Source organism: Pseudomonas sp. fls2-241-TYG-175 (genome assembly GCF_030209155.1).
In the GTDB taxonomy this organism is placed as follows: domain Bacteria; phylum Pseudomonadota; class Gammaproteobacteria; order Pseudomonadales; family Pseudomonadaceae; genus Aquipseudomonas; species Aquipseudomonas viridiflava.
In genome coordinates, this window is sequence record NZ_JARVSO010000061.1 from 1 (window position 1) to 52,333 (window position 52,333).

Sequence of the window (52,333 nt, forward strand, 5' to 3'; positions counted from 1 at the left end):
TCAGCCTTCACCCACGTCGCGATCTGCGGTGTTCATGCCATCGCGCTACAAAAGCACATCAATACCGCTGCCTCTCCGGATAGCCAGATGACTTGTGTATAACGATGAGTGCTCTGCGTGGGTATGCCGCCCGCGACGCTCTGCGTCCGCTCTCGAATGTGGCGCAGATGTTTGCCCAAGCTCCGGCGTTATGCACGTCATCTCGCTATATTCCCGAGCGACAACTAAGATCCATGCCACGTGCTGCTCTTCAGTCACGGCAGTTCATGGCAGATTGGTCGTTTTGGATATTCAGCGGGCAGGTGTCTCACCGTTTGGATGTTCATTGCACGCAAGTCATCTCTTGCATCAACAGTGCTGGCTATATCGCAGGATGCGTTATGTCGATGCCTGATGTTTCTGCGCAACGTCATTCGACAGTCAAAAGACTGGTCGCGTGTTTCGTTGTGATTGTGATCGTTTCAATTCTCTCGGTATTCGTCTGGGTGAGTTGGCAAAGTTACGACCAGCACATTCGTGAAGGTGAGGGCAATGTCGCCAACCTGGCGCGAGCCGCCGCCCAGCATGCAGAGGATGCGGTCAGGGAAATCGATGCGGTTTCCGCCGGTGTGCTCGAGCGAATCGAGTGGTATGGGATCGATTCCATGGACAAGGAGCGGCTGCGCACTGTCTTCAAGAAGCGCTCGGACCTGATGCCGCAGATTCATGGCTTCTTCGTGTACGACAAGGATGGAAACTGGCTGCTTACCGACAAGGATTCGATTCCTGCGTCAGCCAACAACGCGGACCGGGATTATTTCATCTACCACAGGGCTCATCCCGGCGACCGGGAGATGCATGTCAGTAAAGTCGTAAAGAGTCGTTCGACCGGTGATTATGTCGTGCCTCTTTCCAGGCGAATCGATAATCCCGACGGCAGTTTTGCCGGCGTATTTCTGGTCACGATGTCCATTGAGTACTTCAACCAGTATTACGCGGGCTTCCATCTGGACGACAACGGCATTTTCCTGATCTCACTTGATGACGGCACAATTCTTACGCGTCGACCTTTCTTCGAGAACCTTATCGGTGCAAGTGTCGCGAAGGGGAATGTGTTCATGGATCACTTGCCCTATGCCAGATCAGGTATTGCGCATATCAAATCCGTGATCGATAACATGGAAAGAATCAACGGATACGTGAGTATCGATCACTATCCTCTGGTGGTTCAGGCCGGCATGTCGAAGGATGGAATTCTGACGCCCTGGCATCATCAGCTGTATACCTCTCTGGCCTTTGTCAGTCTGGTCACCCTCGGGATTCTGGTCTTTGCGTACGCGCTCATGCGACAGATAAGGATCGGTGACGCGCTGCAAACGCAGCTGGAAGGCACTCAAGTCATCCTGCAAAAAATGGCGGCTGAAGACAGTCTGACCGGACTGCTCAACCGAAGAAGCCTGGATGAGCTGCTGCCACTCGAGCTTGAGCGCGCAGAGAAGGCCCGAACCCGAATCAGCCTGCTCATGCTGGATATCGATCACTTCAAATCCTACAACGATCTTTATGGGCATCCTGCGGGTGATGCCTGCATCAAGGAGGTTGCGGGTGCCCTGCAGGCGGCGGTCCGGCGACCGCAGGATCTGGCGGTTCGTTATGGCGGGGAAGAGTTCACCGCTCTGCTGCCCAACACTGACCGCGAGGGTGCCATGCGCATCGCCCAGGAAATTCGCACACAGCTGGAGTCGCTTCACATCGAGCATGCGGGAAACGCCACGGGAGCGGTTACTGTCAGCATCGGCGCCATGACGGTAGACAACGCAGCCGGCATGACGCCGCAGGCCATGCTCAAGTCCGCCGATAATGCACTCTACGAAGCCAAACATCTCGGTCGTAATCAGGTGCGCTTCGCGACCACCTTTGATACGTCCGGCACCGACGCCTTGGCATGAGTCCGGATTGCAACCATTAAGCGTGCGTTGTTTCGCCGGTTTCAGGCAATGGGCTGAAGTCCAGGCGGGCGCAGGTACCCAGCGTCGGCATCGATTCCAGGGTCAGGCGCCAGTGAAAACGATCACAGATACGTCGCACCAGGAATAACCCCAATCCTTTTCCTGTCCCCGCTTTGGTCGACTGTCTGACCATGGTCAGGTAGCGCCGGGACGCTTCGGCCGTGTCGAAGCCCTCGCCTGAATCGGTCACGCTGACAATGCCGTCCTTGAGCCTTACTGCAATGGTGCCGTCGTAGGTGTTCTCGGCGGCATTGCGCAGCAGGTTGCCAATAGCGATGCGCAGCATGGCTTCCGGGGCGGACACGGTCAGGGTTTCATGGATGTGGATGGAGAACCGGACCGGTTTACCGTCCAGCAGGTGTTCATGATCCTTGATCAGCGCGGGCAACAGGCGGTCCAGTTCGATGGGGTCGTCCGCTTTGGCCACCTTCGGCTCGCGGGAAAGAAAGAGCAGGGCGACCATGATCTCCGTGAGGTTTTCCACCGTGGCGCGCATGCGTTGCAAAGGCGGCGTGGCAGTGGCTGGCAGCGTTTGCCGGTCCAGCACATCCAGCGCGCCGCTGATCACGGCAATCGGCGTGCGGAATTCATGGCTGGCCTGATCCAGCAGGCTGCGCTCGCGCGCCATGAATTGCTCGACCCGCTCCAGATGCGCATTGATGCCGCTGGCGATCTCCTGAAGTTCTTGCTGAACGTAGTGCACCGGCAGGCGCTGCGCAGGTCGTTCCGGATCAAGTTGTTTCATGCGATGGGCCAGTTCCTGAACCGGGCGACGCATGCGCACGTACAGCCAGGCAATCGCACAAATGATCAGCACCAGATTCAATAGCAGGTACAGGGCCCCGATCAGCGCAATCCTGTTCTGCTGGTGCTCCAGATCGCTGATGTCGATGGCGGCGATCATGCGTCCGGATTCGAGCGCTGTGACCAGTACGGCATAATCCGAATCACCGGGAAACCAGAGGCCGTTGTCCAGATCGCCTTCGCTGTAAAAACCCGGCCCAAGCGCTGTGAATTCTGCAGGCATGTCAGGTGCATTTCTGTCGCTCGTAAGTGTCCAGACCCTGATTCTGCCCATGTCCTGTGCAGCGGGCTGCGAAGGTGACTTCAGCGCGCTTTGCGTCGCGGTTTCCAGCAACTCTTTCCAGACTGGATGGTCGATGAGGTCCTGACTCATGGAGGCTTGAGTCGCCAGACCGGCCGTCATCAGCAGACCGAAACCGACCAGAATCAGACTGATCAACTGGTGCAGGCTGCCGCGGCTGCCGAAGAAGTCGGTCATGACAGCACGCACAGACGAAAGCCGACACCCGATACCGTGTGCAACAGCCGGTTCCCGGCCGCGCAATCGCTGTCGATGGTCCTTCTGAGCAAATGCATGTGCGAGCGCAGCAGATCGCCGTCCGGCACTCGATCTCCCCACACCAGCGCCTCAAGCTGGGGCCGCGTGACAACGTCGGGCGAGTTGCGCATCAGCACCTCCAGGAGGGTTCGCCTTATGGGCGAGAAGGGCAACTGCTTTCCCGCTCGCGTAATGGTCTGCGTGCCCAGATCGAACCTCAGATCGCCAACCTCCAGCGTCTGTCGCACATTGGAACGTGGCTGACTGCGCGCCGCCAGCACCCGGAGACGGATTTCAAGTTCAGGCAGTGCAAGAGGCTTGACGATGTAATCGTCCGCCCCGGATTCGAAGCCTTCCAGTTTGTCTTCCAACTGATCTTTGGCCGTCAGCAGCATCACCGGAGTCGGGCTACCCATCTCATGACGAAGGTGGTGCAGCAGTGCGATGCCGTCCATGCGCGGCATCATCCAGTCCAGCACGATCACGTCGTAGGTGTTCTCCAGCAGCAGGCGTGTGGCGGCCTTGCCGTCGGGCGCTGCATCGGGCGTGTGACCGCAGGCCTCCAGGTAGTCGAACATGTTGGCCGCCAGGGCCAGATTGTCTTCGACGATTAACACGCTCAGTGAACGCTCGATCATGAGGGGCTGGAACTCTGCTGTATCGTTGATGATTCAGTCTGACAGGCATCAGAACTTGCGTGAAATACCGATAAACATTGATGTCGAGCTGTTGGTTCCATCCTCCACCAGCGGGCTGTCGGCAAGTTCGTCAGGGAGGCTGGTGTAGCGGATATTGCCGGACACTTCCCACTGTTTGCCGATGGGTTGAGAGAAGCCCAGGCCAATGTAGGAAACGTTGGCGCTTCCCGGCCGGTAGCGTGTTATGCCGCGCTGCTCTTCCTTGTTCAGGGTGCCGAAGTAGTAATCGACCAGATTGGCGGACATGTGCGTGGCGCCGATATGAGGCTTGAAGCGCGTTTCGCCCCAACGGATCGGATACGCGTATTCAAGGTTCATCGAGTAGCCATCGCTGGTACCGCTGATGTCTGATTTCGCGACCAGCTCGAGTTGCCCGCCGCTGCCCCGCAGACTGGCTGCAAGACCGGCGTCGAAGCCATTGTCGCGGTCCTCCAGCAGATCGCGGTCGATGCCATTTCTGGCCAACTCACGGCGACCGAAGTCATCGCGATCAATGCCGTCCATGTTCAGAGACACGATGGCATCCAGGGAAAATACGCCGGTATCCACCAGATGATAGCCGCCGGTTATGCCGTGCAGAAAAAAGCTGTCGCTGTCGTACTTGATCAGCGGCAGCGGATTGACCTGCGTGCCGGCTCCGGCATAAGGGCTCTCGTTTATGGCTGCACCAAGACCAAGGCTCAGGCTCGACTGCTCGGCGAACGCAGCCTCGAAAGGCAACATGGGAAAGGTGAGGGCGGCGAAGGCGGATACGGACAGTCTTTTCATCACAATCAGTTCTCGAGGGGTGAGCTTCAGTTGCAGATGAGTGTGGAGGTGACGCTGTCGTTTCCGTGTCGCGGCGGCGCAACGTGACCTGGCCCGATCTTCAGCCATCGGAGCCTGGTTCAGGGGCGGGCCTGTGCAGATAGTTTTCAATCAGGGTAACCACTTCTGGAACGAAGTCGGGTCGTGCGAGGAGTGCAGGCCGGTCGGCGGTGACGGTGTGGATGATTGCGTGGGCTGCAACGCCCATCAGATAGATTGACAGGTCCGGGTCGGGCACATTCTTCATGAGCGGCGTCAGGACTTCTGCAAAGCGCCGTTGCAGCGTATCTCTGTCGGTATCCAATCGTCGCACCGTCAGTGGCAATTCCTCATGAATGGCCTTGTGCACGGCAGGTGCAACGCGATGCTCGGCGACGAGCATCTCGACGATCATGGTCAGGGCACCTCGAAGCGTGGGCGACTCTGGCAGGTCTTGCAATACGTTCACCAGATCGGTGCGCGTGGCGGCAACGTGTCGTCGTTGCAACTCGGCAATAATCGCCTCCTTGTTCGGAAAGAACTGATACAGCGAGCCGATGTTGACACCCGCACGTTCGGCAATCGCATTAGTGGTGAGGCCATCCCAGCCGACTTTGGTCAAAATGTAAGTCGTTGCTTGAATTATCGCGTCAACGGTCGCACGAGAGCGCGCCTGAGCCGGTGTTTTTCTGGGTTTGACGGATGTTCGGCTTTTGCTCATGGGGCGCTCCGGAACATGAGTTTTTAAAAACTAAGTATTAACTTACGATTTGAGTCGTGAAAACACAACGTTCTTCACGTACCGAGAATCGAATCATGAACACACCTGATCCCGTACTTGCGTGGGAAGCCTTTCAGGCCGCGAATCGCTTTCGTCGAGCCATCCGGAAATTCAACGCCACCCCTGTTGCCGAAAGTGACGTGCAGGCTCTGCTGTCGGAAGCGGCTTTTGCACCTTCCAGCGGTAACATGCAGCCTTACCAGTTGCACTGGATTCGCGACCCTGTGTTGAAGGCCAACATGGCGGTGGCCTGTAACGGACAGAAAGCCGCTGCAACGGCAGCCGAATTCATCGTGGTGGTCGCAAGCCCCGCACTGGGCCTGCGTACCGCCAATGCACAGCTTGAGCATGTCGAAGGCTCAACAGGACTGGAGGAAAACTCCAAAGCTTATTACCGCAAGCAAATCGGCATGTTCCAGAAGGTTCTCGGAATCGGCTCTTGCGCGCTGTGGTCGCCCTTTGTCGCCTTTGCAGCGCTCCTGCGTCCGACGCTTTCCCTGATTCCCATAGGCCATCTGGGTGGTCGTCAATGGGCGGCCCGCAACGCAATTTTTGCCGCTCAGACCCTGATGCTGGCTGCCGCCGCAAAAGGCATTGACACCTGCCCCATGGAAGGCTTTTCCGCCTCACAGGTTGCCAGGCTGCTGAACATTCCACGTGGCTCCGTGATTCCGCTGGTCGTCGCACTCGGCTATCGGTCGGACGACGCCAGGATCGAGACGCGGTGGCGCAACCCGATATCGGAACTCGTCATTTCACATTGATCGCGCACCCGTTCCGACCGTTGCCGGATCGGTGTGGCGAGCATTGCGCGTGCCACTGACGGCTTGATGTGCCTTTACGTTCGGTTACCCAAATGAATTCCAGAATTTTATGTGACGCGAGCCTGCGCGGAAGGCGCTCGCTCGCTGGTCCGTGGTACTGGCGACTGTCGATACACGCACTGGGCATGGCGATGCTGGTGTCAGGCGGGTGTGCCTTGCAGCCGGCCTATGTGACACCCCCGCTGGCGACGCCAACCGCCTGGAGCGCACAGCGTGAGCTGTCTGAAAGACAGACTGTCGGAGGGGATGCCTCTTGGTGGCATCTTCTTCACGATGATGCCATCGACGCTCTGACCAAGGCGGCGTTTGCCGACAATCCGACCCTCATCCAGGCGTTCAGCCGGGTTGAAGAAGCCAGAGCTGACCTGGGCGTCAAAGGGGCAGCCACGATGCCTGCCGTTGACCTGGACGCCAACGTTACCCGGGCAAAGAGTCGCAACACCTCGCCGATTCAGTCAGGCGTGACGATGCTGAGTAACTCGGCCTCGGCAGGGCCTGCGTTCAGCTGGGAACTTGACTTGTTCGGTCGGATCAGTCAGTCGGTGGACGCGGCCCGGGATCACCTGGACGCCCGAACAGCAGATGCCGCTTCAACGCGTCTCGCACTGGCTGCCGATGTCGCGAACGATGTGCTGTCGCTGCGTGCCTGCGAGAACTCACGGCGCGTATGGCTTGACGATATCGCCTCGCGGGAGAAAACACTGTCGCTGACCCGACTGCGTCTGAACACCGGGCTTGCCAGCTCGGTTGATGAGGCACGAATCCTCACAGGCCTGGCAAGTTCGCGCACCAGCCTGGCGACCCAGGTCGATCAATGTGCCCGTCAGGTCAATGCGCTGGTGGCGTTGACTGGCCAGAGTTCAGACGTTGTTCGTCGGCATGTCGGTATCACGCAGGCGGGACCCGGCGTAGATCAAGTGTTCATGCCGCGTGCACCTCGTGCGCTGCCCGAGCTGCCTGCCACGGTTCTGGCATCACACCCCGACGTTGTTTCAGCCGAAAGAGAAGCAGCAGCAGCCTGGGCCGATATCGCAGTGGCCCGCGCTGACCGATTGCCGCGTATCGATCTGGCGGCGGCCCTCAGCGGACAATGGATTCGCGCTGCAGGCTCAAGCCTCGATTTCAACACCTGGTCCATTGGCCCGAGCCTGACCGGTCCGCTCTTCGATGGCGGGGCGGGGGCGGCAAATGTCAGGAGTGCCCAGGCTCGCTACACGCGTGCCACTGCCAATTTGCAGGCCACGGTTCGCACCACGACCGAGGACGTGGAGAACGCGCTGGCCGAGCAGGTCTCGGCAGCAGCGCGGGTGACCTCGACCCGGGAGGGTGTCGATGCCGCCCATACCACGTTCACTGTCAGTAACGACCAATGGAAAGCCGGAGCGATCAGCCTGTTCGAGCTGGAAGACAGCCGCCGACAGTTCGCCTCGGCACAGGACGCAGAAATCTCCGCCCGGCGCGATCAGGGACAAGCCTGGATCGCGCTCGTCAAAGCCACGGGCGCTGCTATTACCTTGACCCCGGACACCACCTCTCATGAATAAGTTATCGATCCTGGCCTCACTTTTCGGCCGCCGGTTACTGAGCCTGATCGTGCCGTGCGCGATGCTGATCACCGGCGGTGTGCTGTATATGCGGCCGACCGAAGCGACCCCGTCAACCCACCAGCCTGCTCCGGCGCTGACCGTGACCGTCGCCGCAGCAGTCGACACTCGTTGGCCCACGATCATCGAAGCCAGTGGCTCGGTTGCACCCTGGGAAGAGGCCGTGATCGGCGCTCAGGTTGCCAATCTCAGGCTGACGGACTTGCGCGCCAACGTGGGGGATCGTGTGAAGCGTGGGCAGTTGCTCGCCACCTTCGATGCCGACTTGTTGAGCGCCGATGAAGAGCGACTCAAGGCCAACTGGCTACAGGCCGATGCCAACCGCAAGCGTGCGTTGCTGTTGAAAGGCACGGGCGGCATGAGCGATCAGGACGTGCTTCAGTATGAAACCCAAGCCGATGTCACTCGAGCTCAATTGACCAGCACGCAGTTGCAATTGCGCTATGCCAGAGTCATTGCTCCCGACGACGGCGTGATCAGCGCACGCAGCGCCACAACAGGCGCTGTTTACGGTAATGGACAGGAGTTATTTCGTCTGATTCGCCAAGGCCGTCTGGAGTGGCGCGGCGAGCTGAATGCGGGACAAATGGCTCAGGTGCAGTCGGGTCAGCGCATCGACCTCCAATTGCCTGACGGTACGTCCGCGTCCGCCAGCATCCGCGAGTTGGCCCCCAGCCTGGACAGCCAGACCCGGCTTGGCCTGGCCTATGCCGACATCGATCCCGGCAGCACAGCGCGTGCCGGCATGTACGCCATCGGCAAGGTGAGTCTGGCCGAACGTCCTGCGGTGATCGTCCCGGCGGCCAGCGCGGTGATTCGCGATGGCCGCAGCTACGTGCCGATACTGCTCGGCGATAACCGCATCAGCCTGCAGGCGGTGACGGTGGGGCGGCGGCAGGACAGCCATGTCGAGATTCTGTCCGGCATCGCCGCAGGAGACCGGGTCGCGGTGCAGGGCGCCGGTTTTCTGAACGATGGCGACCTGGTCAACGTTGCCGCAACACCTGCGCAAGCGGGGGAGTGAATGATGAATTTTGCTACCTGGTCGATCCGCAACCCTATTCCTTCCATCCTGCTTTTCATTCTGCTTTCCCTGGCTGGCGTCATGGGCTTTCGCGCCTTGCCCATCGCCAACATGCCGGATGTCGATCTGCCCACCGTGGTCATCACGCTGACCCAGCCGGGCGCGGCTCCTGCACAACTGGAAACCGAAGTGGCGCGCAAGGTGGAGAACTCGCTGGCTACGCTGTCCGGTATCAAGCACATCACCACGTCCATTGTGGACGGACTGGTTACCATCAATGTCGAGTTCATTCTGGAAAAGCAACTTTCCGATGCGCTGATCGAGACCAAGGATGCAGTAGACCGCGTCAGGTCCGACCTGCCCACCGATCTGGAGCAGCCCTCCATCAGCGCGGTCCGGGTCGGCGGTGACGACGCGACCCTGTTGTACGCGGTAGCCTCGACAAAGATGGATGAGGAAGCGCTTTCCTGGTTTGTGGATGACACCATCAACAAGACGATACTTGGCGTGCCGGGCATCGGTAAGTTCGAGCGGGTCGGGGGCGTGCAGCGTCAGGTACTGGTGGAAGTCGATCCATCGAGCCTCGCCGCACAGGGCGCTACCGCTGCGGAAGTCTCGCGCGCCTTGAAAAACGTCGAACAGGAATCATCCGGCGGGCGAGGGCAGATGGGCAGCGCCGAGCAGGCGGTAAGGACCATCGCCACCGTCAGGCAAGCCGCTGAACTGAACCGCTTGCCAGTGGTGCTGGGCAACGGCCGACGCGTCAATCTGGATCAGGTGGCTGTGGTAAAGGATACCTATGCAGATCGTACCCAGATCGCCACGCTCGATGGCAAGCCGGTGGTCGGTTTCCGGTTGTTCCGCGCCAAGGGGTTCGATGAGACCCGCGTCGCCGCTGGCGTGATCAGTGCGCTCGATCAATTGCACGCCGCTGACTCGACGCTTTCCTTTACCAAGGTGTCGGGAACCGTCGACTACACGCACGAGCAGTACGAGGGCTCGATGCACATGCTGTACGAGGGTGCCTTGCTGGCGGTTCTGGTGGTCTGGTGGTTTCTGCGCGACTGGCGAGCCACGCTCATCTCCGCCTCGGCATTGCCCTTGTCGGTGCTGCCGACGTTTCTGGTCATGAACTGGCTCGGTTACTCGCTCAATACCCTGACGCTGCTCGCACTGGCGGTCATCGTCGGCATTCTGGTGGACGATGCCATCGTCGAGATCGAGAACATCGAACGGCACAGTCGCATGGGTAAACCCATCAAGCAGGCCGCAGGTGACGCCGTGACGGAAATTGCCCTGGCTGTCATGGCGACGACCATGACCCTGGTGGTGGTGTTCCTGCCTACTGCCATGATGAGCGGCGTGCCCGGTCTTTTCTTCAAGCAGTTCGGCTGGACTGCGGTGGTGGCGGTGCTGTCCTCGCTCCTGGTAGCGCGAATACTCACGCCGATGATGGCGGCCTATCTGCTCAAGACACATCCCGACAAGCAGGAACCGGCGGATGGGGCGCTGATGACACGCTACCTGAGCGCGGTTCGCTGGTGCCTGAAACATCGTGGCCTGACCCTGGGGGCTACCCTGCTGGTGTTCGTCGCTTCGATAGCGATGGTCCCGCTTCTGGAGACAGGCTTGATTCCGGCGTCCGACAAGGGATATAGCAACATCAATGTGGAACTGCCTCCGGGCAGCAGTCTGGAGGCTACCCGATCGACGGTCGAGGCGGTGAGTCGCGTCATCAAGGACATTCCGGGTATCGAGCATGTGTTCAGTACGGTGGGGGTGGCTCAGTCTGCCGGGCATGGACAGACTCAGGCGGCTGAATTGCGTCGCGCGACCATGACTCTTGTGCTTTCTGACCGTGGTACGCGCGCCGGTCAGACCGATATCGAAAACCGCATACGCGGGGTCTTGCATGGGATCCCGGGTGCACGGTTCTCGTTGGGCAGCGGTGGTCTTGGCGAGAAGATGGCGTTGATTCTCTCCAGTGACGACCCCGCAGCGCTCAAAGCGACCGCCCAGGCGCTGGAACGTGAATTGCGGGATGTACCCGGCCTGGCCAACATTACGTCGACCGCGAGTCTGGAACGTCCGGAAATCGTGGTTCGCCCGGACGCCCGGCAGGCAGCCGAGCGCGGCGTGACCACAGCGACCATCGGTGAGACGGTGCGCATTGCCACCAATGGTGACTTCGATTCGCAGATGGCCAAGCTGAACCTGGATAACCGTCAGATCTCGATACAGGTGCGTATTCCACAAGCCGCGCGGCAGGACCTGGAAACCATTGCCGATCTCCGGGTGCGTGGTCGGGACGGGCTGGTCCCCTTATCGAGTGTTGCGCAACTGAGCGTAGAAAGTGGCCCGACCCAGATCGACCGGTATGACCGACGGCGCTATGCCAATGTCAGCGCCGATCTGGGGCACATGCCGCTCGGCCAGGCACTGACCATTGCCCGGTCCCTGCCAGCGATCCAGTCCATGCCGTCCAGCGTCAGGCTTATTGAAACAGGCGATGCAGAGATCATGGCCGAATTGATGGAAGGCTTCGGCATGGCCATCATTATTGGTCTGGTTTGCGTCTACGTGGTGCTGGTGCTGCTGTTCAGCGACTTCTTCCAGCCGTTGACCATTCTTTTCGCCATTCCACTGTCGGTAGGTGGAGCCTTTGTCGCCTTGCTGCTCACCCGGGGCATGTTGAGCCTCCCGTCCCTGATCGGTCTGGTGATGCTGATGGGGATCGTCACCAAAAATTCGATTCTACTGGTCGAGTATTCGGTGATGGGCATCAGGAAGCAGGGCCTTTCAGTGGCAGATGCCCTGATCAATGCCTGCCACAAGCGCGTTCGCCCAATCATCATGACCACCCTTGCGATGATCGCGGGGATGATGCCGATTGCCTTGGGGCTGGGGGCTGACGCGAGTTTCCGACAGCCCATGGCCATTGCGGTGATTGGCGGGTTGATGACGTCTACCGCCTTGAGTCTGCTGGTGGTGCCTGTCGCATTCACTTACATCGATGAGCTGGAGCGCTTGCTGCACCGCTGGTTCAGCCGCGGAGCCGCTCACCATGGCGAGTCTATTCACTGATGCGTGAAACCGCCTGCGGCCTGCCCAGCCGGGTCAGGCCGTACAGCACCGCACCGACCACCAGCATGACCCCGGCCCGCAGCCAGGTTTCCGGCCCTTGCTGAGTCAACAGCAATAGACAGGACAGTATCCCAAGGACGGGAATCACCCAGTGAACCTGAAAGTGCGCAGGCTCGACCTTGTCCCGCTTGAGCACCAGCACGGCCACATTGACGCTGAGGAATACGAACAGCAACAGGAGCACCACCGTTTCGGCGAGCGTGGTCAGGGTGCTGGTGAACGACAGCGCGATGGCAACCAGAGTGGTGACCAGAATGGCCACGCCGGGTGTGCGTCGACGCGGCAGCACGCTGCCCAGAATCGCAGGCAGCAGACCTTCGCGCGCCATGCCGAACGTCAGTCGGCTGGCCATGATCATTGTCAACAGCGCGCCATTGGCGACCGCGATCAGTGCGATCAAGGCAAACCAGGGTGACGGAATCCCCAGACCCGATGCCTTCACCACATCCAGCAGCGGCGCCTGCGAGTCCTTCAACTGATCGACGGGCAACACCATGGCTGCGCCCACGCCCACCAGCACATACACAGCACCGGCGATCAGCAATGCTCCGAACAGGGCGCGGGGATAGACCTTGCGTACATCCTTGATTTCCTCGGCCAGATTGGCGGAGGTTTCGAAACCGACAAAGGAATAGAACGCCAGCAGCGATGCCGCCAGAATGGCCGTCGCAGGGGAGGCCGTGTCCAGTTCGAACACCCGTTGCGGCACGCCCTGGCCCTGGCCGACGAACCAGGCTGCAGCCGCGATCACCATGACCAGTCCGCTCAGCTCGATGGTGGTCATCAGCAGGTTGGCCCCCAGCGATTCCTTGATGCCTCGCGCATTCAACAGTCCGACGATAACCAGAAACCCGACACAGACCCATTGCGGTGGCACGCTGATCAGCGCTTGCAGGTAGTCACCGGCGAACGCAACGGCCAGCCCCGCTGCGCTGGTGACGCCTGCCGCGATCATCGAGAAGCCCACGAGAAAGGACAGCAGGGGTTTGCCAAAGGCTTTTTCGGCATACACCGCAGCGCCGCCCGCACGCGGGTACTTGGTGACCAGTTCGGCATAGGACGCTGCCGTCAGCAGGGCAAAACACAGCGCGATCAGCAAGGGCGCCCAGATAGCTCCACCCACGCGTCCGGCGATGGTGCCTGCCAGCGCGTAGACGCCAGCGCCGAGCACATCGCCAAGGATGAACAGCATCAGCATCGGAGCGGTGATCGCGCGTCGTAGTGACGCTTTTTCGTGACTGGCCATGGGGGAGTGATTCCTTTCGGGGGCTGCGGTGTATGAGTTTCAGAGCATTGCAGTGACAGTTGGTTCTGACTTTCTGCTACGTGCACCGATCAGAGGGAACGTCTCAGCCTGCGTCTGCTCTGGAGCGCTGCGCAGATGAATGATCGATGGCCTGCTGAAGTTCGATGGCGTCGTGACTGCAAAAGATGCGCAGGTCGCGTCCCGCTGAAAGCGACAGGTTGCGCAACCGCATCTGATTGGCGACGCGCTCCTTGTGATCGGTGTCCATCATGCGTTGGTAAAAGCGCAGTCCCGGCGTGCAGCTGCGGTCGGCTGAACCGATTTCGCCACGGTAGAAATACGCGTCGCCTGCATGCAGTACCCAGCCCTCGGGCGTGCGAATGGCAATGCCTGCGTGCCCAAGGGTATGGCCCCGCAGCGGAACCAGAAGAATGTCGTCATCGCCCGTACCCAGCAGCGTGCGTACAGCACCAAAACCATTCCAGCGGTCGCCGTCAGTGTCATACAGCTTCCAGTCGTTCACCCTTTGCCATTGCCGAGCGCGAAATCTGCGTGAATCGCGCCAGCCGACGGCGTTGCTGGCCGCGGACATTTCGTCACGCATGACATGCACGCTGGCCTGCGGAAAATCGTGCAGACCGCCAGCGTGATCGAAATCCAGATGAGTCAGCACGATATGGCGAACATCCTCGGCACGAAAACCCAGCTGCCGGATCTGGTGCAACGCGGTATAGCGCTGCTCCAGCTGAATATTGTTGAAGTAGCGAAAGAACCGGCTTAAACGCCTTGAAGGCTGCTCCACATCCTCGGTTCCGAAGCCGGTATCCACCAGCACCAGTCCGTCGTTGTCGGTTTCGATCAGCAGACAGTGACAGACCAGTCGCGCGGTCAGTCCTCGGCTGAAGCCGTCGAACAGCGCTCCGCCGAGAGGGCACATGCAACCGCAGTTCAGATGATGGATACGCACGACCGCCTCCTGTCATTTCGAGATACGCTGTTCATGCTCTGCGTCTCACTCTTCGTCCCGCCGCTTGCGGCAGCGTTCCAGCAAGCGCCTGCGCGGGGCTTCCGGACGAAGCTCGCGAATGATCACCTTCAAAACCTGCTTCAGCCTGCTGGCGATATCGCTCGTCAGAGAAGGCTTTGTGTCCCGTTTTCCCTCAGTGACCGTTGTGATCAATTCCTTCATTCAGGGCTCCCATGGCTGAAAGTCGACACCGCTTCGGTCTGGCCGGTGCGTGTCTGAAAAATGATCTTGATTCAAACCGGAAATTCAAAGCGATGATCTTCAGCCCTGACAGGCGGTTTCATGAAGTGAAACGTTGGTCATGCAAGGGAGTATTGGTCAGGCGCGTTGTCACAGTTGCGGTATCCGGATGAATCTGTGAGGGCTGAACGTTGAATATTGCATGCCTGGGCTGGGGATCATTGATGTGGGAGCCGGGCGCGCTTCCGTTGGCGGGTGAGTGGTACAGGGACGGTCCTGCGCTGCCGATCGAATTTTCGCGGGTGGCGGATGGAGGAGAGCTGTCTACCGCCATTTGCCTGAACGCACCATCCGTGAAAGTGTGTTGGGCGCTGCTTGCAGTATCGAGCGTCGAGGAGGCCTGCGCGGCGTTGCGTGAGCGTGAGCAAATCCCTGAAGAGCGGGAAGGCGCTATCGCCAGTCTGCTGGTTTCACGCAAGCCGGTAGGCGTGTTGATGGAATGGGCGTGGGAGCGGCGGATCGATGCCGTTATCTGGACGGCATTGCCGCCCCGGTTCAACGACATTGAAGGCCGGGTCCCGTCGGTCGAGGATGCGGTGGCGTACCTTTCGGGTCTGACCGGTGAAACGCTACAGCATGCGCGCGACTACATCGAGCAGGTTCCCGAGCAGATCGACACGCCCTATCGTCGGATTATCAGGCGTCAGCTGGGATGGCATCCCGGATCCGCGCTCTGAATTTTTGCAAGTTGTGAGCCACAAACCTGAAACCTTTGCCGATGAAGGGAGTTGAAAGTGAAGCATGAACGTCATGAGCGGTTTGATGCTGTCTGGGTAACGCTTGAGCGATTGCGAGACGACATTCGAGGCCTTGAGCGCAGCGAGCTTGAGCGGGTGGCGCATTTGCGCGGACATCAGACGGTCGATGATCTGGAGGCGTTGCAGCAGTCGTTCGTCAAGCTGGACCACGCTGTGCTGGACATCGAACAGACACTGGCCAGCCTGGGCGAGGCCACCGGGGAAATCGGAAAACTCTAAGCGGTGGCGCTGTGCTGCCATGAACCATGTGTCAGTTGCACGGTCCTATTCGGGCCCTGAAAAAAGGGCCGCAGTCCGCTGGGCAGTCCCTGCCTTTTACGGCTATTTCCTTCCCCAGAGTCCATGCCCATCATGCGCAAGCACCTCCGTTTTCCATGGCGTGTCCGGCTCTGCCTGATTTCGTTCGCGTCCTTGTTTGCCGTGCCTGCCATGGCCAGCGAAGGGCAGCAGATTGTCCAGAGCATCAATGCCTACCGTGCGCAGCCGCAGCGCTGTGAGTCGCGAACAACCAAGGTGGCTCGCCCATTGGTGCTGAACGATAGCGTCACGCTGCCCATCGTCTTCAACGGCAGTTCCCGCGATGCGCTCAAGGCTGCGGGCTATCAGGCGGTAACCGTACGCACCATCCGTCTTGCAGGCGCGCAGGACGCCAACGAGGCGTTCGGCATGCTCAAGGCGCGGTACTGCGGCGCGTTGCTGGACGCTCAGTACGCCGATGTCGGCATCACTCGAGAACGAAACGATTGGCGCATCGTGCTGGCTCGTCCTTTGATCGACAGCAAGCTGAGTGACACTCGCTCGGCGGGCAAGCTGCTGCTCGCACAGATCAATGAAGCGCGGTCCAAACCCCGTATGTGCGGCAAACGACCGTTTGCAGCGGCGCAGCCTGTGGTCTGGAATGCGACGCTGGAACTGGCCGCTCAGGGCCACAGCCAGTCGATGGCCAGCGAAAACTATTTTCAGCATCGCGGTTTCGATGGCGACTCGCCTGCTGACCGGGCCCGCGCGGCAGGTTACAGCGGCCGACAGATTGGAGAGAACATCGCGGCAGGTCAGAGCACGCCAGGCAAGGCCATGGCCAGTTGGCTGGCAAGCCCCGGGCATTGCGCGAACCTCATGAATCCGATGTTCACCGAGGTGGGCGTGGCGTATGCGACCGGCTCACAGACCGATTATGGCGTTTACTGGACGATGCTGTTCGGTGGGCCTTGATGCCTGGCATCACGACCGTTGGTCGTGCAGTCGCACAGACTGAACAAACCCTGCGTGCGGCCTGATTGTCTGCAAGGGAAGGCGCGTCGTTTCAATCGCCGCAGCCTTTCAATGCAATGCAATGATCAGGAGTATTCACATGAGCAAGCCAGCGATCTGCCTGGGTTTTTTCTGTCTATTGGCCCTGCACGGCTGCTTCGACAATTCAGGTAACGAGACCAAGAACAACACCGACGGCAGCAAGTCCTCGGTACAGATGCAGCAGGGCAAGTCCGAGCAGAGCAAGTAATCGCCATGAGCCAGTCCGTGACTGCCTCTGACCTGCAGATCGACTTGAGCGCGGACAAGGAGAAGTCCCTGTTCAAGTGGCTGGTCGCCAGCTTTCTGATGGGCAAAAGGATTCAGGCCCAAATTGCCTGCGAAGCCTACCGGGTGATCGTCGAGCACAGGGGTCGTGACACGCCCCGCAAGCTGGCGAGCTGCACGCATCGCGAACTGGTCGGTATGCTGGGGCAGGCGCATTACGTGCGCTATGACGAATCCACTGCCGAACGGCTGCTGGCACTGGCCGTCAAGCTGAACGAGGAATATGGCGGCAAGCTTCTCAATGTTCACGAAGCCAGTGATGGCAGGGCGGATTTCGAGAAGCGCCTGCTGGCATTCGAGGGAGTCGGCCCCAAGACCGTGGAGATCTTCATGCGCGAGGCTGGCAGGGTGCTGTATTGAGCGCGTTCCTTATCGGCTGCGCGGGCTGGAGCCTGGCGCGTCCATACTGGTCCGTATTTCCTGATGAAGGCACCCATCTGCAGCGTTATGCGGCACGCTTCAATGCGGTGGAGATCAACAGCTCGTTCTATCGTCCTCATCGTCCGCAGACCTATGCGCGCTGGGCGGAGTCGGTGCCTGAAGGCTTTCGCTTTTCCGTGAAGCTGCCCAAGACCATCAGCCATGAATTGCGTCTGCATGATTGCGAAAGCCTGTTGAGGGTCTTTCTCGAGCAGTGCACGCAACTGGGTGACAAGCTGGGTTGCCTGTTGATTCAGCTGCCTCCGTCGTTTCGCTATGACGCCGATATCGCGCAACGCTTTTTTGCGTTACTGCGTGAGTGCTATGCCGGGCATGCGGTGCTTGAGCCGCGTCACGAGTCCTGGCTGCAGGCACAGCCGTTGCTGGTCGAGCAGCATATCGGGCAGGTTGCCGCCGATCCGTCACCCGTGTCAGATGGTGACGTTCCAGCGGGCTGGGAAGGTGTGCGCTATTGGCGATTGCATGGCTCGCCGCAGATCTACCACAGCCCTTATGGTGCAGATCGCCTGGCCAAGATTGCCGAGCAGTTACGCCGATCCGGGCAGGAGGGCGCAGCGACCTGGTGCCTGTTCGACAACACCGCCAGCGGTGCGGCGGTGGGAGATGCGTTGGGGCTGCAAGAGCTGCTCACCGACTGATTTGCCAGCGTGCTTCTCTTGCGTACGTCGGGACGCAGAGCGTCCTGAGCGGCATTCCCACGCAGAGCGTGAGGAACGATCACCGTTGGACTGACAAAGCTGATCGTGCCCATCGCTCCGCGTGGGTATGCCGCCCGTGACGCTCTGCGTCACAAATGGCACAGACTGCAGGGCAGTGAGCCAGCCGCATGTTTCACGTCACGTTTGCGCCCCTCACTCCCGCCCTGCAAGCTTGTCTTCGACCTCGCGGTTCTTTTCCTTAAGCGTTTCGGCGTCCTGTTCCTTTTCGCGGTTGGAGGTCGGGGTGATGATCTTGTCGACGCCCTCGGCAGGTGAGTCCTGATTGTCGATGTCCTTGCGCACGACCTCGACAGGTTCGCCGGACTGGTCGACGGTGGGAGTGTAGGGTTGGTTTTCTGACGCCTTGTCCTGAGGTCTTGCGTGGTCATTACTCATGTGGGTTCCTCGCTTATGGCTGTCTTCCTTGGAGAGGACGACGAAACGGCGAGTTCGATCTTTTTCACCGTGATCTGCCTACAGCTGTCAGTCACTGAGCCGTAGAAGGTCGCTGCAGCAGGTCGATCAGGGTAATAGTCGGTTCATTCAGTATTGGCCGGTCGCGGTGCACCAGGCCCACGTCTCGATGAAAGGTCTGTTCGCCAAGGTCCAGCGCCCGGATGCCTTCAGGCCAGGGATGGTGGCTGGCCGTCTGCGGTATCAGCGCCACGCCCAGGCCACGGGCGACCAGTTTGATGATGGCCTCCAGCTCATCCAGCTCGCAGACTTCCCGGACGCTGAACGGCATCTGGCGCAGGAAACGATCCACCTGCCGGCCACCAAACGAAGAGCGGTCATAGCGAATCAGGGGTTGTGAGGAGAGCAATTGCATCCAGTCATCGCCCGGTATCTCGGCAGGCACGATCAGGCGATAGGGTTCCTGCGCAAGACTGGTCCAGCGCAGATCGCTTTGCAGCGAGAAGGGCGGTCGGATAATCGCCGCCAGATCGATTTCGCCAGCGTCAACCTGATTGACCAGATTCATGGAAACACCCGGAATCACTCGCGTCCGGCACTGCGGCCATAAGCGATGAAAGGCCGCCAGCGCGTCCGGCAGTAATGAGCACTGCATGGAGGCGATGGCACCGATGGTGAGGTGCAGTACGGCGGGCTGACCGGCAGGAGACGAGCCCAGATTGTGGTAGAGCCGAATCAGCTCCTGCGCCTGCAGCAGGGTCTGATGCCCCATGCGATTCAACTGCGCCGAACGACCCTTACGCTCAAACAGCGCAAAGCCCAGTTCGGCTTCCAGACGCTGCATCTGCGCGCTGACGGCTGCCTGGGTCAGCCCGATTCGGTTGCCTGCCGCAGCAAAGGTTCCGGCCTGTGCAACGGCTACCAGGGTCTTGAGCTCGCGAATCATTGATAAATCTCTTTTGTGTATTGGAGAAATATATATTGATTTTAGTGTTGAGTCCTCGCGCATATGATTGACCCGGCGTTATCAAGAAGGACGCATCGACGTCCCGCCCAACAGACCTGAGCCCGGAGCCTGCAATGAGCCTTTCACCTTTTCATCTGGCGATACCTGTTTATGACCTCGCTGCCGCGCGCAGTTTCTACGGCGAAGTGTTCGGCCTGGCTGAAGGTCGTTCCAGCGAGCAGTGGGTCGACTTCGATTTCTACGGGCACCAATTGGTGATCCACGAACACCCGAAGACGTCTTCGCAGGAACACGTTCACAGCAATGCGGTGGACGGTCACGATGTGCCGGTTCCGCATTTCGGCATCATCCTGCACTGGGAGCAGTGGGAAGCGCTGGCCGAGCGCCTGAGGTCGCTGGGGACGCAGTTCGTGATCGAACCTTATATCCGCTTCAAAGGTCAGGTCGGCGAGCAGGCCACCATGTTCCTGTTCGATCCGTGCGGCAATGCGCTGGAGTTCAAGGCGTTCAAGGACATGAGTCAGCTGTTCGCCAAGTGAAGGGCAGAAAGCCGCTTTCAGGGAAGCGGCTTTCTGGTTGTAACCATGGCTGAAAGGCTGATCAGACCTTCGAGCCGCCCCAACGTGGCGCGTTCCTCAGGTCGTCTCGTTGCTGGGTATCCGGCGACTTGTGCGGTTCGCCGTACTCCACGTGCAACGTTTCATCCAGTCGGTTGCTGGACGAGCCTTTTTTCTGCGGCGTTTCGTCGAAGTGCTCCCACTCGGCGCGCTGGAAACGGAACAGGCTGTCGTCTTCAGGCGCTTCGCGTTCGCGATAATGGTGAATCGAGTAATGCGCGTATTCCACCTTGTCGCCCCAGTCGGCCTGCAGCAGGCCATCGGCGGCCAGATCCCGATACCAGTCGTTTTCCTTCTCGGACGCTTTCTGTTTCTTGTTGTGGTCGACGAAGTAACCGATGATCCCGCCAACCACGGCGATGACCACCCCGACCAGAAAGAACGGCCCGGCCAGCGCAGTGGCCGCAGCTCCGCCTGCGCCGACCAGCGCTGCGGTGCCCAGCACCCCGGCAGACGCGCCGAATGCACCGCCCGCGATCTGCAAACCTCCCGCGGCCTGAGCCAGCTTGTCACCGGACTTGACCCCGTCCTTGATGGTGAAGGCACCGAGTACGATGTCGGCAAAACCGCCCGCCAGGTCAGTTGCCGGCCCCAGTACTTTCACCACAGAGCCCGCAATCTTGGCCGAGACGCCGGGCTTGAGTTTGACCTCACTGTCCAGACGCTGGGAAATACCCTCCATTGCCTTGTGCTCGGCCTGCGCATTGCCGGTCAGGTCGCCGATGAGGTCCATGCGCTGGTTGTCAGGGATGTCCAGCGCAGTACGGATCTCGGCGAGCCGCTCGGCACTCAGGCCACTTGGGCTGACTTCGACCTTGGGCGGCTTCATGTCCGACTTGCCCCAGATTTCCGGAACGGTCTTGTCCAGACCCAGCAGGTCGACCAGGCCGCCTTTGCCCATCAGGTCGCCCACCTTGTCGGCCAGTTTGACGAAATGGCTCGCGCCGCCGGCAAAACTGATGAAGTCCTTGGCAATGCTCAGACGCTGGAGAGGCGTTTCGCCCAGTTTTCCACCTTGACCCACCATTTGATAAATGGCCGAAAACAGTGAAACACCCGCAGCCACCGAGCCCATCACGCCCTTGCTGTTGAGGGTGTTGAAGATTTCACCCAGTTTGCCGCGATCCGCTACCGGGATGTAGGGCTTGGACAGGGCGGTCTTGATGTCGGCTTCGCTCACCGAGCCTTTTTCCTGATAGGCCTTGCCGACTTCCTTGAGCGCCTTGGCGATGTCCTCGGTCTTGGCGTTGCCGACGACGCCTTCCTGGATGAATTTCTCGAACGTGGGCTGCAGGTGGCGGGGCAGGTCGACCAGAATGCCCTTCAGCTCGCCCTTGAGCAGGCCGAACAGGTCCTTGGTGGCCAACGCGTTGTTTTCGTCACTGATCTTCGACGGGTCGGCAACCAGGTCATTGAGATCACTGGTGAGGCCATCGGCCTGGATCGACTGCGCCGCCTTGCTCGCTGCCTCAGGGTCGACCAGTGCCAGCGATGACAGGGTGTCGCTCAGGTCTTTCTGGGCTTCCTGTCCAAGGCCCTGCGCCTTGAGGTCCTTGAGGTACAGCACGTAATCGGGATTGGCCGTCAGGTCGATCAGCTTTTGCTTGATGGCGTCCTTGTCGGGCACCTTGCCCAGCGCGTCGGTCATCTTGGTCTGATAGTCCTGCTGCACGGTTGGATCAGAGAACAGCGTCGTCAGCTGTTCCTGCAGCTTGCCGCCATCGATGATGTCGTGCATGTCCGCCGAACTCAGTTGAGTCTGCTTGCTGTCGAACTCCCGCCATGTGCCACCAAAGGCGCCCTGGGCTTCTTCATAGCCGGTCAGGCCACGGCCGTTGTCGTAGGCGGCCTGTGCTTCGATGGCCCTCACCAGCTTGGCGCGTGGATCGTCCTTGGGTATTTCCCCCTTCTTGACGCCTTCGCGGTACTGATCCAGCAGCTCTTTGGTAGCCAGTTCGCCCACGTTCAGCTCGGGAGAGTTTTCATCGTCCTTGTCAGCCTTGACCCCGGTTTTCTGGCCCATGAGGTCCAGTTCGGCAGCGGGAGGCAGGTTGTGGCGGGTGCGCGTCTCACCGATATTGCCCGTACCCAGCTCGTTCCATTTCGCCACGACATCGTCATACAGCTGCGGACTTTGATCCTTGGACACGATGAACTTGTCATCACCGTTGGCGAACCGGATCAGGCCATCGCCCAGCTCATCCGGCGAGCCAATCACAATGTCCTTGTTTTTCAGGAAGTCGTTCGGGCCAGCCAGTTTGTAACCTTCAGCTTCACTGCTGTGAATCTTCGCCCAGGCATCGTTAAGTGTGCTGACCTTTTCGAACAACTCGGGCGTCAAGGATTCGGAGACGACGATTCGCTCACCCGCCTGATTCTTGTAGCTTATCTGGCTGCCTTCCTGGCCGGTGACCCAGTTGAACTCGGTGATGTCGCCCAGTTTCGGGATCGGGGTATTACCGTCGGCCAGAATTTGCCCCTCATTGACGGCCGTTTCCAGTGCCTTCCTTTTCTCCGGATCGGACACGACGGTTCGCAAGGCTGACAGGTACTCGAACAGTTTCGGGTTATCGTCCCGCGCTACCACGACCTTTTCGCCATTGTGTTCGTAACGGATGGTGCCTGGACCCGCTTCGTCCAGCGGGCCGACCGTGGTGCCGAACACGGGCGGCCACACTTCGTTGTCACCCGCCCTGCGATAGCCTTCGCCTTCGCTCTTGCTCAAGCCGGTCAGGCTCGTGAATGCGTCCTTCGCGGCCTTGTACAGCTCAGGGTTGTCACGCTCCGCCACGACGATCTTGTTGCCTTCGCGGTCCACGTAGCGCATGACTCCTGGACCGACTTCATCCACCGGCCCGACCACGGCGAAGTCACCCAGTTTTTCGGGTGGTTTCTCATCCGCTCCTGCCACGCGATAGCCTTCACGCTGGCTGCTGCCCACGCCAGACAGGGCCTTGAAGTCAGACGCTACCTGTTTGAACAGCTCAGGGCTCTGCTGCTGCGACACGATGACCTTGCTGCCATCGGCGGCTTCATAACGAATGAGGCCCGGCCCGCTTTCGTCCGGCGGTCCGATACGTGAATAGCCGCTCAGCGTTTCGGGTGCTGCGGCGTCAGCGTTGGCCAGCACGTAGCCAGCCTCGACGCTGGCCTTGAAACCGGCCACGCGCGGCTGGTCTTCGACCACCTGTTGGTAAAGTGCCGGGCTCGTGGATTTGCTGACCAGCACGTGATCTCCATCCTGCGTGATGTAGCGCACCGTGTCGGCCGCAACCGTGTCGGCCGCAACCGTGCCTGGCTTTTCAATAGAGGTGTAGTCAGTCAGCGCCGGCGCTTTATCGTTGGCGCCAGCCGGTCGGTACTGAGCGCCATTGCGGTTACTGGTCTGCAGCAACTGTGTGAAACGGGCCTTGGCATTGAAGCCTGGCGTTGCCGAGGGAAGAGGGCCGGGTGTCTGACCTATCGAGGGTGTCGACATACCATATGACTCCTGTTGTAACGGTTGGACTTCGTCTCGAAACGGACCGCGCGTTGCCTCGCCAAGAGGCACAGGCCAGTCTCGGCCTTTCGGGCGACATACACTTGCGAGCGTGAGCGGGTCATTGAATTGTGCCGTGGTTTAATCGCGGCCAATTGCGATAGTGCAGGGTGTTACTTGCATGACACTAACATTGCTGCGTGACATATAAGGGTTGCGAAGTGCTTTTTCACAACATTTCACAACCGGCTTGAAAGCGCCCTGGGGCACGGCACGTCTGTCTCTGTGCCGCACGCGTTGAGCTGCCGGTGTCTGATATAAAGTTCACTGTTCCGAAAAATATAATTGCTGTTGATAAATATCATTTTGATATTACTTGTCCGATATCTTTCGTTTATACCTGTTTTCGCAAATTCACAACGTTTCACAGCACAGTCCAATAGTCGCTGCGTAGTATTTGTGGGGTCGGACAACAAACTTGTTTAGTGGCGTAATCGCCAACTATGAAGCGCGCAGTTCAATGCGCAAAAGTGTCCGGTCATCGCTTTTTTGGCTTGCCTGTCGGCAGGTACAACTTCCCTCGAAGCAAGGAGAAACAACATGAGTTCTACTCCACCCGTAAGCTCCGGCAACTCTGACGCAGCGATCGAAAAAATGTCCGCCACCTTTGATATGGCTATCGAGAAATCGGCCAAGATCACCGAAATCTCCACTGCCAAAAAAGCAGAGCTGGACGCGACCAAGCAACGTCCGCAGAACTGACGTTGCCATGCGGGCAGCCTCGCCGCTGCCCGCATCTTCTCTTCACGAAAAGTCTTGCGATCGACAGTTTTACCCGGCTCTGACGTGCCGTTTCCGGTAAATCACACGGTGGTGACTCGATCATGACAGCCCTGATTTCATTCAAGTCGACGCCCGATACTGCGGCGCCCGGCCAGAGCACGTGTGTGCTCGAAATTCTTCAAGGTTTGCACAAGGGTGTTTCGCTGGCCCTGGATAAGCCGAGCTACAGCATCGGCAGCGCCGCGCCTGCCGACCTCATCCTGAGCGATACCGATATCGCCGCACAGCATGTGCGTCTGGTTCTTGGTCGTGACCCTGCGGATCGCGGTCAGGTGGCCATCGAAGCCAGCGGCGGTGATGTCGCGTTCATTCACGCCAGCGGCCTGCGTGCCGTACTGGCTGCAGGCACCGGTCAGCGAGTCCGACTGCCAGTGGAACTGGAGCTGGGTCAGGCCCGGCTTTGTCTGCGTGCAGATCGACTGCAAGCAGTCGTCTCCGATGTTCCGAACGCTCGTTCCCCTCGGGTCTGGGCGCTCTTCGCTGCGTTGACGCTGTTGCTGATATGCGCGACCGCGTTTGCGCTGCATGCTCCGCGCGAAGATGCCATGCGAGCAGCAGGCACCCGCCAAAAACAGTTGCCCGCAGCCGCTCCGGCGCCGACGCTCGCTCAGGCGCAAGGCTGGCTTGAACAGGCGTTGAAAGACGCTGGGCTTCAACAGTTGCACCTTGTCAGTCACAACGGCACAGGGCCTGGCGGACAGCTCGGTGTGGAAGGCACCTATTCCCCGGAACAGAAAGGTAGCTGGCTGCAGATCCAGCGCGCATTCGACAGCCAGTTCGGCCAACACATCGTACTGACCCCCAAAGTGCAGCTCGCAGCTTCGGTGGCCAAGCCCCGCGTACGTTTTCAGGCGGTCTGGTTCGGTCCGGACCCTTACGTGATCGATGAACACGGCAAGCGTGTCTATCCCGGCGCAGCGCTGCAGGACAACTGGACCCTGGAAGGCATCGCTGATGATCAGGTGCGTCTGGTGCGCGGCCAGGAAAGGTTTGTGTTTACGTTATGAAAGTCGACCTGCGCCCCGTACTTCCATCCCCTGGCGAGCCGCTGCCGGCCGTTGAACGCGTCGCTCCGGTGTCGCCACGCCAGGCGCCGCGTTTCGAAGCATTGCTCGACCAGCGCGAAAGAAAGGTTCGCCGTTCGCTGCGTGGCGAGCTGGAGCAGACCGATCAGGCCGCTGCTGCCAGCACCGAGCTGTTCGGCACCGTGCGCTCGCTCCAGACCCTGCGTTATCTGCTGGACGAAGTCTTGCCTACGCTGGACGCCGAGCCCGATATCCGGGCGCTGGCCGAAGACGTGATTCGTGAGGAGATCGACATTCGTCTGCTATTGGAACAGCAACGCGCGCAGGTGCAGCCATGAGTGCGAGTCAGGATCGTGACTGCGTCGAGCTGCTCAAGGGGCTTGGCGATCTCTATCGTCGCTGCGGTCAACCGCAAAGGGCGCTGGTGATGCTGTTGATTGCTATCCAGCTGGCCCCGGCCGACACCGGTCTGCTGCACAGCCTGGTGCTGGCCTTCACTGACAGTGGCGATACCAGCCGGGCGTTGGCAGCGCTGGATCGTCTGGTGAGCTATCAGGGCGAGAGCGCTGCCTTGCTGCTGTTGCGCAGCCGCGCCTTGTGGAAAGCCGGCAGCAAGGACGAAGCCCGCCAATGCTTCAGACGCTACCTGAGCGCGCGGAGGGATGAGCAATGACGTTCATGAATCGTCTCAACCTGCTGGCACAGATCGCTTCGAAGCGCACCGACGTGATCATCGTCGCGTTCATGCTGATGGCCATCGCCATGATGATCATTCCGCTGCCGACCTATCTGGTCGATGCGCTGATCGGCGTGAACATCGCCCTGAGCCTGCTGATCCTGATCGTTGCCTTCTACATCAATCATTCCGTGGAGTTTTCGGCGCTGCCGCCGCTGATTCTGCTCAGCACGTTGTTTCGGCTGTCCCTGTCGATCACCACGACGCGTCTGATTCTGCTGGATGGCAACGCCGGTCATATCGTCAAGGCCTTCGGTGATTTCGTGATCGCAGGTCAAGTGGTGGTCGGGCTGGTGGTGTTTCTGATCATCACTGTGGCGCAGTTCGTGGTCATCACCAAAGGTGCCGAGCGGGTGGCCGAAGTGGCCGCACGTTTCACCCTGGACGCCATGCCCGGCAAGCAGATGAGCATCGACAACGATTTGCGCAACGGCGATATCGATCAGGCCGAGGCTCGCCGTCGCCGCTCGCGTCTGGAGCGCGAAAGTCAGATGTTCGGGGCCATGGACGGTGCCATGAAGTTCGTCAAGGGCGACGCCATCGCGGGGCTGGTGATCCTGTTCGTCAACCTGCTGGGCGGGATGATGATCGGTATGGTCGAGCGCGGAATGCCGTTTGCCGAAGCTGCTCACACCTATTCGTTGCTGACCGTCGGCGACGGCCTGATTGCGCAGATTCCGGCGCTGCTGATTTCGGTGGCTGCCGGCACGGTGGTCACGCGGGTCAACAGTGATGGCGAGGAGCGCGACCTGGGAACGGAAATCGTCCGGCAGCTGGGCGCCAGTCACCGTGCGCTGGGGCTGACGGCCCTTATCCTGCTGGGTGTCGGACTGTTGCCGGGGTTCCCGTTGCTGGTGTTCGTCACACTGGCGGCGGTGCTGGGCGGCAGTGCGGTGGTGCTCTGGCGTCGCGCCAGAACCGGCGCTTCCGTGCCCGCGATCGACCTTCCGGAAGATGAACCGGCCATGGAGCCAGACGCGCCTGAAGTGCTGGAAACGTTCGAACGTCCGCTGGACAGTCGAGTGCTGCTGAGTGTCGGAGACGGTCTGGCTCAGGTAGCGCCATTGCAGCCGCTGCGGCAGCGGATCGAAGCGCTGTGCCACGAGATTCGCGCCGACCTTGGCATCGATGTAACGGTGCCGGAGGTGTACCTGGATCGCTCGATGTCCGCAGACCGTTTTCAGGTCGAGCTGGAAGGCGTGCCCGTCTGCGAAGGTGAATTCGACGGGCAATGGCTGCTGCTGCAGGAAGATCCCGTGCACGCCCAGTTGCTCGCTGTCGAGCCTCGCGAGGCGCCGTCACCGATCAGTGAACGTTCCGGTCGCTGGGTGGAGCGCGAGCACGCCAGTCAATTGCAGGAGGCCGGTATCGGCTTTCTGTTTGCCGACGAGGTGTTGCGTGAGGTGCTTGATCGCACGTTGCGCCGTTACGCTGCCGATTTTCTGGGGATCCAGGAAACCCGCGTGATGCTGGAGCAACTGGAAGGCAAATACGGTGAGCTGATCAAGGAGGTGCTGCGCGTCCTGCCGTTGCAGCGCGTGGCCGAAGCACTGCGTCTGCTGGTCGCCGAAGGCGTTTCCATCCGCAATCGCCGAGGTTTGCTGGAAGCGATGGTGGAATGGGGGAGCCGCGAATCCGACGCCGGACGGCTCACCGAGCACCTGCGTGCCGGACTGGCGCGGCAGATCAGTCATCAGTACGCCGACCGTAACCGGGTGATCAGCGCGTTCGTACTGGCCCCGGCGCTGGAAGAGCAGTTGCGTGCCGCCATCAGCCGCCTGGACAAGGGGCGTGATTCGGTCCCGGACGACATCGCCCGCACCCTGCTCGTGCAATTGCGCCGCTTGTGTGACCTGTTGCCGGAAAACGATTCCACCGTGCTGCTGGTGCACCCAGAACTGCGTCGGGGCATCCGCCGCATGATCGTTCGCGGCGAGCTGCAGCTGGCCGTGCTGTCCTTCAGAGAGCTGGCGGGCGAATACAACCTTCAGGCGGTCGGCACCCTCAGCCTGACCGATATCAATACGCGCCCGGCCTCAGGTGCCGGGTCCGTCTCTTCACTGGCGACTGCCTCATGACTTGTTCAGTAGCTGCACTGCGTACGTTTTTCTTCGGCCTTGGCGTATTGCTCCTGAGCAGCCACGCCAGCGCCGAGAACATCGGCAAAGGTGCCAAAGGCACGATCGATCTGGGAATCGGCGAAGGCCGGGTTCTGCATTTTTCGGCACCCGTGGATTCGGTGATGGTTGCCGAACCGGGGATTGCCGATCTGCAGGTGGTGTCGCCCGGCGTGATCTACGTGTTCGGCAAGGCGGCCGGGGAGACCAGCCTGATTGCGCTGGACGCTGAAGGGCAGGAGACCGCCACGCTGAGCCTGTCGATCAACAGCGGCACCTCGGCCGTCTCACGGCCGCTCAAGGCGCTTCATCCGCAGAGCCAGACGCGTATCAAGGCCACCGGCAACCGTCTGGTGGCCGATGGTGCGGTGCGGGACGTGGGCGAGGCCACCGACCTCAATGCGCTGCTGAGCACCGAAGGGCAGAACTTTCAGTCAACGGTCAACAGCGCCACCTACGCGGGCTCTGCTCAGGTCAACATCCGGGTGCGTTTCGCTGAAGTGTCGCGCTCCGAACTGCTGCGCTACGGCGTGAACTGGAACGCGCTGTTCAACAACGGCACCTTCTCCTTCGGTCTGCTGACCGGTGGCGGCCTGGCGAGCGGCGCGGCAGGCGGCGCCTCGAATGTGATCAGCGCGGGACTGGCCTCGGGCAACGTCAATATCGACGCCATGCTGGAGGCGCTGCAAAGCAACGGTGTGCTCGAAGTGCTGGCCGAACCGAACATTACGGCGATGACCGGACAGACCGCCAGTTTTCTCGCCGGTGGCGAGGTGGCGGTACCGGTACCGGTCAATCGCGAGGTCGTCGGGATCGAATACAAGCCGTACGGCGTGTCACTGTTGTTCAGCCCGACGCTGCTGCCGAACGGGCGAATCGCCTTGCAGGTGCGCCCGGAGGTCAGCAGCCTGATGAGCACCACCACGCTGGACGTCAACGGTTATCAAGTGCCGTCGTTTCGCGTACGTCGTGCGGACACTCGGGTGGAAGTCGGCAGCGGTCAGACCTTCGCCATTGCCGGGCTGTTCCAGCGTGAAAGCAGTCAGGACATGGACAAGGTGCCGATGCTCGGCGACATGCCGATCCTCGGCAATCTGTTTCGCTCCAAACGGTTCCAGCGCAACGAAACCGAGCTGGTGATTCTGATCACGCCGTACCTCGTCGAGCCGGTCAAGGACCGCGTGGTGGCCACGCCGCTGGACAAGCAGCGCGCGGCCGCCACGGCATCCACCAGCCCGCGCACCGGTGGCGCATTCGGCTTCTACATGAACTGAAAGGAGCAGGCCATGAACTTCAATCCAGCGTTGCCCGTTCCCTTTGCGTGTCTGTTTCTCTGCCTGCTGGGCGGCTGCAAGACGCACCTTGACCCGGTCAGTTATTCGCCGGATTACACCGCAATCACCCGCGCGGACGGCCGTATCGAACTGGTGCCTCAGGCGTGTGCCCAGCCTGCGGCGCAGGATGACATCGATGTCGGCGAAGACTTTCAGGCGTTGCTGCCGCCTGGCTGCGCCAGCAATCTGATTCTGTTGCAGATGGTCGAGCAGCGTGCGGACGTGCTGCGCGGGCGTGACACCGGGCCGACCATGGCGGCGCCGGTCGGGCGTGCCGCGCAGGTGTACATCGACGGTTATGACCGTGAAGAACTGCGTCGCCGTCAGGCCGAGCAGCAGGCCAGCACCGACACCCGGGAGGCTCGATGAACTCAGCGGCCGTCGACAAGCCCCAGTGCCTGGGCCTGCGCTGCAGGATCCTTGATCGCCTTGATGCGGCGCGCCTCGGTGATCAACTTACTGCGCTCGGCCTTCGGAATGTCCTCGAAGCTCATGCCCTTGAGGTCCTTCTCTCGCCCGGCCAGGACCATGACCAGCAATTCGTTGCGCTGATGCCTGGGCTGCGCCAATGGCGACTGGCTTACCGTTTCGATGGTCTGCAACGCCTTCTGACTGTCGTCGCCCAGCGCGTAGGCCAGCGCCAGGTTGCAGCGGGTGTCCAGATCGTTCGGGGCAAGACGCAGGCTGGTGTTGAACGCAGTCTGGGCAGGTTTGGCCTGACCCAGCAGGATGTGCGCGATGCCCAGCCGGTTCCAGGCCGTCGGCTGTTGCGACGCGTCCGCCGCCTGGGTCAAAGCGGTGACGGCGCGCTCCAGCTTGCCTTGACGCAACTGCGCCGTGCCCAGACCCAGCAAGGCGTCAGGGTCGTTGGCCTTGAGTTCCAGCGCACGTTGAAAAGCCCGCTCGGCACCCCGTGTGTCGTTGCTGGCGAGCAGGGCATCACCGAGCTTGAGCCACGACTCGACACCGGCCTCGGGCTGCTGCGTGGCGCGCTGGTAGAACGATGCCGCCGTGGTCGGGTCGCCGCGCTTTTCCAGGTCCGCCGCCAGTTGCATGAACCGCTCGTAGCTGGCATCGCTGCGGGGTTGAGTGGCACAGGCCGTCAGGGTCAGACAGCCGAGCAGCAACAGCGTGGACACGGAACGAGGGGGCATGGACAAGGCTCTTGTGAAAGTGGATCGGGCGAGGCGAATCATCCGCCGAGGGCTGTTGCAGGCGAGCGCCATCTTATCGACTCGGCGCGCAATTGCGACCGTTTTCTGAGCCTGATTCAGCCCGCTTTGTTCCCTGCGAACATGACGCAGGATGGAGGTCGCCATGGTGCTCTTCAGGCTTGAACGCTTCTTGGTGCGCAGCCTCATGTTGCTGGCGCTGGCCGGGTTTTCCGGCGTGCTGAATGCCGCGCCCGATCACGAGCCGGACTGGTTTTCCAAACCTTACGCCTACGTGTTGGTGGATCAGGATATCCGCGGTGCCCTGACCGAATTCGGCCAGAACCTGGACCTGATCGTGGTGTTCTCCGACAAGGTGCGCGGCTCGGCGCGGGGCACCGTGCGCGGCGCCAGTGCGGGAGAGTTTCTGTCCCGGCTGTGCGACGCCAATCAGCTGAGCTGGTATTTCGACGGCAATGTGCTGCACATCGCCCAGTCGGATGAAGTCGGCACCCGGGTGTTCGACCTGCCGGGGCCGAAGCTGGATGAACTGCAGCACTACCTGGCGCAACTGGAGGTCTCGGGCCAGCCGATGTCCAGTCGTGCCAGCCCCGATCACGACAGCCTGTTCGTGTCCGGTCCGCCTGCATACCTGGCGCAGATCCAGCAACACCTTGATCGTCAACCTGTCGCCGAGGCTGCACCTGTGGTGCGTGAGCGCGGTGTGCGGGTATTCCGTGGCGGTGTCGTCACCCAGGTCACCAATGACCGTCAATAACCCAAAGGAGCATCACTCATGTCCGTGAATCCGGTAGACAGCACGACCGATATCAACCCTTCCAGTCAGGAGTCGCGTTTCAACGCAGCCGTCGACAATGCCACACAGGCGTCCAGCGACGCTGAGTTCAACGATGCGCTGATCACCCAGGCCGTCACCATCGGCGGGCAATTCATCATCATGCCGCGCGCTCAGGAAATGCTGAACGAAGCGCAGTCCGATGATGACTCTGAATAAGGATCGACCATGACCGTCAATCTGGCTGCATCACCGGCGGCGGCTGCCTTGCCGTCGCCGGGAGGAGGCGGGGGCATGCAGGCCTCGCAGAACCTTTTCGAACACATGGCCGAAAGTGCCAAGGGGATGCCGCAGGGCGCGAGCCCGCACCAGATCGGCAGCAACCTCATGGAGCGTCTGGACGGCTTCATCGACCGCTCACGGCAGTTCTCCGAACGCGCCGACGCGATGACCCATGGCAGTGCGCCTTCGTCCACCGGTCACACGCAGGCACCTGAGGCAAGCGCTGCTCAGGATATGAGCAAGACAGGCGGTCCTCAGGTTGATCGCATCGTGCAGTCGCTGGGCCGGATGTTCGACTACTCCATCGAAACCCAGATGGTGGTGCGCGGGGCCACGCAGATATCCGGTTCCGCCAACACCCTTCTCAAAGGTCAATGAACCATGCCCAGATGCCGTCGTGTCCTGCGCCTGCTGATCGTGTCCGCGCTTGCCAGCCTGTTGCAGGCCTGTGATGTCGATCTCTACACCAACCTGGGCGAGCGCGAGGCCAATGCCATGCTCGCCGTGCTGCTGCGCGACGGCATTCCGGCTTCGCGCAAGGTTCAGGACAACGGCCAGTTGAAGGTCATGGTGGACGAGAAGCGCTTCGCACAGGCCATGGCGGTGCTGGATGACGCCGGTCTGCCGGGGCAGAGTTTTTCCAACATGGGTGAGGTGTTCAAGGGCAATGGCCTGGTGTCCTCACCGGTGCAGGAGCGTGCACAGATGGTCTATGCGCTGAGCGAGGAACTGTCGCACACCGTTTCGCAGATCGACGGGATCCTGTCTGCGCGAGTGCATGTGGTGCTGCCCGACAACGATCTGCTCAAGCGGGTGATCTCGCCGTCGTCGGCTTCGGTGCTGGTGCGTTTCGATCCGAAAACCGACATCAATGTGTTGATTCCGCAGATCAAGACCCTGGTCGCCAATGGCATTTCCGGACTGGGTTACGACGGGGTTTCCGTGACTGCGATCAAGGCGGTGCTGCCAGCCAACGCCTCTGCCGGTCCGCAACTCGGTAGCTTTCTCGGGTTATGGATGCTTGAAGACGACGTGCCTCGGGCCAGATGGCTGTTCGGCACGTTGTTGCTGATTGCTCTGGGGCTGGCCGCGACTCTGGGCCGCCAGCTCTGGAAGCGGCAAAAGGCTGAAGGGGCTTACGTCCTGAGTGATGCGCCATGAGTGCCGGGTTGACGGGGCGGTGGCAAACGCTGACTGAACAGCCGTTGGCCTTTGTCCGCGAGCGTTGTGTCAGTGACTGCCTGGTGCACGACCTTGCGCCTGCCGACCTTGCGAGCCTGCGCGAATCGCCACGCTTTGCTTCGCGTCTTGAAAATCTGTTGAGCCACCACTTCGGTTTGCAGCCGTTGGCGCAATTGGCATTGCCTGCCGAGCAGGACTTGCCGGTCCTGCTGCTGAGTGACAACGATTTTGCACGTCTGCCGCGCCTGTGTGGCGCGGTCTGGCACGCGGCAACACTGAGCCGGGAAATTCGCGGTCAGGTGGTCAGCGAATACCGCCAATTGCTGGGCGAAGAAACCTTTGCCTTCGCGCTGGCGCATCGGCATCTGGCGGGTGCGGCTGACCTGCTTCGGACCCCGGCCGAGCTGGCTCAGGCCATCGACCGCGACGGCGCGTTCTGCGTGGCCACCTGGCTGGGTGCCCAGCCTGCGGACCTGCGGGCCTGGCTGCAGCTGCGTCTGGAATGTCCTGAACCGGATCAACCCGAGGATCAACGACAGGTCCGGGTGGTTCAGGTCGTGGCCGCTCACCTGCTCAAGCGTGCACAAGGAAACAACCATGAGTGAGTTGCCGACCCGCCCTGGCGCACGCATCGTGCGGGCTGCCGACGCGGCGCGATGGATCGACGGTTACGCGTTTGTGGAGGCCGCGCATGACGAGGCCCGCCGGGTGCGTGAGGACAGCGCGCAATGGCTGGAGCAGGCTCGTGCAGAAGGTTTCGAACACGCTCGCCGACAGGGTGCCGAGGAGGCCGCCGCGCTGTTGGCGCAGACCAGCGCCCAGGTGGATCGCTACCTTGCAGGTCTTGAGACTTCGCTCGCCGAACTGGCGCTGAATATCGCGCGCCAGGTGTTGGGTGAACTGGACGGGCGCGAGCGGCTCGTGCGCTGCACGGCTCAGGCCTTGTCGGCGTTTCGCCAGGATCAGGTGCTGACGCTGTATGTGCCCCGCAATGAAGTCGAACGTCTGCGTCAGCACATTGCGCAAGGCCCGTTGTCGTTGCAGGCGCTGAATGTGGAAGGCGATGACCAGCTTGAAGCCGGTCAGGCACGGCTGGGCAGTCCGGCGGGCTCGGTGGAACTCGGGCTGGATGCGCAACTGGACAACCTGCGACGCGCGCTGTTGCCGCTGGCCGAGGGTGAGCGCCATGAGTGAAGCCCTAGCCGCATTGATCGGTGGCTTGAACCAGCGTCTGCAGCGTGCCCAGCCGCGGCCGATGCACGGCACCTTGCGCAGCATTCGCGGTGTGTTGCTGTGTGCCAGCGTCGCCGGGGTGCGCATCGGCGAGCTGTGCGTGCTGCGTGATCCGGGCAACGGTCGGGAACTGTCGGCTGAAGTGATCGGCTTTGATGAGGACGATGCGATCCTCTCGCCCATCGGCTCAATGGAGGGCTTGTCGACCCGTACCCGGATCATCGCCACCGGACAGGCGATGGGTGTGCAGGTGGGTGATGCCTTGCTCGGTCGGGTGGTCAGCCCGATGGGTGAGTTTCTCGACGGCCCGGCGCTGACCGCCACCCTCGGTCTGCAGCGCTACCCGCTGCACGCCGAGCCACCGGCCCCGTTCAGCCGCCAGCGTATCGTCGAACCCCTGTCGCTGGGTGTACGCGCCATCGACAGTCTGCTGACCGTCGCCTGCGGGCAACGCATGGGCATCTTTGGCGAGCCAGGTGTGGGCAAATCATCGTTGCTGGCCAGTATTGTCCGTAACAGCGACGCCGATGTGATCGTCATCGGCCTGATCGGCGAGCGTGGGCGCGAAGTGCGCGAACTGCTCGAGGGGCAACTGGACGAGGCGGCGCGTGCCCGAACCGTTGCCGTTGTCGCCACCTCGGACCGGCCTGCCGCCGAGCGGGTCAGGGCGGCCTACGTGGCGACCGCTCAGGCTGAATACCATCGCGATCAGGGACGCAATGTGCTGTTGCTGATGGACAGCCTGACCCGCTTCGCCCGTGCCCAGCGCGAGATCGGCCTGGCGGTCGGCGAGCCCCCGACCCGGCGCGGCTATCCGCCCTCGTTTTTCTCGGCGCTGCCACGGCTGCTGGAACGCGCCGGTCCAGGCCCGACCGGCAGCATCACCGCCTTGTACACCGTGCTTACCGAAGGTGACGCGGCGATGGACCCGGTCGCCGAAGAAACCCGCTCGATTCTCGACGGCCACATCGTACTCAGCGCCGAACTGGCACAGCGTGATCACTTTCCAGCCATTGATGTGCTGCACAGCCGCAGCCGTCTGATGGAGCAGGTGGCTTCGGCGGCGCACAGGCAGTTGGCTTCGCGAATGCGTGAACTGATCGCGCGTCGTCAGGCGATAGAACTGCTGATTCAGGTTGGTGAATACGCCGCGGGCAGTGACCCGCTGGCGGATGAAGCCATTGCCCGTCATGCAGCAATAGAAGCATTCCTGCGCCAGCCTGCCGCTGAACACGACACCCTCGCACAGACCCTGGCGCATATGCGCAAGGTACTGGCATGAGCGTACTCAACCACGGAAGTCCCAATGGGCTGCGTCACGGAGAAACCCAATGAAGACGGCTGATCTGCATAACCTGCAAGCCCTGCGCCTGCTGCGTGAGCAGCGTGCCTCTGCTCATCTGGCCACTCAACGCAAGCGTTGCCTTGAAACCGAACATCACCTTGATCAGGCCAGAGAAACCTTGCGCCTGCACCGCGAGAGACGCGCGCAGGAAGCAGAGCAGGCCTACGGTCTGTTCAGCGAGGGCATTTCAGTGAGTGCCTGGCAGGCGGCCCAAGAGCACCTCAAGCAACTGGATGAAGAACGTGAGGCGCTGCAGGCCGAGGTCAACGCCGCTGTGCTGAACGTTGAAACCGAGGAGCAGGCTCGTGAGCGGCTGCGCATCGAGCACAGGCGACGTCAACAACAGAGCCAGGCATGGCAAAGCCTGCTTGAGCAGCGCCTGAGCCTCGAAACGCGTCTGGGTGAGCAGCGCGACGAAGCCGAGCAGTCGGGCTCGTCGAGCGATAACGCCCTGAGCGTCGACGCAGGCAGTGCAACAGGCGCTGGAGGCGAGCGGTGACGGCTTACGAAACCTCCTTCAATGGCGCCGCGCTGTCGGATCTGCCGTCGTTCGACCCCGATGTGCTCAGCCTGCACAACCGCCTGCATCGCCGAGTGGCCGACTGGCATGGCGTGCTGCGCGGTCAGCCGATGCGAGTGCAGTGGGCCTGCGGTAGGGATGTCGATCAACCGTGCGTGTCGGTTGCCCTGATGATCGGCCAGACATTGGTCGAGTTGAGGGTGCCGGAGCCCTTGTTTGAGCGGTCCGGGATGACCTGGCAACCCGGCTCGGCCATTGACCGCCAGAACGAGGCGTTGTTGCTGGAGCAGGCCTGGCTGGGCTGGATCGAACCCCTTGAAGCCATTCTGGGTGAACCCCTGCAGGTGGCTCCCTGGGCCGCGGACCCGACGGCACGTTGCCTCGGTGTCACGCTGGAGGTGCACATCGCAGACTTCCCGGCAGCGCGCGTGGAACTGCGGATGAACAGCGTCGCAGCTGATCACGTCGCCGCTCTGTTGGAGCGCCACGCAATGCCTGATCAGGGTGCGCTGCAAGCGCTCAGGCTGGTGATGAGTGCCGAGGCGGGACATGCGCCGCTGCGCGTGGACGAGCTGCGCAGTCTCGCGCCGGGCGACGTGGTGATGCTCGACACGCTACCTGACGATCAGGTTCGTCTGCGCATCGGTCAGCACCTTCAGGCTCACGCACGACGCTCGGGTCGTTCGCTCGAGTGGTGCGGACCATGGAGCGGTTCCGACCCCGACCCGAGCACGGCAACCCATTTCAACAGGAATGACGCAATGAATGAACCTACCGTAATGCCGGACCTGGATGTCTCACTGGACGCGCTGCCGCTGACGCTGGTCTGCCAATTGGGCAGTGTCGAACTGACGCTTGAGCAACTGCGCGCAATGGCCCCCGGGACGCTGCTGCCGCTAGCCTCGTCGGGTCAGGACGAGGTGGACCTGATGGTGAACGGACGACGCATAGGCCGGGGCGAACTGGTGCGCATTGGTGATGGCCTGGGCGTGCGCCTGCTGGGTTTCAATGCGCCATGAACGGCTATCAGCCGAACCTCATCGAGATCATTCTGGTCGTTGCGACCATTGGCCTGATTCCGCTGGCCGTGGTGACACTGACCGGTTTCATGAAGATATCCGTGGTGCTGTTTCTGATTCGCAACGCCTTGGGCGTGCAGCAGACGCCACCGAATCTGGTGCTGTACGGCATCGCCCTGATTCTCTCGGTCTACGTGACCACGCCCTTGATCGGCGACATGTACCGACAGGTTCAGGGGCGAGATCTGAGCCTGCAGAATGTGCAGCAACTCGAAGAACTCGGCAGCGCACTGCGGCCACCCTTGCAGGCGCATTTATCGAAATACGCCAACGAGAACGAGCGTGGTTTTTTCGTTCAGGCGACCGAAACCATCTGGTCACCCGAAGCGCGCGCCGATTTGCGTGACGACGATCTGGTGGTACTGATCCCCGCGTTCGTCAGTTCCGAGCTGACCCGTGCCTTCGAGATCGGCTTTCTGTTGTACATACCGTTTCTGGTGGTCGACCTGCTGGTCTCCAACGTGCTGATGGCGATGGGCATGTCGATGGTCTCGCCGACGCTCATTTCGATACCCCTGAAGATCTTCCTGTTCGTGGCATTGAGCGGCTGGTCGCGGCTGATGCATGGGTTGATCCTGAGCTACGGAGGCTGACGTCATGGGGCAGGATGTGTTTCTTTCGCTGATGAACCAGGCCTTGATGACGGTGCTGCTGCTTTCGGCGCCTGCGCTGGCGGTTGCCATCGTCGTCGGCCTGAGTGTGGGGCTGCTGCAGGCGCTGACCCAGATCCAGGACCAGACCCTGCCTCAAGTGGTCAAACTCGTCGGGGTGTTGCTGGTGATTGTGTTTGTCGGGCCGTTGCTGGCCGGGCAGGTGGCCGAACTGGGCAATCAGGTGCTCGACAATTTTCCGTTGTGGACTCGCTGACGCACCATGGATGCCGAACTGACCAATGCATTCATCGAGATTGCCTATCCGGTGATCAGCTCTGCATCGCTGGCGGCCTCACGGGCGATGGGCGTGGTGATCATCACACCGGCGTTCAATCGCCTCGGGCTGACCGGGATGATTCGTGGCTGCGTCGCAGTGGCGATATCCGTGCCAATGATTCTGCCGGTATTCACTGCGTTCACGTCGATGCCCGAACACAGCGGGTTCTTTCTGGCCGGGTTGATGGTCAAGGAATTGCTGATCGGGCTGCTCATCGGTCTGTTGTTCGGCATTCCATTCTGGGCTGCGGAAGTGGCCGGTGAACTGATCGATCTGCAGCGTGGCTCGACCATGGAGCAACTGGTGGATCCTCTGGGGCAGGGCGAGGCCAGTGTCATGGCCACGCTGTTCACGGTGATGCTGATTGCACTGTTCTTCATGTCAGGCGGCTTCATCCTGATGGTCGATGGCTATTACCACAGCTACCAGTTATGGCCGGTGACCGAGTTCACTCCGTTGTTCAGCAGCGCCGCACTCATGTCGATTCTGGCGATTCTGGATCAGGTGATGCGCATCGGCGTATTGATGGTGGCGCCGCTACTGGTGGCAATGCTGATCACCGATCTGATGCTGGCGTATCTGTCGCGAATGGCGCCGAGCCTGCATATTTTCGACTTGTCGCTTCCGGTCAAGAACCTGTTTTTTGCGGTGTTGATGGTGGTGTACATCAGCTTCCTGATCCCGGTGATGATTGACCAGTTGGCGCAGTTTCGAGGGACGGTCGAGGTGCTCAAGGCGCTCGCGAGCGAGGCACCGTAATGGCCGATACCAGCGAGGAGAAAAGCCAGCCGGCCACAGACAAAAAGCTGCGTGACGCACGCAAGAAGGGCCAGGTCGCCAAGAGTCAGGATCTGGTGTCCGGCGTGGTTATTCTGCTGTGTACGCTGTGCATTGCCGTGCTGTTGCCCAGGGCCCGCGCTCAGGTCGAGGCGTTGATCGACCTGACAGCGCACATCTACATAGAACCGTTTGCCGACGTCTGGCCAAGGCTGCTCGACCATGCCGAGCAAATCGTGCTGGGCATCACTTTGCCGGTGGTCGCCGTGACCGTCGCGGCGGTCATCCTGACCAATATCGTGACCATGCGCGGCGTGGTGTTTTCGGTCGAACCGGTCAAGCCTGACATCAAGCGCATCCATCCCGGCGAAGGCTTCAAACGGATTTTCGCCATGCGCAACCTGATCGAGTTTCTCAAGGGGCTGGTCAAGGTGTTGCTGCTGGCGCTGGCGTTCTACATCGTCGGACGCCAGGCGCTACAGGCATTGATGGAGTCTTCACGCTGTGGTGCCGGCTGCATCGAATCGACGTTTTACCTGGTGCTCAAACCGCTGGTGTTCACCGTGCTGGCGGCGTTTCTGCTGGTGGGTGCGGTGGACGTCCTGATGCAGCGCTGGCTGTTCGGGCGTGACATGAAGATGAGTCGCAGTGAACAGAAACGCGAACGCAAGGATGTCGACGGCGATCCATTGATCAAGCGCGAGCGTCAGCGCCAGCGGCGCGAGATGCAGGCGCTGGCAACGAAGCTGGGGTTGGGACGGGCGTCGCTGATGATCGGCATCGGCGGTAACTGGGTGGTCGGCGTGCGTTATGTGCGCGGCGAAACGCCCGTGCCGGTGGTGGTCTGCCGAGGTTCGCCTGAAGAGTCCGTCCAGTTGCTGGCGCAGGCTGCACCGCTGGGCATTGCAGTGTGGGCGGATGCCGGGCTTGCCGAACAGATCGCCAAACGCAGCGTGGCCGGTGATCCGGTACCGGAAAACACCTTTCAGGCGGTTGCCGACGCGTTGGTGGCACACCGGTTGATCTGACCCGGTGTGCCTCTTGTCAATGCATGGCAGGGCGATATCGAGTGGCTGGCGTGCCGTTGACGACCTTCAGTCGATTGAGGTCGGCGTTGATGCGCCATGCCCAGAAATGCGTGCCGTCCTGTCGCGATATTTCGAGCGCCTGGGCCAACACCGTGCGGACGTCTTCCAGCGCATGCGCCTGGGGTTGGTCGAGCATCAGTTGCGCCTTGATGCGCATCATCTCGGGGAGGTACCAGCGGTCATTGCGTTTCACGGCATTGACCACCAGTTCGTCGAGCGTCTCCAGCGCCAGCGGTTGCAGCCCTAGCGCTGCTAGGCCCAGCACGTATTCGGTATTGAGCATCGAGTGCAGCGGTGTCTCCACATGGCGACGCAGTTGCTGAAGCGCTTCGCCCAGCCGCGGTGTACCCGTTGTCGCATCGCCTTCACGAATGGTCAGAATGCTTTCATAGCAGCAGGTCAACTGACGCCAGACATGCAGCGGCTGCCGTTCGCTGCTCTGTTTGAGCAATTCGAGAAACTGCCGGGTCTTGTGCAGGGTGCCAGCGATCAGGGTGGCCGGAATGGCGCTGAACGCCAGCGTGTACCAGATCGTGGCGGGGTGCCCCAGCGCAACGGCCTGTCTGATGTTGGTGTCCAGTGCCACCATGGCCTGCCCGATATTGCCCACCATCAACTGCACTTGCGCCCTCAGCGACTGGGCGGCGATACGCTGGTCGAAATGCATGTCCACGGCATAGGAAGATGCTGAAAGAGGTGCGCCCAGGGCTTCATGAGCGGCCTGACTGGCGGTTTTCATGTCGCCCATATAGAACGCGCTGGTGGCCCGCATGCGTTTGCCCAGTAGCTGGCAATCGGCGATCCGGTGATCCTTGCCAAGCGCCAGAAACTGCAGGGCGATCTGTCGGCCCTGGACGTGGCGATTACTGCAGGTATGGTCGTTCCATTGTCCCCACAACGCGCGCAGGCGGTATTCCGTGTCGTTCAGTGCGTCGGCGTCCTCGCCCACCTGTTGCCAGATCTCGCGCATTTTCTGTCCGGCGCCATACGTGAGCATCAGGATGCTGCCCGACACCGTCAGCAGCCGCATGCGCTGGTGCCGGTCCATCTGCGCCATCTCCACATGGCGAGGCAGGCCATGGTTGACCCAGTCCTGGTATTCATGGACCAGCGATAGCCTCATCCACAACGGAGCGCTGCGTAACGTGAGCTCGACGCCAATCTGCCGGTCGCCCTCGGGGGAAAAGGCCCAGGCGAGGGCGGCGCGCACGGTATCGATCTCCACCGCGTAACGCCGAGTCCAGGCGTCATGGGACAACCGGTCCAGGTCCAGCCTGGCCTCGTCGAGCAGGCTCAGGGCCCAGTTGGCATGAGCGCGCGACAGGCGATCCAGGTCATCGAGCTGCACCAGTTTTTCATGGGCGTACAGACGGGTCGTTTCCAGCAGCCGAAAGCGTTTGCCGTGGCTGTGATCGAACCGTCCAAGCAATGATTTGTCCAGCAGGCTTTCCAGCATCGGCAGGGTCATGCGCACATCGGGCAGACCGATATTGACCGTCGCCATGACCCCGTCCAGTGCGAACGAGCCATTGAAAATGGACAGCTGTCGCAACAGCGCCTGCTCGTGTCCGGTGAGCATGCCGTAGGTCCAGTCCAGTGCTGCACTCAAAGAGCGCTGACGGGGCAGGGCGGTGCGGCGTCCGGTCATCTGCAGGCGGAAGCTGCCATCGAGCAGGCCGACCAGTTCATGAATGCCAAACGTCCGGACGCGGGCGGCGGCCAACTCGATTGCCAGCGGGTTGCCGTCCAGCTTGCGACAGATCGCTGCCACACTTTGCGTATCGCGATCATGGAAGACAAAGCCGGGATCCTGCTCCCGGACTCGGGTAATGAACAATTCCACACCGGAAAACGTGAGCGCCTCGGCTGCGGTCAATGGCGGATGTTCGCCAGGCACCTGCAGGGACGCCAGTTCGTGGACACATTCTCCATTTGCCCTTAACGGCTCACGGCTGGTGACCACCACGCAGCATCGCGTGGTGTTGGCCAGCAAGGCTTCGACCGCTGTGGCGGTCTCTTCCAGCACATGTTCGCAGTTGTCGAGTACCAGCAACTGCGGGCGCTCTGCCAGCTCCCCCGGAATATCCAGCAGAAGGTTCTCATCGTCTGCGTTGAGGCCAAGCGCACTGGCGATCATGCCCTTTACCGACTGGGCGCCACTGACGGGCGTCAGGTCGAGAAATGCGCTGCTCAGCGATGATCGGGTAGCGAGGCTGTCAGCCAGAGCCAGCGCGACGGTGGTCTTGCCGACGCCACCGGGGCCGGTGAGGGTCAGTAATCGCTGGGTCAGAAGCTGTTCGGTCAGGCGGCGAATCAGGTCATCACGGCCCAGTACGGGCTGTTTGGCGTCCTGGAACGGTGCCACAGGTTCAGGAGGCGGAGCGACGGCCTGTGGCGCGGTCTGAACCGTCACAGGCGCGCTGAACCGATAGCCGCGACCCGGTACGGTCACGATACAGCTGAAGTCTTCATCGTCTTCCAGTGCTCTGCGCAGGGCGACGATCTGCGCGCGAAGGTTGCACTCTTCAACCACTGCCTTCGGCCAGGCCACGGCCAGCAGTTCAGCTTTCTCCAGCAGCTCGCCGGGACGTGAGGCAAGTGCGACCAGCAACGACATGGCGCGACTGCCCAAGGGCACAGGCTGCGAGTGTTTGAACAGCACCTGTTGGCGTGGAAGCAGCACAAAGGCCCCGAAGCGAATAGCTTCCTCGGGACCGGGTCCTTTATCTGTTACGAAATCGATCTGTGTAGCCGTACCGCTTGCTTCAAAATCCATGGTTAGACCTGTATCAGAAGTAACAGCAGTGCTTGCGCATCGTGGCGGAGCATGACGGTGTCGATCTGTGCACCGGCGCTGGGAGCGGGTTGTTTATTGCCTACCCTGACGTAGTCATGACCGGCCGAGCTTATAGCATTTGAATCAATTACTTATTACACCAAGGGGTATGATTCGGCCAAACAGGGGATGGATACGGACATGCGTGACGGGTTTCCTGTGTAGAGTTTCGTAAGGGCTTGACAGGTCGCCGTTCGAGGACGTCCTACCCTGTGCTTTGCCAATAGCGCAGCAAGAAATGCGCCGACATCAAGGCGATCACCCGGCGGGGTTCCTTTGCAATGCCGTTCAGCGGATAGGGCGGAGCGGAGTATTCACGTTGAGCAACAGGACGTTGCCGTGAGCGGTCTGTGTGGACGGTAAAACAAAACACCCTGCAAAAGCAGCGCTCTTGCAGGGTGTCTAGGGTGACATCGGGTCAGCCCTGCCAGAATCAGATCCGACAGGGCCTTGCTTCAGGCTTGAGGGCCTTACAGCGCCATGTCACTGGCAGGGTTGCTTTCACGCTTCTCTGCAGGCTGGGCAGCAGGCGCAGCAGCGGCCGTTGCCTTGTTTACAGGTGGCGGTGGAGTCAGTTGCAGGGTTTCGGCGGTGTAGGCCCATTCCTGTGCAACGCGATCCGGGTTTTCGTTCAGCTTGGTGCCGTAGCTTGGAACGATCTGGTGCAGTTTTTCCTGCCAGGCCGGAGTCGCTACCTTGTCCTTGAACACTTTCTCAAGCACGCCGAGCATGATCGGAGCAGCCGTCGAAGCACCTGGCGAAGCACCCAGCAGACCGGCAATGGAGCCGTCCTTGGACGCAACGATTTCGGTACCCAGTTTCAGGACGCCGCCTTTCTCTTCGTCACGCTTGATGATCTGAACGCGCTGACCGGCCTGCATCAGGCGCCAGTCTTCTTTCTTGGCGTTCGGGAAGTACTGCTGCAGGGCAGCAAAACGGTCGTCATCGGACATCATGACCTGGCCAGCCAGGTATTCGATCAGTGGGTACTGAGCGATGCCGACGCGGGTCATTGGCCACACGTTATGCGTGGTGGTGCTGGTCAGCAGGTCCAGGTAGGAACCGTTTTTCAGGAACTTCGTAGAGAAGGTCGCGAATGGGCCAAACAGGATCACGCGCTTACCGTCCAGAACACGGGTGTCCAGGTGCGGAACCGACATGGGTGGCGCGCCAGTGGACGCGATACCGTAAGCCTTGCCCATGTGTTGCATGGCCAGGGTAGGGTTCTCGGTTACCAGCCACGAACCGCCGACCGGGAAGCCGCCGTATTCCTTGGCTTCAGGAATACCCGACTCTTGCAGCAGGTGCAGTGCGGCACCGCCGGCACCGATGAACAGGAACTTGGTATCGGTCTCGGTTTCGGTACCGTCTTTCAGGTTCTTGTACTTGACGCGCCAGCTGCCGTCGTCATTGCGGGTGATGTCCTGGACTTCACTCGACAGCTTCAGATCGAAGTTGGATTTGGTCTGCAGGTTGGCGACGAACTGACGGGTGATCTCGCCGAAGTTCACGTCGGTGCCAATCGGGCTCCAGGTCACGGCCAGCTTCTGCGCCGGGTCACGACCTTCCATCATCAATGGAACCCACTTCTTGATCTGCTCGTGGTCCTCGGAGTACTGCATGCCGCTGAACAGCGGGCTCGATTGCAGTGCTGCGTAACGCTTGCGCAGGAACTTGATATTGTCGTCGCCCCACACGAAGCTCATGTGCGGCGTGGAGTTGATGAACGAACGCGGGTTCTTCAGAACGCCGGTCTTGACCTGCCAGGACCAGAATTGACGAGAGATCTGGAACGCTTCGTTGATCTCGATGGCCTTGGAGATGTCGACGTTGCCGTTCTTGTCTTCCGGGGTGTAGTTCAGCTCGGCCAGGGCGGAGTGACCGGTACCGGCGTTGTTCCAGCCGTTGGAGCTTTCTTCGGCCACGCCGTCGAGGCGCTCGACCATTTCCATGGACCAGCTCGGCTCAAGCTCGTTGAGCCAGACTGCCAGGGTGGCGCTCATGATGCCGCCGCCGACCATCAGTACATCTACTTTCTTGGCTTCGGCGGAGTGCGCGGGCATCATCCCGAGCGACATCGCCAGACCCAGAAGGGCCGTGTTCACTTTCTTCAACATGCTGTAATCCATTTGATAAATGCCATCCGCCGACAGCTCCTGGGGGATCCGGATTCTGCGTACACCGCAAGCATGCGACAAACGCCCGCACCTTCAGGGGCTAGAGGTGGACATACAAGGCCAATATAATACTGCTCAAGACCTCACTTTATGTCCTACTGCGCTGGCTTCTTATCGTCGTTGGATTCAGCGTCATGAAGCGACATGTGCCAATTGATGCAACGCAACATCGGGAAACAAATCCCGTCGTATTGCGCAATGCGCATCTGATCAGCCTGTTCACGGAGTCTTGGACGCCGCATGGGGGTCATGGAGACACGCTCTTAGGCGTATTTTTTGCGCTCGTCCGGGACGGCACGCCATGGTGCCATATCGGCAAGACGCGGCATTTTCGCATATTGTGAGGTGTCTACGCGAGGTGTTATCTACACACCGACATCCTTACGCCCGACCAAACGAAACAAGGCGTGTCCAGATTTTATCGTCACGCCCGCCGTTACCTTGAGGCCTTGACCGTGTTTTGGCCGAAATGCGGCATGGTCATTTGCCCTCGTTCCGCTCAAACCCCCCGCCTGCAAGCCCGGCCAGCATCGTGCGTACCCAATGCCGAGCATTGATGAGCATTCCTCATGACTTCAAGTAACGCGCGGCAGCTAATACTCCATTGAGTCGGGTGCTAACGTCATTACTCAGCCAATGCATGTCCCGGCGCTGCTCGTCCTGAATGTCGTGCGCCAAAGACGATGATCCGTAAACATCCCGCAACAGCTGCCTGATCCGGACCTCGAGCAAAACGTTGAACTTTCAGCGTGTCAGTCAGTTAAAGACATATGCCAACCATAATGCCATGACGCTCCTGGCACGTTTCTGCCGGGACTGCATGCGTTGAAGGGACCTGAACCAGCCCTCGCCACACCACCACGCCCAGCACAATAAATAACGCCCGCCACTTCACAGCAGTGACGGCTATGACAAGGTGATTCTGATGAGTGATACCAAGACGCACAAAGGAACTGTCGCCGACGCCGTGCAGCCTTCACGACGCAATTTTCTGAAGTTCGGAGCGTCCGGAATCGCCGCCGCGACCCTGTCGACCTGGATACCTGCCGACGGGATGCTGCAGGCCGCGCCTGCGCCCGCGCCGGTCGTGGTGGAAGATACTGACGCCCCCGGCGTCGGCGAGCACCGCATTCAATTGAAGGTCAATGGCCAGACTCACGCACTGAACGTACCGGCCAATGCCGTCCTCCTTGATGTTCTGCGTGACCGCCTGCAACTGACCGGTACCAAGAAGGGTTGTGACCACGGCCAGTGCGGGGCATGCACGCTGCTGGTCAACGGGGTGGCCATCAACTCCTGCCTGTCGATTGCCATTCAGCACGATGGCGACAGCATCACCACCATCGAAGGGCTCGCCGAGAACGGCACGCTGCATCCGGTGCAGGAAGCTTTCTGGGAACACGATGCCTATCAGTGCGGTTATTGCACCTCGGGCCAGATCATGAGCGCCGTGGCGATTCTCAACGACCCGAATATCCCCTCCGATGACGCCAGCGTCCGCGAAGCCATGAGCGGCAACATCTGCCGCTGCGGGGCCTACAAGAACATTCTGTCGGCGGTGCAGTCGGCGCGCTCGAAGATGCCGAAGGCAGGGGGAACGGTCTGATGAGAACCTTCGATTATGCCAAGGCCACCACACCTGCACAGGCCGTCAGTACGGCTTCAGGCGAGGGTGAGCGTTTCTATCTGGCAGGCGGCACGACGCTGCTGGACCTGGTCAAGCTCGACATCATGCAACCCGGGCAACTGGTGGATATCAATCACCTGGCACTCAAACAGATCGAATCGCTGCCGGACGGCCGTCTGCGCATTGGCGCGTTGGTCAGCAATACGGCGCTGGCCAGTCATCCTCTGGTCCGGGAGCGCTACCCGGTCCTGTCGCAAGCCCTGCTGGCAGGTGCTTCCACGCAACTGCGCAACAAGGCCACCACGGCGGGCAACCTCATGCAGCGCGTGCGTTGCCCGTACTTTCGCGACGGGATCTCGGCCTGCAACAAGCGTGAGCCGGGCTCAGGCTGCGCCGCCATCGGCGGGATGAACCGCAGCGTGCACGCCGTACTGGGCACCAGCGATCACTGCATCGCAACCCATCCTTCGGACATGTGCGTGGGCATGGCGGCAGTGGGCGCGCAGGTCACCGTGCAGGGGCCGAATGGCAGCCGGGACATTCCTTTCGCCGACTTCCATTTGCTGCCGGGCACCACACCTGAACGCGAGCATGCGCTGGCGCCTCATGAACTGGTCACCCACGTGACCCTCGACGCGCCGCTGTCGGGCAGTCGTTCCGGTTATCTGAAGCTGCGTGACCGCACCTCGTATCAGTTCGCCTTGGCCTCCAGCGCGATCATCGTGGTGACGGACGGCAAACGTGTCACCGATGCGCGCATCGCGCTGGGCGGCGTCGGCACCAAACCGTGGCGCGCGGTCGAGGCCGAGCGTGCACTGATCGGTCAGCGTGCCGACATGGACACTTTCGCCAGGGTGGCTGCCCTGGCCATGAAAGGCTCCAAAGCCTACGAACATAACGCCTTCAAGATCCCGCTGGGTGAGCAGGTCATCGTCCGCAATCTTCGTGACCTAACGGCGTAGGAATTTTCCATGAGCGAACAGATTATCGGTATCCCGCAGCGTCGTATCGACGGCGGCAAGAAAGTCAGTGGCGAGGCGCGTTATGCAGCCGACCACCCCATGAAAGACATGCTGTACGCGTACGGCGTCTACAGCACCATCGGCAGTGGCCGGATACTCGCGGTCAACGATCAGGACGCGCGCAAGATGCCCGGCGTGGTCGAGGTCTTCCATCACGGCCATTTCCCCGAGTTGCACCGTACGCCTGAAACGGCGTTCAGTTTTGCGACGCTGTTGTCGGCGAGCAAGGCCGATGAGCATCGCCTGCCGTTCGAGGATGATCGGGTCTATTACCCAGGCCAGTTCGTGGCGCTGGTCGTGGCCGAGAGTTTCGAGCAGGCCAGGGCTGCGGCTCATCGGGTCAAGGTCGACTATCAGGAGAACAAACCGGTCAAGGATTTGCAGGAAGCGCTGCGCAACAATGGCGCCCGCGACGGCGGTGCCGGGCATACACGTGGCAATCCGGACGGGGCGTTCCTCGCCGCGAGCAGAAAGGTCGATCAGACCTATACCACCCCGGTCGAAGTGCATAACCCGATGGAGATGCACGCAAGCACCGCGTGGTGGCAGGACGGCAAGCTCTACGTGTATGAAAGCACCCAGGGTGTCGTGAACCATCGCAATCTGCTGGCAAACGTATTCGACCTGCCGCCGGACCGTGTCGAAGTGCGTGCGCCGTTCATTGGTTCCGGGTTCGGTGGCAAGCTCTGGCCATGGCCGCACTCGGTCGCCGCCTGTGCAGCGTCAAAGGTGACCAAACGCCCGGTCCAGTTGGTATTGCCCCGCGCGCAAATGTTCACCACGGTCGGTCATCGTCCGGAAACGCGGCAGCGACTGCGTCTGGCCAGCGATGCGAACGGCAAGCTGGTCTCGATCCGTCACGAGTCCTTCAACAGCACTTCGACGCTCGACGACTACACCGAAACCTGTGGCGGTGTGACCAAGAGCCTGTACGGCTGCGACAACGTGCTGGTCAGCCACCGCATTGCTGCAGTCAATCGCGGTACGCCGACCTCGATGCGTGCGCCTGGCGCTGCACCGGGCCTGTTTGCGCTGGAGTCGGCTATCGACGAGCTGGCGCTGGCCAACGGCATGGACCCGCTGGCGTTTCGCAAGCTGAATCTGTCGGAGATGGACCAGAGTCAGGGCCTGCCGTGGTCCAGCAATCACTTGCCAGAAGCCATTGATCAGGCGGCCGAGCGTTTCGGCTGGCAGGCGCGCAAGGCCGAGGTTGGCTCGATGCGCGACGGCGATGAGATCGTCGGTTACGGCATGGGTGCCTGCAACTGGGAGGCCTTTCAGGTGCCGACCGATGCACGCGTGATCCTGCGCTCCGACGGCACAGCCCTGGCGCAGTGCGGTTTGCAGGACATCGGCACCGGTACGTACACCATCATCGCCCAGACTGTCAGCCAACTCACCGGCATCCCGATGGATCGCGTTGAAGTGGAGCTGGGCAGCTCATCGTTTCCGGCAGGTCCGGTGTCCGGCGGTTCCTGGGTTACTGCCAGTGTGATGCCGGCGATTGCCGGTGCCACGCGCGAGGCGCTACAGAAACTCCGTCAGTATTCGGTGGGCAAGAATGCGGCCTTTGCAGGTCAGCCGGTTGATTCGATCATGGTCGAAAACGGTCAACTGGTGTCCGGTGAGCAGCGCGTCAGTTTTGTCGACGTCCTGAAAGGTCAGCGTCTGTCTCGTGCCGAAGGCAATTTTCAGAGCGGCATGCAATCTTCCGACAAGTTCTCGTTCCGCTCGTTTGGCGTGCACTTTGTCGAGGTGCGTTGGGATCCGGGCATTTCAAGCCTGCGGGTCTCGCGAGTGGTCAGCGCCATCGACGTCGGCAAAGTGGTCAACCCGCTGGCGGCGCGCAATCAGGTGGAGGGCGCGATAGTGATGGGCATCGGCATGGCCATGTTCGAAGCCGCCGAGTACGACCCGCGCACTGGTTTGCCGGTCAACAACAACTACGCCGAGTACGTGGTTCCCGTGCATGCGGACCAGCCCGAAATCGACGTGATTCTGCTGGATTACCCGGATCACAACATCGGTGAGTTTGGCGCGCGTGGCATCGGCGAAATCGGCGTGACCGGTCTCGCCGCTGCGGTGGCCAATGCCGTGTACCACGCCACGGGCAAACGGGTGCGTAATTTGCCTATCACCAAAGAAAAGCTGATGGCAGGGCTGTAGAGATGAAGCAACTTGACTTGCAGGTCATTCAGCAGGCGCGTGACTGGCTGGCGACAGGCAAATCCGTGTGGCTCTGCACCGTCCTCTCTACCTTCGGTTCCGCCCCGCGCGGACCGGGGGCGATGCTGGTCGCGTTGAGCAGTGGTGAACATCGAGGGTCACTGTCCGGCGGCTGCGTGGAAGAGGACTTTCTGGAGCGTTTGACGGCCGGTCAATTCGAGCCGGTCAACCAGATTGTGCGTTACGGGGAGGGCGGTCTGGCACCGACTCTGGCGCTGCCCTGTGGCGGTGTGCTGGATGTGCTGATCGAATGCATGACGCCCAGCCCTGAAACCGACCGGCATCTGGCCGCAGTAGAACAGGCCCTTGCCGGACGCACGGTGATCGGCCGCGAGGTCGTGCTGGGCGGTGTCCAGCGCAGTACCGGTCCGGCTGCGTTGGGCGAGTCGCGGGTGCAGGTCGAGAGGGAACGCATCAGCATCCGCATGGGCGCGGTCTACCGCGTGCTGTTGGCCGGGCTGTCGCCGGTGGCCGAATTCTGCGCCAGTTTTGCCGTTGCCATGGGCTATGAAGTCATCGTTTGTGACCCTCGTATCGAGGTCACGGCCGGTTTCTCGATGCCGGGTGTCGAAGTGCGCGACGTGCTGCCTGCGGTGTTCATTGCCGAAGGCGGCTGTCATGCGTCAACGGCTGTGCTGGCTCTGACTCATGATCCGAAGCTGGATGATCTGACCATGCTTGAAGCCGTGCGCACCGAGGCGTTTTATATCGGTGCCATGGGTTCGATGCGCACCAGCAGCAAGCGCAAGGAGCGACTGGCACGGATTGGCGGACTGGATGACGAGGCGCTGGCGCGGATTCATGCGCCCATCGGCCTCAATCTGGGCAGCAAGACCCCGGCCGAGATCGCTATCGCGGTGATGGCCGATATCCTGCGGGTAGCCAACGGCGTCAGTCGCCAGCAGCTTTGACGAACGTCTGGCAGGCAAGTGCCAGCGCCGCTTGCGTATCGGCGTCGCGCAGGATGCCGGGATCGTCACACACCAGCACATCGCACAGCTCGGGATGGCTTTTGATGATCGATTTTGCGCCTTGATCGCCTTCAAGGTTCAGCAATAACGGCCAGAACTCGCGCCCGATGATCACCGGATGCCCGCGTTGTCCGTCATGGCCGGGCAGGGCGATACGTCCTGGATTGGCCATGCGGGCGAGGGCTTGCAGGGTGGCGGGTTGTATCCACGGCATGTCGGCCAACAGCACAGCGACCGCGTCGGCGCGGGATGGCATGAGTGCCTCGATACCGCTGGCCAGACTGTGTCCCATGCCCAGATCGGCCTGCGGACTGCGCACTACCTTCACTGGCTGCGGAACGCCCAGCAGGTCCGCATCATCCTCTTCTCTCACAACCACCCAGACCTCGCTGAATGCGCCCACGGCGTTGTCGATGCTTGCGCGCAGCATGGTGCGACCGCAGGGCAGAGTGGCGCGACGCTTGTCGCCATCGAAACGGCGGCTGCGACCTGCGGCAAGGAGCAGGGCGAACACTTGGGGAATTGGGCTGTCTATGCTGGTCAATCCGAAGCCTTTTGAAAAAAGGTGAAGGGAACAGGGCCGGTTCGTCATCCACTCAGACACACGATGACCTACGCGTGAGACACGCACAATGCCTGATTCCGCTGCCTTTTTGCAGTGACAAGATTTACATTTTCGAGGGTTTCACGTGGACAATCATATCCGCCCAGTCGAGATGGAAAAGGCCTACCGCCTGCTCAATCACGGTCCTACCGTGCTGGTGTCATCCGCTCACGATGGCGTTCATAACGTCATGGCCGCGGCCTGGGCCTGTGCGCTGGACTTCTCGCCGCCCAAGGTGACGCTGGTGATCGACAAGATGACCAAAACCCGCAGCCTGGTGGAAAACAGCGGTTACTTTGCCCTGCAGGTGCCCAATCGCGACCAGTTGAACCTGACCTTTGAAGTGGGCACCCAGAGCCTGATCTTCACCCCGGACAAACTGGAGAAGGCGGGCGCCGAACTGTTCCGAATTGAAGGGCACGACACGCCTTTGGTCGCCGGGTGTTCCGCCTGGCTGATCTGCAAGGTCATCCCTGAGCCCCATAACGAGCAGACCTACGACCTGTTCATCGCCGAAGTCGTCGGTGCCTGGGCGGATACCCGCGTGTTCCGTGACGGGCACTGGGAATTCGAAACAGCCGACCCGAAATGGCGCAGCCTGCACTACGTGGCAGGCGGGCATTTCTACACCATTGGCGACGCTGCGGTGGTGGAGACAGAAACGGAGTAACAGTTGCCGCTGCAAATGGGACGCGGAGCGTCCCGGGCTGCATGCCCACGCAGAGCACTCATCGTTATACACAAGTCATCTGGCTATCCAGTGAGACAGCGGCACTG

51 protein-coding genes are annotated in these 52,333 nt (G+C 60.8%); 37 read left to right on the forward strand and 14 right to left on the reverse strand.

What is annotated here, in order from left to right; all coding sequences use genetic code 11:
- Window positions 1–104 precede the first annotated feature (104 nt).
- The gene (locus QRN20_RS25945) at window positions 105–1,928 is read left to right on the forward strand and encodes a sensor domain-containing diguanylate cyclase (protein WP_240994785.1); all 1,824 of its coding nucleotides are present in this window, start codon (window positions 105–107) and stop codon (window positions 1,926–1,928) included.
- Between the two features lie 16 nt (window positions 1,929–1,944).
- Here QRN20_RS25945 and QRN20_RS25950 read toward each other — a convergent pair whose 3' ends face one another.
- The 4 genes from QRN20_RS25950 to QRN20_RS25965 all read right to left on the reverse strand — a co-directional run bounded on the left by QRN20_RS25950 (window position 1,945) and on the right by QRN20_RS25965 (window position 5,535).
- Entirely contained in the window at window positions 1,945–3,270 is a 1,326-nt protein-coding gene (locus QRN20_RS25950) for a sensor histidine kinase (protein WP_025994015.1), read from the reverse strand.
- On the reverse strand, window positions 3,267–3,968 hold the full coding sequence (locus QRN20_RS25955; protein WP_025994016.1) for a response regulator transcription factor: 702 nt from the start codon (window positions 3,966–3,968) through the stop codon (window positions 3,267–3,269). Before QRN20_RS25955 ends, QRN20_RS25950 begins: the two co-directional genes overlap by 4 nt.
- A gap of 48 nt (window positions 3,969–4,016) precedes the next feature.
- Window positions 4,017–4,796 carry a MipA/OmpV family protein gene (locus tag QRN20_RS25960; protein ID WP_032632683.1) on the reverse strand — a complete coding sequence of 260 codons (780 nt, stop codon included), beginning with the start codon at window positions 4,794–4,796 and terminating at the stop codon, window positions 4,017–4,019.
- A gap of 100 nt (window positions 4,797–4,896) precedes the next feature.
- Window positions 4,897–5,535, reverse strand: a complete 639-nt coding sequence (locus QRN20_RS25965; protein WP_025994018.1) for a TetR/AcrR family transcriptional regulator — start codon at window positions 5,533–5,535, stop codon at window positions 4,897–4,899.
- Between the two features lie 95 nt (window positions 5,536–5,630).
- Between QRN20_RS25965 and QRN20_RS25970 the strand changes: the two genes are divergently transcribed.
- The 4 genes from QRN20_RS25970 to QRN20_RS25985 all read left to right on the forward strand — a co-directional run bounded on the left by QRN20_RS25970 (window position 5,631) and on the right by QRN20_RS25985 (window position 12,131).
- The gene (locus tag QRN20_RS25970; RefSeq protein WP_285361531.1) at window positions 5,631–6,359 is read left to right on the forward strand and encodes a nitroreductase family protein; all 729 of its coding nucleotides are present in this window, start codon (window positions 5,631–5,633) and stop codon (window positions 6,357–6,359) included.
- A gap of 92 nt (window positions 6,360–6,451) precedes the next feature.
- Window positions 6,452–7,963, forward strand: coding sequence for an efflux transporter outer membrane subunit (locus QRN20_RS25975; RefSeq protein ID WP_240994257.1), 1,512 nt, complete (start codon window positions 6,452–6,454; stop codon window positions 7,961–7,963).
- Window positions 7,956–9,047 (forward strand): efflux RND transporter periplasmic adaptor subunit, encoded by a 1,092-nt coding sequence (locus QRN20_RS25980; protein ID WP_025994021.1) that lies wholly within the window; start codon window positions 7,956–7,958, stop codon window positions 9,045–9,047. Before QRN20_RS25975 ends, QRN20_RS25980 begins: the two co-directional genes overlap by 8 nt.
- Window positions 9,048–9,050: 3 nt before the next feature.
- Window positions 9,051–12,131 carry an efflux RND transporter permease subunit gene (locus QRN20_RS25985; protein ID WP_088236403.1) on the forward strand — a complete coding sequence of 1,027 codons (3,081 nt, stop codon included), beginning with the start codon at window positions 9,051–9,053 and terminating at the stop codon, window positions 12,129–12,131.
- Here the strand turns inward: QRN20_RS25985 and QRN20_RS25990 are convergent.
- The 3 genes from QRN20_RS25990 to QRN20_RS26000 form a co-directional block, all read right to left on the reverse strand.
- Window positions 12,121–13,437 carry an APC family permease gene (locus tag QRN20_RS25990; RefSeq protein ID WP_122517813.1) on the reverse strand — a complete coding sequence of 439 codons (1,317 nt, stop codon included), beginning with the start codon at window positions 13,435–13,437 and terminating at the stop codon, window positions 12,121–12,123. The two genes, QRN20_RS25985 and QRN20_RS25990, sit on opposite strands and share 11 nt — an antisense overlap.
- Before the next feature lie 103 nt (window positions 13,438–13,540).
- On the reverse strand, window positions 13,541–14,404 hold the full coding sequence (locus QRN20_RS25995; RefSeq protein ID WP_122517814.1) for an MBL fold metallo-hydrolase: 864 nt from the start codon (window positions 14,402–14,404) through the stop codon (window positions 13,541–13,543).
- A gap of 45 nt (window positions 14,405–14,449) precedes the next feature.
- Window positions 14,450–14,626 (reverse strand): hypothetical protein, encoded by a 177-nt coding sequence (locus QRN20_RS26000; RefSeq protein ID WP_155500426.1) that lies wholly within the window; start codon window positions 14,624–14,626, stop codon window positions 14,450–14,452.
- Between the two features lie 209 nt (window positions 14,627–14,835).
- Between QRN20_RS26000 and QRN20_RS26005 the strand changes: the two genes are divergently transcribed.
- From QRN20_RS26005 to QRN20_RS26030, 6 genes are all read left to right on the forward strand, one after another.
- Complete coding sequence (locus QRN20_RS26005; protein ID WP_240995040.1) at window positions 14,836–15,381, forward strand: hypothetical protein; 546 nt, start codon at window positions 14,836–14,838, stop codon at window positions 15,379–15,381.
- Between the two features lie 57 nt (window positions 15,382–15,438).
- Window positions 15,439–15,681: a hypothetical protein gene (locus QRN20_RS26010; RefSeq protein WP_004886345.1), complete on the forward strand. Its 243-nt coding sequence runs from the start codon at window positions 15,439–15,441 to the stop codon at window positions 15,679–15,681.
- Between the two features lie 123 nt (window positions 15,682–15,804).
- The gene (locus QRN20_RS26015) at window positions 15,805–16,674 is read left to right on the forward strand and encodes a CAP domain-containing protein (protein WP_122417665.1); all 870 of its coding nucleotides are present in this window, start codon (window positions 15,805–15,807) and stop codon (window positions 16,672–16,674) included.
- A gap of 139 nt (window positions 16,675–16,813) precedes the next feature.
- The gene (locus QRN20_RS26020; RefSeq protein ID WP_004886349.1) at window positions 16,814–16,963 is read left to right on the forward strand and encodes a hypothetical protein; all 150 of its coding nucleotides are present in this window, start codon (window positions 16,814–16,816) and stop codon (window positions 16,961–16,963) included.
- 5 nt (window positions 16,964–16,968) lie between these two features.
- A complete protein-coding gene (locus QRN20_RS26025) occupies window positions 16,969–17,400 on the forward strand; it encodes an HhH-GDP family DNA glycosylase (RefSeq protein ID WP_029244502.1) in 432 nt (143 codons plus the stop codon).
- Window positions 17,397–18,119, forward strand: coding sequence for a DUF72 domain-containing protein (locus QRN20_RS26030; protein ID WP_122517815.1), 723 nt, complete (start codon window positions 17,397–17,399; stop codon window positions 18,117–18,119). Before QRN20_RS26025 ends, QRN20_RS26030 begins: the two co-directional genes overlap by 4 nt.
- Window positions 18,120–18,332: 213 nt before the next feature.
- Here the strand turns inward: QRN20_RS26030 and QRN20_RS26035 are convergent, their stop codons facing one another.
- Both QRN20_RS26035 and QRN20_RS26040 read right to left on the reverse strand, forming a co-directional pair.
- Entirely contained in the window at window positions 18,333–18,575 is a 243-nt protein-coding gene (locus QRN20_RS26035; RefSeq protein ID WP_122434395.1) for a hypothetical protein, read from the reverse strand.
- 91 nt (window positions 18,576–18,666) lie between these two features.
- A complete protein-coding gene (locus QRN20_RS26040) occupies window positions 18,667–19,539 on the reverse strand; it encodes a LysR family transcriptional regulator (protein WP_122417666.1) in 873 nt (290 codons plus the stop codon).
- A 134-nt stretch (window positions 19,540–19,673) separates the two neighbouring features.
- Here QRN20_RS26040 and QRN20_RS26045 point away from each other — a divergent pair, with 134 nt between their 5' ends.
- Complete coding sequence (locus QRN20_RS26045; protein ID WP_025994032.1) at window positions 19,674–20,099, forward strand: VOC family protein; 426 nt, start codon at window positions 19,674–19,676, stop codon at window positions 20,097–20,099.
- A gap of 61 nt (window positions 20,100–20,160) precedes the next feature.
- Here QRN20_RS26045 and QRN20_RS26050 read toward each other — a convergent pair whose 3' ends face one another.
- A complete protein-coding gene (locus tag QRN20_RS26050; protein ID WP_285361537.1) occupies window positions 20,161–23,655 on the reverse strand; it encodes a hypothetical protein in 3,495 nt (1,164 codons plus the stop codon).
- Between the two features lie 600 nt (window positions 23,656–24,255).
- On the opposite strand from QRN20_RS26050, the gene QRN20_RS26055 reads away from it, so the two are divergent.
- From QRN20_RS26055 to QRN20_RS26085, 7 genes are all read left to right on the forward strand, one after another.
- Window positions 24,256–24,417 carry a hypothetical protein gene (locus QRN20_RS26055; protein WP_003377029.1) on the forward strand — a complete coding sequence of 54 codons (162 nt, stop codon included), beginning with the start codon at window positions 24,256–24,258 and terminating at the stop codon, window positions 24,415–24,417.
- A 122-nt stretch (window positions 24,418–24,539) separates the two neighbouring features.
- Window positions 24,540–25,505, forward strand: coding sequence for a SctD/MshK family protein (locus QRN20_RS26060; protein ID WP_122500908.1), 966 nt, complete (start codon window positions 24,540–24,542; stop codon window positions 25,503–25,505).
- Window positions 25,502–25,861, forward strand: coding sequence for a hypothetical protein (locus QRN20_RS26065; protein ID WP_122500909.1), 360 nt, complete (start codon window positions 25,502–25,504; stop codon window positions 25,859–25,861). Before QRN20_RS26060 ends, QRN20_RS26065 begins: the two co-directional genes overlap by 4 nt.
- Window positions 25,858–26,196 carry a type III secretion apparatus assembly chaperone SctY gene (gene sctY, locus QRN20_RS26070; RefSeq protein ID WP_025994035.1) on the forward strand — a complete coding sequence of 113 codons (339 nt, stop codon included), beginning with the start codon at window positions 25,858–25,860 and terminating at the stop codon, window positions 26,194–26,196. The genes QRN20_RS26065 and sctY overlap by 4 nt, the downstream gene beginning before the upstream one ends.
- Window positions 26,193–28,337: a type III secretion system export apparatus subunit SctV gene (sctV, locus tag QRN20_RS26075; protein ID WP_122500910.1), complete on the forward strand. Its 2,145-nt coding sequence runs from the start codon at window positions 26,193–26,195 to the stop codon at window positions 28,335–28,337. Before sctY ends, sctV begins: the two co-directional genes overlap by 4 nt.
- Complete coding sequence (locus QRN20_RS26080) at window positions 28,334–29,650, forward strand: type II and III secretion system protein family protein (RefSeq protein WP_122500911.1); 1,317 nt, start codon at window positions 28,334–28,336, stop codon at window positions 29,648–29,650. Before sctV ends, QRN20_RS26080 begins: the two co-directional genes overlap by 4 nt.
- A 12-nt stretch (window positions 29,651–29,662) precedes the next feature.
- On the forward strand, window positions 29,663–30,079 hold the full coding sequence (locus QRN20_RS26085) for a hypothetical protein (protein ID WP_004886375.1): 417 nt from the start codon (window positions 29,663–29,665) through the stop codon (window positions 30,077–30,079).
- Window positions 30,080–30,081: 2 nt separating this feature from the next.
- Here QRN20_RS26085 and QRN20_RS26090 read toward each other — a convergent pair whose 3' ends face one another.
- Entirely contained in the window at window positions 30,082–30,864 is a 783-nt protein-coding gene (locus tag QRN20_RS26090) for a tetratricopeptide repeat protein (RefSeq protein ID WP_029244510.1), read from the reverse strand.
- Window positions 30,865–31,027: 163 nt separating this feature from the next.
- Here QRN20_RS26090 and QRN20_RS26095 point away from each other — a divergent pair, with 163 nt between their 5' ends.
- From QRN20_RS26095 to QRN20_RS26155, 13 genes are read left to right on the forward strand one after another with little or no spacing between them, the layout of a single operon-like run.
- Window positions 31,028–31,639: a type III secretion protein gene (locus QRN20_RS26095; protein WP_122500919.1), complete on the forward strand. Its 612-nt coding sequence runs from the start codon at window positions 31,028–31,030 to the stop codon at window positions 31,637–31,639.
- A gap of 18 nt (window positions 31,640–31,657) precedes the next feature.
- Window positions 31,658–31,876 (forward strand): hypothetical protein, encoded by a 219-nt coding sequence (locus tag QRN20_RS26100; RefSeq protein WP_004886379.1) that lies wholly within the window; start codon window positions 31,658–31,660, stop codon window positions 31,874–31,876.
- A gap of 9 nt (window positions 31,877–31,885) precedes the next feature.
- Window positions 31,886–32,317 (forward strand): hypothetical protein, encoded by a 432-nt coding sequence (locus QRN20_RS26105; protein ID WP_122417674.1) that lies wholly within the window; start codon window positions 31,886–31,888, stop codon window positions 32,315–32,317.
- A gap of 3 nt (window positions 32,318–32,320) precedes the next feature.
- Window positions 32,321–33,100 (forward strand): type III secretion system inner membrane ring lipoprotein SctJ, encoded by a 780-nt coding sequence (gene sctJ, locus QRN20_RS26110; protein WP_122500912.1) that lies wholly within the window; start codon window positions 32,321–32,323, stop codon window positions 33,098–33,100.
- Entirely contained in the window at window positions 33,097–33,726 is a 630-nt protein-coding gene (locus QRN20_RS26115) for a type III secretion protein (protein WP_122428534.1), read from the forward strand. The genes sctJ and QRN20_RS26115 overlap by 4 nt, the downstream gene beginning before the upstream one ends.
- A complete protein-coding gene (locus QRN20_RS26120; protein ID WP_088235135.1) occupies window positions 33,719–34,315 on the forward strand; it encodes a FliH/SctL family protein in 597 nt (198 codons plus the stop codon). The genes QRN20_RS26115 and QRN20_RS26120 overlap by 8 nt, the downstream gene beginning before the upstream one ends.
- Window positions 34,308–35,636 carry a FliI/YscN family ATPase gene (locus QRN20_RS26125; protein WP_122500913.1) on the forward strand — a complete coding sequence of 443 codons (1,329 nt, stop codon included), beginning with the start codon at window positions 34,308–34,310 and terminating at the stop codon, window positions 35,634–35,636. The genes QRN20_RS26120 and QRN20_RS26125 overlap by 8 nt, the downstream gene beginning before the upstream one ends.
- Before the next feature lie 49 nt (window positions 35,637–35,685).
- Window positions 35,686–36,198 carry a hypothetical protein gene (locus QRN20_RS26130; protein ID WP_096768332.1) on the forward strand — a complete coding sequence of 171 codons (513 nt, stop codon included), beginning with the start codon at window positions 35,686–35,688 and terminating at the stop codon, window positions 36,196–36,198.
- Window positions 36,195–37,238: a type III secretion system cytoplasmic ring protein SctQ gene (gene sctQ / locus QRN20_RS26135; protein ID WP_096768331.1), complete on the forward strand. Its 1,044-nt coding sequence runs from the start codon at window positions 36,195–36,197 to the stop codon at window positions 37,236–37,238. The genes QRN20_RS26130 and sctQ overlap by 4 nt, the downstream gene beginning before the upstream one ends.
- Complete coding sequence (gene sctR / locus QRN20_RS26140) at window positions 37,235–37,891, forward strand: type III secretion system export apparatus subunit SctR (protein WP_004886393.1); 657 nt, start codon at window positions 37,235–37,237, stop codon at window positions 37,889–37,891. Before sctQ ends, sctR begins: the two co-directional genes overlap by 4 nt.
- A 4-nt stretch (window positions 37,892–37,895) precedes the next feature.
- A complete protein-coding gene (locus QRN20_RS26145) occupies window positions 37,896–38,165 on the forward strand; it encodes an EscS/YscS/HrcS family type III secretion system export apparatus protein (protein ID WP_004886396.1) in 270 nt (89 codons plus the stop codon).
- Window positions 38,166–38,171: 6 nt separating this feature from the next.
- Entirely contained in the window at window positions 38,172–38,987 is an 816-nt protein-coding gene (gene sctT, locus QRN20_RS26150; protein WP_004886398.1) for a type III secretion system export apparatus subunit SctT, read from the forward strand.
- Entirely contained in the window at window positions 38,987–40,033 is a 1,047-nt protein-coding gene (locus QRN20_RS26155; RefSeq protein ID WP_122434406.1) for an EscU/YscU/HrcU family type III secretion system export apparatus switch protein, read from the forward strand. Before sctT ends, QRN20_RS26155 begins: the two co-directional genes overlap by 1 nt.
- A 16-nt stretch (window positions 40,034–40,049) precedes the next feature.
- On the opposite strand, the gene QRN20_RS26160 is transcribed toward QRN20_RS26155, so the two are convergent.
- Window positions 40,050–42,869 carry an ATP-binding protein gene (locus QRN20_RS26160; RefSeq protein WP_096768330.1) on the reverse strand — a complete coding sequence of 940 codons (2,820 nt, stop codon included), beginning with the start codon at window positions 42,867–42,869 and terminating at the stop codon, window positions 40,050–40,052.
- A 530-nt stretch (window positions 42,870–43,399) separates the two neighbouring features.
- Window positions 43,400–45,046 carry a malate dehydrogenase (quinone) gene (mqo, locus tag QRN20_RS26165; RefSeq protein ID WP_029244521.1) on the reverse strand — a complete coding sequence of 549 codons (1,647 nt, stop codon included), beginning with the start codon at window positions 45,044–45,046 and terminating at the stop codon, window positions 43,400–43,402.
- A gap of 985 nt (window positions 45,047–46,031) precedes the next feature.
- On the opposite strand from mqo, the gene QRN20_RS26170 reads away from it, so the two are divergent.
- Genes QRN20_RS26170 through QRN20_RS26185 form a run of 4 tightly spaced genes read left to right on the forward strand, consistent with a single transcriptional unit; the run spans window position 46,032 to window position 50,892 of the window.
- On the forward strand, window positions 46,032–46,712 hold the full coding sequence (locus QRN20_RS26170; RefSeq protein WP_029244522.1) for a (2Fe-2S)-binding protein: 681 nt from the start codon (window positions 46,032–46,034) through the stop codon (window positions 46,710–46,712).
- A complete protein-coding gene (locus QRN20_RS26175; RefSeq protein ID WP_029244523.1) occupies window positions 46,712–47,695 on the forward strand; it encodes an FAD binding domain-containing protein in 984 nt (327 codons plus the stop codon). The genes QRN20_RS26170 and QRN20_RS26175 overlap by 1 nt, the downstream gene beginning before the upstream one ends.
- Before the next feature lie 9 nt (window positions 47,696–47,704).
- Window positions 47,705–49,921, forward strand: a complete 2,217-nt coding sequence (locus QRN20_RS26180) for a xanthine dehydrogenase family protein molybdopterin-binding subunit (protein ID WP_029244524.1) — start codon at window positions 47,705–47,707, stop codon at window positions 49,919–49,921.
- 2 nt (window positions 49,922–49,923) lie between these two features.
- On the forward strand, window positions 49,924–50,892 hold the full coding sequence (locus tag QRN20_RS26185) for an XdhC family protein (protein ID WP_096768327.1): 969 nt from the start codon (window positions 49,924–49,926) through the stop codon (window positions 50,890–50,892).
- On the opposite strand, the gene QRN20_RS26190 is transcribed toward QRN20_RS26185, so the two are convergent.
- On the reverse strand, window positions 50,873–51,496 hold the full coding sequence (locus QRN20_RS26190) for a nucleotidyltransferase family protein (protein ID WP_058431298.1): 624 nt from the start codon (window positions 51,494–51,496) through the stop codon (window positions 50,873–50,875). The two genes, QRN20_RS26185 and QRN20_RS26190, sit on opposite strands and share 20 nt — an antisense overlap.
- A 145-nt stretch (window positions 51,497–51,641) precedes the next feature.
- Here QRN20_RS26190 and QRN20_RS26195 point away from each other — a divergent pair, with 145 nt between their 5' ends.
- A complete protein-coding gene (locus QRN20_RS26195; RefSeq protein WP_029244527.1) occupies window positions 51,642–52,226 on the forward strand; it encodes a flavin reductase family protein in 585 nt (194 codons plus the stop codon).
- Window positions 52,227–52,333: the final 107 nt, after the last annotated feature.

What these genes read in the sequence shown, in the direction of transcription:
- QRN20_RS25945 (WP_240994785.1), top strand. Translation starts at nt 105, where the DNA reads ATGAGTGCTCTGCGTGGGTATGCCGCCCGCGACGCTCTGCGTCCGCTC.
- QRN20_RS25950 (WP_025994015.1), bottom strand. Translation starts at nt 3,270, where the DNA reads ATGACCGACTTCTTCGGCAGCCGCGGCAGCCTGCACCAGTTGATCAGT.
- QRN20_RS25955 (WP_025994016.1), bottom strand. Translation starts at nt 3,968, where the DNA reads ATGATCGAGCGTTCACTGAGCGTGTTAATCGTCGAAGACAATCTGGCC.
- QRN20_RS25960 (WP_032632683.1), bottom strand. Translation starts at nt 4,796, where the DNA reads ATGAAAAGACTGTCCGTATCCGCCTTCGCCGCCCTCACCTTTCCCATG.
- QRN20_RS25965 (WP_025994018.1), bottom strand. Translation starts at nt 5,535, where the DNA reads ATGAGCAAAAGCCGAACATCCGTCAAACCCAGAAAAACACCGGCTCAG.
- QRN20_RS25970 (WP_285361531.1), top strand. Translation starts at nt 5,631, where the DNA reads ATGAACACACCTGATCCCGTACTTGCGTGGGAAGCCTTTCAGGCCGCG.
- QRN20_RS25975 (WP_240994257.1), top strand. Translation starts at nt 6,452, where the DNA reads ATGAATTCCAGAATTTTATGTGACGCGAGCCTGCGCGGAAGGCGCTCG.
- QRN20_RS25980 (WP_025994021.1), top strand. Translation starts at nt 7,956, where the DNA reads ATGAATAAGTTATCGATCCTGGCCTCACTTTTCGGCCGCCGGTTACTG.
- QRN20_RS25985 (WP_088236403.1), top strand. Translation starts at nt 9,051, where the DNA reads ATGAATTTTGCTACCTGGTCGATCCGCAACCCTATTCCTTCCATCCTG.
- QRN20_RS25990 (WP_122517813.1), bottom strand. Translation starts at nt 13,437, where the DNA reads ATGGCCAGTCACGAAAAAGCGTCACTACGACGCGCGATCACCGCTCCG.
- QRN20_RS26000 (WP_155500426.1), bottom strand. Translation starts at nt 14,626, where the DNA reads ATGAAGGAATTGATCACAACGGTCACTGAGGGAAAACGGGACACAAAG.
- QRN20_RS26015 (WP_122417665.1), top strand. Translation starts at nt 15,805, where the DNA reads ATGCCCATCATGCGCAAGCACCTCCGTTTTCCATGGCGTGTCCGGCTC.
- QRN20_RS26020 (WP_004886349.1), top strand. Translation starts at nt 16,814, where the DNA reads ATGAGCAAGCCAGCGATCTGCCTGGGTTTTTTCTGTCTATTGGCCCTG.
- QRN20_RS26025 (WP_029244502.1), top strand. Translation starts at nt 16,969, where the DNA reads ATGAGCCAGTCCGTGACTGCCTCTGACCTGCAGATCGACTTGAGCGCG.
- QRN20_RS26035 (WP_122434395.1), bottom strand. Translation starts at nt 18,575, where the DNA reads ATGAGTAATGACCACGCAAGACCTCAGGACAAGGCGTCAGAAAACCAA.
- QRN20_RS26040 (WP_122417666.1), bottom strand. Translation starts at nt 19,539, where the DNA reads ATGATTCGCGAGCTCAAGACCCTGGTAGCCGTTGCACAGGCCGGAACC.
- QRN20_RS26045 (WP_025994032.1), top strand. Translation starts at nt 19,674, where the DNA reads ATGAGCCTTTCACCTTTTCATCTGGCGATACCTGTTTATGACCTCGCT.
- QRN20_RS26050 (WP_285361537.1), bottom strand. Translation starts at nt 23,655, where the DNA reads ATGTCGACACCCTCGATAGGTCAGACACCCGGCCCTCTTCCCTCGGCA.
- QRN20_RS26055 (WP_003377029.1), top strand. Translation starts at nt 24,256, where the DNA reads ATGAGTTCTACTCCACCCGTAAGCTCCGGCAACTCTGACGCAGCGATC.
- QRN20_RS26060 (WP_122500908.1), top strand. Translation starts at nt 24,540, where the DNA reads ATGACAGCCCTGATTTCATTCAAGTCGACGCCCGATACTGCGGCGCCC.
- QRN20_RS26065 (WP_122500909.1), top strand. Translation starts at nt 25,502, where the DNA reads ATGAAAGTCGACCTGCGCCCCGTACTTCCATCCCCTGGCGAGCCGCTG.
- sctY (WP_025994035.1), top strand. Translation starts at nt 25,858, where the DNA reads ATGAGTGCGAGTCAGGATCGTGACTGCGTCGAGCTGCTCAAGGGGCTT.
- sctV (WP_122500910.1), top strand. Translation starts at nt 26,193, where the DNA reads ATGACGTTCATGAATCGTCTCAACCTGCTGGCACAGATCGCTTCGAAG.
- QRN20_RS26080 (WP_122500911.1), top strand. Translation starts at nt 28,334, where the DNA reads ATGACTTGTTCAGTAGCTGCACTGCGTACGTTTTTCTTCGGCCTTGGC.
- QRN20_RS26085 (WP_004886375.1), top strand. Translation starts at nt 29,663, where the DNA reads ATGAACTTCAATCCAGCGTTGCCCGTTCCCTTTGCGTGTCTGTTTCTC.
- QRN20_RS26090 (WP_029244510.1), bottom strand. Translation starts at nt 30,864, where the DNA reads ATGCCCCCTCGTTCCGTGTCCACGCTGTTGCTGCTCGGCTGTCTGACC.
- QRN20_RS26095 (WP_122500919.1), top strand. Translation starts at nt 31,028, where the DNA reads ATGGTGCTCTTCAGGCTTGAACGCTTCTTGGTGCGCAGCCTCATGTTG.
- QRN20_RS26100 (WP_004886379.1), top strand. Translation starts at nt 31,658, where the DNA reads ATGTCCGTGAATCCGGTAGACAGCACGACCGATATCAACCCTTCCAGT.
- QRN20_RS26105 (WP_122417674.1), top strand. Translation starts at nt 31,886, where the DNA reads ATGACCGTCAATCTGGCTGCATCACCGGCGGCGGCTGCCTTGCCGTCG.
- sctJ (WP_122500912.1), top strand. Translation starts at nt 32,321, where the DNA reads ATGCCCAGATGCCGTCGTGTCCTGCGCCTGCTGATCGTGTCCGCGCTT.
- QRN20_RS26115 (WP_122428534.1), top strand. Translation starts at nt 33,097, where the DNA reads ATGAGTGCCGGGTTGACGGGGCGGTGGCAAACGCTGACTGAACAGCCG.
- QRN20_RS26120 (WP_088235135.1), top strand. Translation starts at nt 33,719, where the DNA reads ATGAGTGAGTTGCCGACCCGCCCTGGCGCACGCATCGTGCGGGCTGCC.
- QRN20_RS26125 (WP_122500913.1), top strand. Translation starts at nt 34,308, where the DNA reads ATGAGTGAAGCCCTAGCCGCATTGATCGGTGGCTTGAACCAGCGTCTG.
- QRN20_RS26130 (WP_096768332.1), top strand. Translation starts at nt 35,686, where the DNA reads ATGAAGACGGCTGATCTGCATAACCTGCAAGCCCTGCGCCTGCTGCGT.
- sctR (WP_004886393.1), top strand. Translation starts at nt 37,235, where the DNA reads ATGAACGGCTATCAGCCGAACCTCATCGAGATCATTCTGGTCGTTGCG.
- QRN20_RS26145 (WP_004886396.1), top strand. Translation starts at nt 37,896, where the DNA reads ATGGGGCAGGATGTGTTTCTTTCGCTGATGAACCAGGCCTTGATGACG.
- sctT (WP_004886398.1), top strand. Translation starts at nt 38,172, where the DNA reads ATGGATGCCGAACTGACCAATGCATTCATCGAGATTGCCTATCCGGTG.
- QRN20_RS26155 (WP_122434406.1), top strand. Translation starts at nt 38,987, where the DNA reads ATGGCCGATACCAGCGAGGAGAAAAGCCAGCCGGCCACAGACAAAAAG.
- QRN20_RS26160 (WP_096768330.1), bottom strand. Translation starts at nt 42,869, where the DNA reads ATGGATTTTGAAGCAAGCGGTACGGCTACACAGATCGATTTCGTAACA.
- mqo (WP_029244521.1), bottom strand. Translation starts at nt 45,046, where the DNA reads ATGTTGAAGAAAGTGAACACGGCCCTTCTGGGTCTGGCGATGTCGCTC.
- QRN20_RS26170 (WP_029244522.1), top strand. Translation starts at nt 46,032, where the DNA reads ATGAGTGATACCAAGACGCACAAAGGAACTGTCGCCGACGCCGTGCAG.
- QRN20_RS26175 (WP_029244523.1), top strand. Translation starts at nt 46,712, where the DNA reads ATGAGAACCTTCGATTATGCCAAGGCCACCACACCTGCACAGGCCGTC.
- QRN20_RS26180 (WP_029244524.1), top strand. Translation starts at nt 47,705, where the DNA reads ATGAGCGAACAGATTATCGGTATCCCGCAGCGTCGTATCGACGGCGGC.
- QRN20_RS26185 (WP_096768327.1), top strand. Translation starts at nt 49,924, where the DNA reads ATGAAGCAACTTGACTTGCAGGTCATTCAGCAGGCGCGTGACTGGCTG.